A 57,671-nucleotide genomic window follows, 5' to 3' on the forward strand; every position below is an offset into this window, starting at 1 on the left:
CGTTCCCATACCGAACACGGAAGTTAAGCTCTTCAGCGCCGATGGTAGTCGGGGGTTTCCCCCTGTGAGAGTAGGACGCCGCCAAGCAGTTTGAAAAAAGGGTAGCTCATATGAGCTACCCTTTTTGTATTCTGGTTTAAAGGTAAAACCCAGCTCAGTGAGCTGGGTTTTTTGTTTTATATCTGTACTGATTTGCTTTCTTCGGTATCCATTTTATCGAGCTTTCTGCTTTTTAGGTTCTCTAATATTTTTAATACCAATACAATCCCCAGCATGATCAACATAAGACCCGTAAATAACCAAAATGTAGTTTGTGCGGGGAACTCATCTAGACTCCATCCGACTGCGATTGGCAGGATAGATCCGCCTAATCCATTGGCAGCGAGCAGCATACTTGTCGTTTGTTCTGTTTTTCCAGGATAGAATTGATTGGTGATGATTAAAGCAATGGCAAACATACCAGCCATAAATAATCCTAAGAAGAAACAGAGAACAAACCCTGCAAAAGCTGTTTTACTGATAGCTAAAATACATAGTGAAATGAGGCCGCCAATATTAATTAGCTTGAGATAACGATGATAGGTTAGTTTTTCGGAAACTGGGCCAGTCAGTAAACGGCCAATGATCATACCGATCCAATATATTGTTACCGTTATTGTTGCTAAGGAGTTAGAGATCTCCCATTTCTCTGCGAAGATGGAAGGGATAAAGTGGACAATCGATACTTCACTGCCTCCATAAAAAAAGAAGTAAGCAGCTGCTAAAGAAATAAACAGTATGCCATGTTTTCGAAAGCTTATAGGTGCTTGTTGGTTACCATTGCCCGAAGTATTTGTTTGACGGGTGAGCAAATCGTCTAAACTGCCAAAACTCATTCGGCTCCAAACAAGCATCAAAAGAAATGAACTTAGCCCCAAAACAAGAAAGGCCAATGCCCATATATTATTGCTGATTAAAAAGCCAGATAGCAAGGGCATGAAAAGAGCTCCTAAGCCGTATGCTACTTCCATCTTGCTCATGGCGATTGCTTGTTTTTCTTTAATTGCTGTTAGGATAATTGTTCCTACGCAAGATTCAACCAATCCGGCTCCAAGTCCAGCCATACTGACAAAAAGAAAGAGCAACGGCCACGGGGGAAGGAAATAAATAAACAATTCGCAGCTGATCATGGCTAGTCCGATAACAACTACTTTTCTTCGTCCCAACCTCTTTACAGCATAAGGCATCCCCAGTACACCGATTAAAAACCCCATAAATTGCGAAAACACTAATACTCCGCCATTACTGTAGCTTTGTGCGTAATGAGAAAGCAATTCTGGCAGGACAGCTCCAAGTATAACAAGAGTAAAGGCGATCGATCCGTAAGATAAACATCCAATCCACAGTAAACGAGTTTTCATTCATTAATCTCCTTTGATATAAATAGTACTCCCTAGAATTTACATGATAGGACTGGTAGTAAAAATAAGCTGTTTATGTTGATTGTATTTAGTTTTTTACATTAAATCCATTTATTTCTATCATAACATACGAAGATCGAATAGAAACCCTCAATGCAAACGTTAACAAATAGTTAACAAATTTTACTATTTATGTAGTTGACATTAATTTCTAGAATTTATACGATGATTAACGAGTTTTACATATTTTATTGAATAGGGGTGTTGTTAGTGGGGACGAAAGAAATTACGAATCCAGACAGTTTGTATTACAAAGTGGATGATGTGGTCATGGAAAGAGGTGAAGGCATCTATTTGTACGATTCAGAGGGCAATGAGTATATCGATTGTGCCTCTGCTACTTTCAACTTGAATTTGGGTTATACCAATAAAGAAGTTATTGATACAGTCAAAGAACAGGCTGACCAGCTGATACATGTCACTTCTTCCTACCAAACCAACGCCGTTAATAAACTAGCTGAAAAACTTGTAGAAATCTCCCCCGACAATCTCACTAAAGTTCACCCTAAGGTTAGCAGTGGCTCTGCCGCGAATGAAGGAGCTATTAAAATGGCCCAGAACTATTCTGGAAAGACAGATGTCATTTCTTTATTCCGGAGCCATCTTGGCCAAACGTATATGATGTCTGCGCTATCCGGGAATTCATTTCGAAGAGAGCCGTTCCCCCCTCAGTTTTCTTTTGGTTTGCAGGTGCCTGACCCCTATTGCAACCGTTGTTTTTACAATCAGAAACCAGATTCATGCGGAATGCTTTGTGTAGAAAGAATTAATGATTTTATTGAATATGCGAGTAACGGAAAAATTGCAGCGATGATTATTGAACCGATCTCCGGCAACGGTGGAAACATTGTTCCGCCTAAGGAGTACTTTAAGCAGTTAAGAAAGCTCTGTGATGAGCATGATATTGCACTTATTTTTGATGAAATTCAAACCGGATTCGGCCGGACAGGCAAGATGTTTGCCGCTGATTACTTTGATGTGAAACCGAATATGATGACTGTCGCGAAAGGATTGGGAGGCACGGGATTCCAGGTTGCCGCTACCCTGACGGAGGAAAAGTATATGGGATTAGCCGGCCACAATCACTCATTTACTTATGGCTCGAATGTGATGGCTTCGGCAGCTGCTTGTAAGACAATCGAAATCATGCAGCGGCCGGGCTTCTTAGAAAATGTAACAATTGTTGGGAATTATATTATGGATTCCTTAGAGCATATGAAGAAAGAATTTACATTTATGGCTGACGTCAGAGGCGTAGGTTTGATGATCGGTGTTGAAATTGTAAAAGAGAATAATGAGCCTGATGTAGAGCTGACCAATTATATTGCCAAGCGGGCTATGGATTATGGGTTAATTTTGCGGACTTCCCGTTACGGATTCGGAAATGTATTTAAAATCCGTCCGCCGCTCACAATTACGCTTAGTGAGGCTGAGGTGCTTTGTTTCAAACTTCGTAAGCTATTGGAGGATATCAAGTGAAAGAATATATTATAGAGCTCGGAAAATTTGTTTATGAAGAAGTGAAGGGACAGAAAGGAACACTGAAAAACCGGTTAGTCAATGGGTATTCCCCGGGCGGAGATGCACAGTTTAACATTGATGCCGCTGCTGAGAACGCAGTGCTGGAATATGTGAAAAGCAAGAAAGAGTCAGTCGCGTTTTATACGGAAGATGGCGGTCTGAAGATATTTGGAGACAATCCTCAGTATATTTTGATCGTTGATCCGATTGACGGCACCCGCCCGGCAGCTGCAGGACTTGAAATGTCTTGTATTTCTATCGCATTGGCTGCATACAAGCCTGATGCAAAGATTAAGGATATTGAATTTGCTTTTCTGCTTGAGCTGAAAACAGGTGCCTATATGTACGCGGATGTTTATTCTGAGGGAATCTATTATGAAGGTTATCGAGGCACCCTGCCGAATCTCAGTAAAGTAACAGATATTAAACATATGTTCTGGAGCCTTGAGTTTAATGGGCATCCCGCGCACCTAATGATTGATGCGTACGGTCATTTGATTGATCAGTCAGCCAATAATGGCGGTGTATTTGTTTTCAATAGCGCTTCTTATTCAATCTCCAGAATTATTACAGGGCAGATGGATGCTTATGTGGATATCGGTAATCGTTTATTAAAGGACGATCCTGCGCTGTTGAAAGATTTTCAGGATGTGGGGAATGGACAGGTTCTGCATCTGTTTCCTTATGATATTGCCGCAAGTGTGTTTTTGGCGAAAAAAGCGGGAGTTGTCATTACTGATGCGTATGGTAAGTCCTTGGATGATACACATCTGACGGATCTTAGCTACAATAACCAGCAGTCATGCATTGCTGCGTCAACGAAGGAGCTGCATCAGAAGCTGCTGGATCAAATTCGCTGGGACGGAAAGGAAGAGACATATGAAAGCGTTGGTCTGGACTCCTAATGATCGGCTTGAAATGCAAGAAGTAGAAGAACCTCAAATCAAAAAAATGAACGATGTGAAAGTAAGAATATACGGGACAGGCATTTGCGGAACGGATTTAAATGTGCTAAAAGGAAAGATGCATGCGACTCATAATATGATCCTAGGCCACGAATCTGTTGGAGTGGTGACAGAAACGGGGCCTGAGGTGAATAACGTTAAGCCTGGTGATCGCGTGGTGATCGATCCGACTCAGTTTTGCGGAAAGTGCTATTATTGCAGGAAAGGATTAACCTGTTATTGTGAGACATTTGAAGACTGGCAGTTGGGATTAGGAGCGCATGGCACTTTTGCCGATTATTACGTAGGCGAGGACCGTTTTATGTATAAAATACCTGACGATATGGAATGGGAACGAGCCACTTTAATTGAGCCGCTTTCCTGTGTATTAAATGTGGTAGAGCGGGCTGCAATAAAACCTGACGATTCTGTACTGGTGCTAGGGTCGGGTCCGATCGGGCTGCTTGTGCAAATGATGGTGAAAAAATTATCAAGGCTGACGGTTGCGACTGAGGTGGGAGAGTACCGAACAGAAGCGGCAGGCCTGATATCCGATTATGTTTATCATCCGCAGGATCTAACGGTGGACGAGGTCAGACGCATTAATCAAGGGAGAAAATTTGATGTGATTTTTGACGCGATCGGCAATCAGCTTGATTGGGCGTATCCATTAATAGATAAGGGCGGCAGGCTTGTGCCAATGGGATTTGATGATACGTATGAGATGAAAATCAGGCCTTTCCAGCTGCTTTCTAATGGCGTGACAATCGTTGGAACCGGAGAGGCTCGCCAGATTATGGAGGATGCGGTTTCATGTGCCGCGGACATGCCTCAGCTTTCTGAACTGATTACGGAGAAAACCTCGCTTGATAACTATGAGGCTGCCATTCAAGAATTGATGGGCATAGATCCGTTTTCAAATGAGAGAAAAGATATTACTGCAGTTAAAACGATTCTTGTTTCTCATCCGGATATGATATAATGCAGCGAAGTGGCTCAAACTAAGTTTGAGCCATTATTTTCTTCAGCATTCATCTTGCGTATTTGATCAAAATTTAATATGATACTCTTTGTATAATAACTCCTTGCCTCAATACAACATACTCAACGTTTCCCCTTTTTCCCCGATCGTGTTCCTTTTCATATTCTCCCGTAAAATAAAGTCAGCTCCCAATACAACTAATACGGTGCGGATTTATTTTTTAAAAAGGAGTCGTTATATTTGAATAATAGTTTTACATTAAAGCAGCAATGGTTCGGGAATATCCGAAAAGACATTCTTGCTGGCATTTTAGTTGCGTTAGCATTAATACCTGAAGCAATTGGCTTTTCTATTATAGCCGGTGTTGATCCGATGGTCGGTCTTTATGCGTCATTTTGTATAGCCATTATTATTTCTATTTTTGGCGGCAGACCAGGCATGATTTCAGCTGCGACTGGCTCAATGGCGGTCGTTATGGTTTCGCTGGTTGCTGATCATGGGCTTCAATATTTATTTGCGGCAACGATTTTGACAGGAATTATTCAGGTGATTTTAGGTATCAGTAAAATTGCGAGATTAATGAAATTCATCCCGCGTTCTGTGATGATTGGGTTTGTGAATGCGCTGGCGATCCTTATCTTCTCTGCTCAGCTTCCTCAGTTTGAGGGTGCTTCTTGGAGCATGTATGCAATGCTTGCCGGGTCGTTGGTAATTATTTATGTACTCCCGCGATTTACGACTGCGGTTCCGTCTCCACTTGTCGCGATTATTGTGATGACGATTATTGCGGTTACTTTCCATGTGGATGTACGGACGGTCGGAGATATGGGCAATATTTCTAGTTCTTTGCCTCATTTCTTAATCCCTGATGTTCCGTTTACCTTTGAAACGCTGCAAATCATTTTTCCTTATTCGATTGCTTTAGCGTTTGTCGGATTGCTGGAATCTTTGCTGACAGCACAGATTATTGATGAGATGACGGATACGGACAGTGACAAAAATAAAGAGAGCCGCGGACAGGGGATTGCGAATATCGTGACTGGGTTCTTTGGCGGCATGGCAGGCTGCGCTATGATTGGACAATCTGTCATTAATACAAAAGCGGGCGGCCGCGGACGTTTATCTGCATTTGTTGCCGGGGCTTTTCTGATGTTTTTAATTGCCGTTTTGAGTACTGTCGTCGTGAAAATTCCGATGGCAGCGTTAGTGGCTGTTATGGTTATGGTTTCTGTCGGCACATTTGATTGGTCTTCTTTAAAAGGCCTCAAAAAAGCACCGCTCACAGACTCAATTGTCATGGTTGTGACTGTGATTACGGTTGTTGTGACAGACGACTTATCGAAAGGCGTATTCGTCGGCGTTCTCTTAAGCGCCGTGTTCTTTGTGGCAAAAATCTCGAAGCTGAAAATTGTTTCTCATGCAGAGGATCAAAAGCTGAGAACGTACAAAGTGAAGGGGCAAATCTTTTTTGCGTCAGTGACTGATCTTACGAATGCTTTTATTTATCAAGAGGATATTGAGCGAGTTGTGATTGACTTAACTGAGGCCCACGTATGGGATGATTCAGGAGCGGCAGCGCTTGATAAGATTGTTGCGAAGTTTAAAGAGCAAGGAATTGAAGCCGAAGTAAAGGGTTTGAACAATGCTAGTAAAGCTCTTATGAAGCAAATGACATAAAGTGTGAAAGCCCAGATTGATGAGATCTGGGCTTTTTTATATCACTATGGCTGAACAGCATTGATATAATAGAGTGAGAAAGAAATATTTAATAGGAGACTTGTATATGACGCTTCAGAAGCTGAACCGTGTATTGGGGAAAGTCATGCCGCTTTTAACGCCGACTAGTGTGGTGCTGGGCGTACTGCTGTCTCAGTTTTTAAACGGGTATGAATGGGCTGTGCCTTGGATCTTTGCTTTTATTACGTTTGCAGGCAGTTTGAGCGCTAACTTTCAATCTTTGAGACATGCATTGTCTCATCCTCTTCCTATGATTCTTGCATTATTTGTTCTTCATATTTTTATGCCGCTTTTTGCCTGGGGCAGCGGCCATCTTATCTTTAAAGGAGATCCTTTGACGATCACCGGCTTAACATTGGCTGTTGTGATTCCTACGGGGATTACAAGCTTGATTTGGGCAGCGATGTACAAAGGGAATGTCGGTTTGACGCTTTCGATTATTTTGGTTGATACTGTGCTGTCGCCGTTGATCGTACCGCTGAGCCTTTCATTGCTGGCCGGCGCTCAGGTTCATATGGATGTGTGGGGAATGATGAAAGGGCTGATTGTGATGGTCGTGATTCCTTCTTTTCTGGGCATGCTGTTTAATCAGATCTCATCTCCAGAAAGAACCGCATCTGTTAGCAGTGCGCTGTCACCTTTTTCAAAGCTTTGCCTGATGGCTGTCATTGCGATTAACAGTTCAGCAATTGCTCCTTATTTCAAAGCGATTGACTTGAGATTTGTAGGTATAGCTGTGACGGTTTTCTTTATCGCGTTAACCGGCTATGCCGCTGCTTGGCTGATCGGAAAAATGATGAAAAGGCGGCAGGAGGAAATTGTATCTCTTATTTTTACGGGAGGCATGAGAAATATCAGTGCCGGTGCAGTTCTTGCCGTTACGTTCTTCCCGTCCCAGGTTGCCGTTCCGGTGGTGATCGGCATGCTGTTTCAGCAGATACTGGCTGCTTTGTTTGGCTATATGCTGAATCGTTTTGAACTAAAACCTGTATTGCAGAAAGCATGAAAAAACCGCTCAATTCTACGAGCGGTTTTTTCCGTATAGCCATTCGAGCGCGATGATGAACTGTTGGCAGAAGTACTTGCGGTGATGCACTGCCCCTTTTTCAATTGAAAGACATAGTTGCTTTTCAGTGAAGCCTTTTTCTTTTAAACTTTGATGCACTTGCTTTGTATTCTGCAGCATATGTCGCTGAATGGATTGTTTTTCACGGCCTTCTTCACTGCCGACAGACATAAAAACACGTGCAGGGCCGGGCTTTAAAGAAGATAAATGAATGGTTTCCGCTGCGTTCTCGTACCAGTAGGAGCCTGAGATAGAGCCTATTTTTCCAAACACAGACGGATACTTTAATAAGGCGAACATTGAAATGAGGCCGCCTAATGAGGCACCAATCATTCCTCTTGATTGCGGTTCCCTGGTGACGTTCCAGTTTTCTTCGATAAATGGAATGAACCGGTTTGTTATGTCAGACAGATAGTGATATCCCAAGCCTCCGAAGTCCGGGAACCGATCACTGAGTGATGCAGCTGGCCAAGGGGTATATTCATCCAGCCGGTTTTCGGGTATGATACCGATCAGCACGAGTTCGGGCAGCCTTCGCTGTTGAAATTTGTTTTCTAATAATTCGATTTGGCCCTGAAACAAAAAACTGCCATCCTGCACGTAAACAGCAGGAAATCCCCTGCTGCCTGGGCTGTAGGAAGGAGGAAGGTACAGCGTGAACCTCCTTTTTCCAGCTTTGTGTTCTGAAAGAGATCCTTTCAAGCATTCTCCCCCTTTTTTTGCTTGAAAAGCAGATATAAGAAATAAGGAACACCGAGGATCGCCAAAATAATGCCTGCGGGCACTTCAGCTGGCTGGAAAAACAGCTTTCCGGCAAAGTCTGCGCTTATCACAAGCAGCATGCCGATTAAACCGCTCAGTGGCAAGATGTCGCGGTGTTCGACACCAGCCAGTCTCCGTGAGATATGGGGAGCAATTAAGCCGACAAACGCCATGCTGCCCGCTACGGAGACACAGGCGCTGATGATTGCTACGCAAGCGACGAGCAGGATGGTTTTTTCTTTATTTGATGAAATACCCAGGCTTCTGACTGTGTCTTCATCAAAACGAATGGTGTCGAGCAAGCGGGACTTGGCGATAAGAATAGGTATAAATAACAGCATCCAAGGGAGAACGGCTGTGATATACGTCCAGTTGGCAGACCAGATGCTTCCGTTTTTCCACACCATGGCCATTTGATAGTCTTGCGGGTCCATTTTTAATGATAAAAACAGAGACAAGGCGCTAAATCCTGAATTGATCGCGATTCCTACCAGAATAATTCTTCCTGAATCTAAATTGCCTCTGTGCCACGCAAATATGTATATCAGGATCGCCGCAATCAGTCCGCCTATCAATCCGAAGATTGGCATTCCCATCGCCGCAGCTATGGATGTCACTTCTTTCTGGCCTTGGAACAATAGCATAAACGCGACAATCCCGGCTCCCGCTCCTGCGTTGATTCCGAGAATTCCCGGGTCTGCAAGGCCATTACGTGTGATGGCTTGGATGACGGCGCCTGCAATGCCTAGACCGAGTCCAATAATAGCTGCCATGACAACCCGCGGCAGTCTTAAATCGAACAGCAAAATGTCATACTGCGGATTCGGATCAATCTGAAAAAGAGTGGAGAGCAATTCAGCCGGACGAACAGAAAATGATCCGCTCGTTAAGCTGAAATAGCTGACAACGAGAATTAAAGCGATGAACACGGCATATTTTTTAGCCATTTTGCTCCCCTCCTTTTCGTTTAATCAAATAAAGGAAGAAAGGCACACCGATAATAGATGTCACGACTTCAATCGGTGTTTCAAACGGATAATTGATAAATCTGCTTGCGAGATCACATAGGGTTAAAAAGATTCCGCCTAAGATGCAGGAACATGGAATCAGCCTGCTGTAATCAGAGCCGACGAGAAATCTCGTGATATGCGGAACAACTAATCCGACAAACGCAATTTTTCCGGCCAGCGCTACTGCACTGCCGGTTAAAATGATGACTGAAAGCATCGCCATGATTTTAATGGTTTTTTTCTTTTGTCCCAGACTTTTAGAAATGTCATCGCCTAATGATACAGCGGTCACCTTTTTGCTGAGAGAAATGGCCATTACGATGCCAATTAGGAAAAACGGAGCGGCTAGCTTCAGGAAATCAGGACTCATTTGATGAAGTCTGGCGCTGTACCAGAAACTGAGATCTTGTGAGATTTGAAAATAAATCGACATGGCCGCTGATAAACTGCTGAGCAGCATGCTTGTGACTGTGCCAATGATGGCTAGCTGCACGGGGGTAAACCCGTTAGGCATCATGGCAGCAAGGCTGAATACTAACACAGCTCCTAATGCTGAGCCGATAAAAGAGTAAATGATCATTTCAAACGAAGACGATTGCGGGAGCAGAACCATACAAAGCGTGATGATAAACGCGGAACCATCTGAAACGCCCATAATGGAGGGCGAAGCTAAGTAATTGCGCGTAATGCCTTGCATAAGTGCTCCAGAAACAGCAAGGGCTGCCCCTATGAGCAGAGCGCCGGCAGCCCTTGGAATCCGGGAATGCCATATAATTTGATGGTCTGTGTTTCCCGGATCGAAATGAATAAGAGATGTAAAAACAATATCTGTGCTTAGGTGCTTTGCGCCATATAAGATCGAAAGCAGCAGCGACAGTGCAATAGCAAATGGAGAAGTAATCAATATGATACGTGTCCACTGTTTTGAATACATACAAAAACCTACTCTGAATTAGTTTTGTGTCAATTTTTCAGCAGCCGCTTTCAGGAAGCGGACTTTGCTCCAAGCTGTGCCGCCTTGTGCGAGAGGATCCACTGAGTTGACGTACACATGATCTTCCTTGACTGCTTTAAGGCTTTTCCAGATTGGATTTTTCTCTAAATCTTTTAAGGCATCAGGTTTGTCTGCATTTTCATCATCAGAAAATTGGACGAAGATATGGTCAGGATTCATTTCACTTAATTTTTCTAATGAAATCAGCTCTTGCGCTTTTGCAGCTTTTACTTCATTCGGCGCTTTAAGGCCTAAATCACCATAAAGTGTGGAGTTGAAGTACACCTGTTCAGGGTAAATGTAAATGTTGCCTTGTCTGATTCTGATGACAAGCGCTTTTGAATCTTTTGCTTTTTCATTGATTTTTGTTTTTGTTTCTTTTAAATCTTGTTCATAGTCTGCGATGATTTTTTTCGCCTTTTTCTCTTTTCCAGTCAGCTGGGCAAGCAGCATCATGTTTTCCTTCCAGTTTGAAGAGATATGAGAAACTGGGATCGTCGTGCCGGCTGTGCTGATTTTTTGCAGTGTTTTTTCCGGGAATTTTGTTGAAGCAAGGATGACGTCTGGCTTCATTTCAAGAATCTTTTCAATGTTTGGCTCCATTTTTTCTCCGGTTGCTTCGGCTTTATCAGTGATGTCTTTGAACATATCAGGGAATTTGCCGGAGAATGAAATTGCGCCTTGCGGATGAACGTCAAGCAGTTTCGCATCTTCCATTGATTCTACGCTTCCTGTAATGGCAATTTTGTCTGTCGGTACAGGTACTTCATATGTTTTATCCAGGTATTCAATTTTCTTCTTCTCAGACGATGTGCCGCTTGCTTTGCTGGCAGTCGATTCATTTTTGCTGCCACAAGCTGCCGCCGTCAGCGCGAGAAGCAAGATTAATAAGGTAAGAGATATCTTTTTCATCTATAGAGCCTCCTGTTCAATTGATAACTATTATCAATTGGAATTATAGAGAATGAACAGATATAACACCATGGACAAATTCCAAATTTATCATGGACAATCACCGGATAGTAAAGAAACGGTTTGCTGAACGATCCGTTCGTGCCCGCAAGCTGAGTATTCATTCCAAGGGTCAAAGGATAGAAGATAAACACGTTTGTACCGCACAGCGCTTAAGTTTTGCCAGGCTTCTGTCTGCTGCAATTGCTGGTAATAAGCAATGGTTTCAGGCTCTTTAAATAGAAAAAGCATTATGCAGTCAGCTTGGTAATTTGCGATATTTTCTAACGAAATGGCTTGATCTAAAGGCGTATCTGGTGTTTTTGCCGAGCGGAGTCCTAAATCGCCAAAGAAGACTTCGCGGACGCTTCGATTATGTGCCAGATAGAAGTTTTGCTTATGCAGCCTCAGAAACAGAAAACGCAGCCCTTGGGCGTGCTGAAGTGTTTTTTTGGCGGCCGCCGTCTGCTGGTCATAAGACGCGAGCCACTTTTCTGCTTCAGACTCTTCCTTTAAGATTGAGGCAGTTTGCAGAAAGTGAGTTCTCCAGCTTTCTTCTGAAGGAAGATAATTGACTTCTGCGATACGATTCAAGCGATTTTGTTCTTCTAGAGAAATAGAATCCATGCTGAAAATCACATCTGGTTCAGCCTGAGATAACGTGTGCAGGTTTTCTTCCCATTTTTCATTAAACCGGTATGCGCTGAGCTGGACGGGAATATCTGTCGAATAATGCTGATAGTAGTAAGACGTCCATTTTGGATGCAGCGCGGCCGCAAACGGTATGTGATGAAGAGGGATGAGATGGCCCATTGTGCCCTTTCCGTAAGCGGCAATTTTTTTTCGGCGTTTTTTCATATAGCTTGTAGGTGAACAGCCAGTATGCTTTTTAAAGATTCTGCTGAAATAAAATTCATCTTGATAGCCAGTTTGATGAGCGATTTCCTTTAATTTGCAATTTGATCTAGCCATGAGCCGTTTTGCTCGGGTGATTCGTGTTTTTGTGATGAACTCTGTTACACTCTGACCTGTCCATTTTTTAAAACTTTCGCTGTAGTGTTTGGCGCTGATTCCGGCCATTTGCGACAGCTGGGCAAGTGTAATTTTTGTATCTGCATGGGTTTCGATATATTGTTTTGTTTTTTCGATTGCTGAATGTGTATCCGTCTGCTCAGAAAAACTGGCAGTGAAGAGGTCATAAACCAGGCTTTGTACTTCAATGGCGCATTTTAGCTGAGAAAGCCGAGTCGATTCATTCCATAGCGCTGCCAGCTCCTGAAGCCGGGCTGTAAGGTTTTCGATATGTGAAACATTCACAAGCTTCAGTTTGGCTAATTCCGTTTCTGTACAGGGTGTTAAGATATCTTGCCCGGTTTCCTTGACATAGCTTTGAAGCCTGATCAGACAGGCATCTATATGACCTTCGGCTGCGGGCGTAAAGCCAAAGGTCTCGTTAGGCGGACAAACATAAAGTGTCTTTTTTTGCAGAGGACTGATGTTTGTTCCGATTGAAATATGGCCGTTTCCTTTTAAATGAAAGATCAGTACAAATGAATCCGCTAATTGCTGTTCTGAGAAGAGATCACTTGTTTTTTTTAGATATTCAATTTGTATGGGATGATAAATCACTGTATTTTGCAAGAGTAGACCACCTTTTCAGAAACATTCAATTGATAATCATTTTCAATAAAATTGTACCAAATAAATGAAAGTTTTCCTATATAAAGCTGGTGGGTTTTTGTCATAAAAAAAACCCTTACTCAGATATAAAAGTAAGGGTCTTTTGTTCGGTAAGAAAATGTTACACGTGTAACATACGATGCTTACGTCTTAATAGATAAGATATTTTTTTCTTGTTTTGCTGAATTGCTTGAGTGGTTTTTTGTAGTTGTCTATGATGTCTTTAATAGAAGTGCCGTTTTCAATTTTTGTCCTGATCCAGCCGTTGCCTGCCAGTTTATCAAATGAACCTGTTGATAGGAACTCAAAATTTTCAGGATAGAGGTCGTGTATTGTTTTAATGAGTGACAGACCTGTTTTAACCGCTTCAAACTTTTCTCTGTCTGTCACATAGAGCTGCACACCGTGGCAAAGCGTTCCTTGATGTTTAGAAAACGTCGGCGTAAAGGAAGCTGCCCTGAATGTGACTCCCGGCAGATTGAGGCTGTTTAATGTTTCTTCAAGCTCTGTGCTTTTGATAAAGGGAGCCCCAATTAATTCGAATGGCTTTGTTGTCCCCCGCCCTTCGGATATATTTGTTCCTTCAATCAGCCCGGTTGCAGGATAAACAAATGTGCTCTCCACCGTCGGCATGTTAGGTGAAGGGAGGACGAAAGGCAGTCGGGTATCGTTAAAATCCATTTTTCGTTTCCAGTGTTTCATTTTCACCACTGTCAGATCGGCATCAATGTCAAATTCCTTGTTGAACAGTAAAGCTAATTCGCCTATGGTCATTCCGTGCTTTAACGGAATGGGATACAATCCGACAAACGAGGCGTATTCAGGTTCTAAGACTGGCCCTTCAATATGATTCCCGCCTTGAGGATTCGGACGGTCCAGCACCATAAAAGGAATGCCGTTTTCTTTAGCGGCTTCCATTGCGTATGCCATTGTATAAATGTACGTGTAGTACCGGGTCCCGACATCCTGAATGTCAAACATAAGAACATCGACATTTTTCAGCATCTCTGGTGTCGGTTTATTCGTTTTTCCGTAGAGGCTGTATACGGGAATCCCGGTTTTTTCGTCAATGTAAGAGCCTACTTCGTCTCCCGCCTGAGCGTCTCCGCGTACGCCGTGCTCAGGGCCGAATAACGCTGTCAGCTTGATATCGGGGTTCTCGTAAAGAATATCAACACTGCTTTTCAGAGATGCGTTTACGCCTGTTGGATTGGTGATCAATCCGATTCGTTTTCCTTTGAGTTGCTTTTTATAATCCGGGAAAAGCGTGTCTATGCCGGTCTGGACTTTAGGTTTTTTAGCCGTTTGATTCTTGGAATCGGATGATGCTGAGGCAGCTGTTATCGTTCCGAACATCATAAGCCCTGTGAGAAAAGCGAATATAGTTTTTCTCATGTGTCCCTCCTTATTAGAGCGGTTTTCCCGTTTTGATATTTAATCCGTAGCCATATGGATAAAGGATGTCTCCCGGTTTCGTGACTGACGGAATGTCAACTGGAAGTGTGCCTTTAGGTTTTGCCTGGCCGAATATCGTCATAACTCCGGCCGGAATATTGGGTTGTAGATAACGGCCATTCGCGTACCCTTTAAAGCCATAGACAGCAATGAGTGCCTTAGATTCTTCAAAATTGGCGGCATCATATGGGTTGCGCAGGCTCATTAAGACAAATGGTTTGTTGTGCTGCAGTGCGGCTTTCATCACAGCTCTCGGAAATACGGTGGCCCATTTGCTAGAATCTGAAATGGTGTCGTCGATGACACCGTCGTTGACGACAGGGTCATTTTTCACGACGTAGGAGCCGGTAATGATATAATCAGCCTCTTTTACTTGTTGTTCATGCTCGGCATTAAATACTTGGTTTGCAAAACTGATTTTACTGAGGGACACGGATTTGATTTTCTTTCGCTTGATGAGATCGCGAATGGTTTGTTCAATTGAAGCAGTTTGTTCTTCGTAAGGCGCGACAATTAAGATTTGGCTGTCTTTTTTAGGCTTGAACGGCAAGGTGTGCTGTTCATTTTTTAATACGGTCACGGCTTTTTCGGCTATTTTTTTCTCCGCTTTCAGGTGATGCTTGCTTCCTACGATCTTCTGGGCTTCGGCTATTTTTTCTTTTATGCTGTCGTCGTTTCGAGCTGGATACATACCGCGTTTTATTTTCAGGGAAATGATTCTTTCAACCGATTTGTTGATTTGATGTTCAGGAATGTCTCCGTTTTTCACTGCTTCTTTCAAAGCTTGAGTAACACGTGCGAATTTCTGTTCTTCTTTCAGAGAAGTAACTGAGGCAGGCATTAATGCAATATCGACACCGGCTTTTATAGCCATGACTACAGCCTCTTCCTGGCCAAAATGATCTGCGATTGCTTTCATATTGAGAGCATCGGTAACGATGACGCCGTCAAAGCCCATTTCCTCACGAAGAAGACCTGTCATCACTTTTTTCGAGAGTGTAGCCGGGGCCAAAACGTCCGATCCATCAAGTTTGCTTTTGTATGTGGTGTCGTCAAAGGCAGGAAATTGAACGTGTGCTGTCATTACCATATCAGCACCAGCATCAATTGCTCTTTGAAAAGGATAGAGCTCGACCTCACGAAGCCGGTCTTGATTATGGGAAACGAGCGGCAATCCGTAATGGCTGTCAACGTCTGTGTCTCCATGTCCCGGGAAATGTTTGAGCGCAGAAGCTATATCCTGCCGCTGCAAACCCTTCATCGTATACAAACCGAGTCGTGCTGTCAGTTCTCGATTAGAGCTGAATGACCGTACGCCGATCACAGGATTATCAGGATTATTATTAATGTCCATAACAGGGCTGAAATCTGTATTAATGCCTAAGGCAGAAAGCTCCTTGCCAATGATGGTGCCGGTCTGATAGGCATTGATTCTGCTTCTTGCTGCGCCCAGCGCCATATTCCCTGGGAAATTAGTTCCCTCCCCTAATCTCGTTACGATGCCGCCTTCTTGGTCAATACTCAGAATAAGCGGGATTTTAGCGCTCGCCTTTTGGTAAGCATCTGTCAGCTGTACAGTTTGTTTTGTTGTTTTTACATTTTCTGCAAAAAGAATGACGCCCCCGAATTGATATTTCTTGATGAGGCCGGCGACTTCCTCATTCATTTCCGTTAAGGCTTGCGGAGAGGACTGGCCTTCCTTTTGCCAATTTCTGAAATCCGGCATTAGCATCTGGCCGAGTTTTTCATCTAACGTCATTCGTTTGACAATTTGCTTGGCGTCGGCTGAGCCGCTGGATGCAGCGGCTTTTGTCTGACTGGCGCCGAGAAAACCTGAGAGAAAGAGAACGGCTGAAAGGATAAGCGGAAAGACAGGTTTCATAGAAACTTCCTCCTATCGTAAATCATTCATTCCATCGCTTCATAGATCGCGGTAATGACGCTCCCGTAACTGCCTGTTGGAAATTGATCACCCTTAAACACATTTGGATTTTCCTCTGGATCAGCAACTGGTGAATGCTTTTTGTTCGTTAAAAGTGCAATGCCTAAATTGTATGTTGGATCAATGATGGTAACTGTTCCTGTCCAGCCGGTATGTCCGTAAGCATTTTCGCTGGCATAAGGGCCAAACATCCATTCCATGCTTTTACTTCCGTTTCGACGCCAGCCAAGAGCAAATGTCGGATCTGTTGCTGAAGGAGCTGTAAATAGGTCGGCTGTTTTCTGATCAAATAAAGAAACGTCCCGATATGATCCTTTGTTTAACATGATCTGGAGCAGAATGGCCATATCATCAGCATTTGAGAACAATCCGGCATGGCCAGACACGCCATCCATTGAGTAAAACGCTTTTTCATCATGCACTTCTCCTTGCAGCGTGTGTGTACGGATGTTAGGGAAATGAATCACACCGTCCCGTGTATTGCCCATACGTTCAGTAGCTGCGAACTGCTTTGGTTTAAAGCCTTTTTGCAGCGGATTGTACAAGGTATGCTTCAGCCCCAGCGGCTTATAGAGCTCTTGCTCCGCGTAGACATCAAGCGGTTTACCGGTGAGTTTTTCAACAATGCAGCCGAGGAGCATATATCCGATGTCACTGTATACGTGTTTTGTCCCTGTTTGATAATCAAGCGGAATCTTCGTTAAATATTCAATCGTTTTCTCCCGCTCCTGAGAATAGTACATGCCTGCTTTTTCCGGCGTGTAAAAATAAAAGCTTGAGGGGAGCCCTGATTGGTGCTGAAGGACATCGATAACACGAATCCTGTCTTTTCCTTTGATCGGGTCTCCAGGCTGATCCTTGAAATTAGGCAAATATGCAGAAACCTTTTCATGAACATCGAGTTTTCCTTGGGTGACTAAGCGCTGCAATGCAAAATTTGTTGCATACATTTTTGTATTTGAGGCCAAGTCAAACATTGTGCGGGTTTTCATTTTGGCCGGACGGCGCAGCAGTTCTGTTCCTTCGTACTTTTTACTGTAGCCGTATGCTTCTTTTTTTATGATGCGGCCATCCTTTACTACGACAAGAACGGCGCCTGGAAATCCTGCTGCAATATCCCGTTCTATCATCTGATCAACCTTCCTTAGTTTCTTCGACGAGAATTGTACAGTTTCTGCATTTATGGTTTTCGGCTCAACTTGGTAGTCTGCTGTTTGCGCGGAGGTTTCGGCTGGCGTCAATATAGATAGGGTGAAAATGGCACTGAATAAGAACAGTATCTGTGTTTTCACTGGCTTGCTCCTTTCCGTGCTTCTATCCCGTTTACTATCCCTAAAACAGAATAATTTAATCGAACTGGGAAGCCATTTCTTCTTTATATCCGAATGCATAGGTCAATAAAAAGCCGGCCGCGTAGGAAATAAAGAGTCCGATGATATATAGGATGATTTGCGAAGACAGGACGAGAAAGGAAAGCGGCAGCCCGGAGACGCCAATCGCAATGGTGGCTACCTGAAAATAAGCTTGAAAAGCGCCGCCGATTCCAGCTCCTAAGCATGCTGTTAAAAACGGGCGTCCAAGTGGCAGCGTGACTCCGAAAATAAGCGGTTCACCAATACCGAGCAGCCCCGACGGAAGCCCACCGGCGATTGCCTTCCTCAATGTTGTTTTTTTCGTTTTCACAAAGATGGCAAAGGCGGCGCCTACCTGTCCCGCGCCTCCCATAGCCAATATAGGGAGCAGAGGATCATTGCCGATTGAATTGATCAATTCCATGTGCACAGGCGTCAAGCCTTGATGCAGTCCAGTTACGACAAGAGGTAGGAAGGTAGCGCCCAGAATAAAGCCTGCAGCGATGCCGCCGATGTCCAAGATGGACAGAAGGCCGGATGTAATGGCATCAGAAATGAAGCCGCCTAAAGGCATAAATACGACATACGTTACGATTCCGGTGATTAACAGTGAGACGGTTGGGGTGACTATGATATCGAGTGATTGAGGAATAAAACGGCGGATAAATTGTTCGGTGTAAGCAATGAATATGGCTGCGAAAAGAACCCCGATCAGGCCTCCCCTGCCTGGAAGGAGCTGTTCTCCGAATAAACTGATCTTTGCGATCTCCGGATTCATAATCAAGATCCCTGCCAGAGCTCCAAGAGCGGGTGTCCCGCCAAATTCTTTCGATGCGTTAATGCCGACGAGAATGCCGAGGTAAGTGAACAATCCTGATCCGATGACTGTCAGGATAACAGCGACTTGTGATTCTGCAGAGAGCCAGCCGGCTTGAATGATTGCTTTGGTAATCCCAGTGATTAAACCGGAAGCGACGAGTGCAGGAATTAGAGGGATAAAGATGCTGGCAATTTTACGTAAGAAAAGTTTAAAAGGAGTAGCGTTTTTTCGGTTTATGTCGGCTTTCTTTTTGGCCGCTGCTTCTTTGACGTCGACACCTTCTTCTGCTGATACGAGCTTAGAGAAAGAGGCTGTGACATGGTTGACAACTCCTGTGCCGAGGATGATTTGTAAGGTTTCAGCTTCGACGACCCCAAAAACGCCGTCAAGCTCTCTTATAGCCTGAGCATCTGCTTTGCTTTCATTGTAAAGCGTAATTCGAAGGCGTGTCATGCAATGCGTATACGAGGAAATATTGGATTTTCCTCCGCATAGCTCAAGGATTTTCTTTGCGAGATGATGGTAGTTATTTTCTTTGCTCATCAAAACCCCTCCTCTTCAAGATGCCTTATTTTTTTCTCATAGATTGTATGGCTGCTCTCGTTTTATCGATATAACCGGTTGTTTCTTCATACTGCTCAGCCGCCATGCTTAAAAACAAAACATCGATCATAAAAAGCTGGGCGAGGCGGGAGGAAGTGGCTGCACTTCGAATTAAGGCTTCGTTGGAATGTGCTGTGTATAATGGGACATCAGCCAGCGCGGAGACGGATGTCTGGCTGTATTGTGTCAGGCTGATCGTTGTGATGCCTTTTTCCTTAGCCATCGTAATCAGTTCGATGATTTCCTGCGTCTCTCCCGAAAACGAAATGGCAAATACGATGTCACCCTTATCTGCATTTGCGATTAATGATGCCACAAGATGAGTGTCTGTGAACGCAGTTGCTAGTTTATGGATGCGAAGCCACTTTTGCTGGGCGTCCTTGGCGACAATGCCGGAAGCCCCGACGCCGATAAAATGCACAGTATGAGCTTTGAGAAGCAGAGAAACCGCTCGTTCAAGCTCTTTGTAGTCCATCAAGTCTGAAGTGTCCTGAATGGCTTGAATGGCATTGCCGGCCGCTTTTTCAGAAATGGAGGACAGAGGTTCGTGAGGCGCAATGTCCCGATAGCCTTGTACAGCAGGCTTTGCCAGATCGCCTGCCACTCTCATTTTTAAATCTTGAAAACCCTTTAGACCGAGTGATTTGCAGAGCCTGATGACGGCAGCGTCACTTGAATTGGCTAAGGCGCTGATTTCGCTGACAGTGCTTTCAATTGCTTTGTGGGGATGAGTTAGGATGTAATCCGCAAGTTTACGCTCGGATGGAGGGAGCTTGTGTTTCATTGATTGAATGATCGCTAAACCGCCTGTTGCCATTCTTGGTCTCTCCTTATTCTGAATGGTAATTTTCGATTGCTTTGTCTATAAAACCGTTTGTTTGATCAAGCAATGTTTTAGCTTGTTCCTGATCTGTGCTAGTTTTGAGCATGACGATTGCTGTTTTGACGTGATGATTGGCTTGTTCTAGAGTGTGTCTGGCTGTGTCGTATGAAGCGTTTGTAAGGCTTTGGATGATGCTGATGGCGCGTTCTTTTAGTTTTTTGTTGCTGATGTTGACGTCTACCATCAAGTTTTCGTAAACCTTGCCGATTTTGACCATTACAGCGGTAGATATCATGTTTAGAATCATTTTATGAGCAGTTGCGGCTTTCATACGTGTTGATCCTGTAATAGCCTCAGGTCCGACGACAACCTCAATGCTGTGATCCGCATCCTTGCTGATGGCCGAATGCTCATTACAGGTAAGGGCGACAGTGTGTGCTCCGACTTTGCGGGCGTATGTTAGGGCGCCCGCTGCATAAGGTGTACGGCCGCTTGCTGCGATGGCAATGACGGTGTCGTATGAAGTGAGTTGTATGTTTTTTAAATCTTCGGCTCCTGCTTCTTCACTGTCTTCAATGCCCTCTGCTGCCTGTAAAAATGCTTTGGGACCTCCAGCCATAATTCCGATGACCTGATCTGGGCTTACGCTGTAGGTGGGAGGACATTCAACAGCATCCATGACACCGAGTCTGCCGCTTGTGCCAGCGCCTGTGTATATGAGCCGGCCTCCATTTTGAAATGAGTCATACGCGCAGTCTACAGCTGTTTTAATATCGGGGAGAACCTGCTGAACGGCGGCTGCGACTTTTAAATCTTCGTTGTTGATCATTTTGAGGATGTCGAGTGTATTTGCTTTATGGATTTCAGCTGTTTGGCTATTGCGTGATTCCGTTGTAAGACGGTGAAGGTTTAATGGTTCTGACATGAGGATGCCCCCTGTTTAGAATAATGTATCTTAATATTCAGTATATTCATTTCTGTCATGATATTTCAACTATGTTTTTGCATTTTTGAAATTTTATTTCACTTCAGGCTATAAGAAATAATGAAGGATCAGCTGTTCTCCGAGCGGTCCGATTCTTCTCCTGCCTTTATCAAGGAACCCGCTTTTCATATAAAGGCGCTTTGCGCGTGTGTTCAGATGATTGACGGCCAAAATGATTTCATCGCACCATGGAAAATAACCGCTCACAAAAGAGGGAAGCTGAAGCATTGCTTTTTTTGCATAGCCTTTTCCGTGATGCACAGCGTTTAATGACAGGGAACTGAGCAGTAAAGCAAATGGATTGTTAGAATAGGGTGCCAGCGTTTCTTTTGATGTATGTAAAATGAAAAAACCGACTGGGAGATCGTCTTTTAAGATGATAACCGGATACCGGTCCCGTATGCTCAGGGCCTGAGTCAGCACCTCTTTGGGGAGAGAGGTAAAGCGTTTGTCATCGTTGTTAAGCGTGAATGATTGAAGCTCCGGCAAGTGTTCAGGCTTATAGAAGGATAAAGAAATGTCTAGAGTCATGTGGCGGCCTCCTTACAATATGTCGTCTAGCTGGTTTTCTGAAATGACGCGGTAGCCTGCTTGCTCTAACAGTGCGGCGGTCACTCCGCTGCCGGTGATTTTTGCGCCAGAGAATGTGCCGTTATAGATAAAACCGCTTCCGCACGATGGACTGTTTTCTTTTAATATGATGGCAGAGGCATTGATTTCTTTTGCATAAGCTAATGTCTTAGCGGCACCTTCCATATATAATTCTGTTACATCTTCTCCTGAAGCTGTCATGATTTTCGCGGTTCCATTGAGAACATCCTCGCCGGTGCCTCCGATAATTTCTGCAGGTTCACGAGGAGTTGAGAAGCCGCCAAGAAGCTCAGGGCAAGCCATAACTGCTTTATTTTCACCGACAAGTTTTCTGATTTTCTCTGATGCGGCGTGAGAGCCGTTGTATCTGCATTCAATGCCTCCAAGGCAAGAACTGACTAGGATCATATTGGTTTCTCCTCTCTTGCATCGTTTGTCTCTATCATAAAATAAATGACTAATGTTGGGAGGCTTTTTCAGTTAAAAAAGGAGTTAAAAAGTTTGAAAATAAAAAATTTAATTTTCCTCTTTACAAACAGGGGGTAACCTGTATATAATAACTTTTGTCAGCTCGACGAGAACACAAACGGCCCGTTGGTCAAGCGGTTAAGACACCGCCCTTTCACGGCGGTAACACGGGTTCGAATCCCGTACGGGTCACCATTTGGAGGATTAGCTCAGCTGGGAGAGCATCTGCCTTACAAGCAGAGGGTCGGCGGTTCGAGCCCGTCATCCTCCACCATCTTGCCGGTGTAGCTCAATTGGTAGAGCAACTGACTTGTAATCAGTAGGTTGGGGGTTCAAGTCCTCTTGCCGGCACTGTTTTTCTTAATATGAATATGGAGGGGTAGCGAAGTGGCTAAACGCGGCGGACTGTAAATCCGCTCCCTCAGGGTTCGGCAGTTCGAATCTGCCCCCCTCCACCATTATTGGGCTATAGCCAAGCGGTAAGGCAACGGACTTTGACTCCGTCATGCGTTGGTTCGAATCCAGCTAGCCCAGTCACAGACACCTTTGACCAAAAGGTGTCTTTTTTCTTTTTGAAAAATAATTCCAACTTCTAACTGTTCAGTCTGTATAATAATTTTAAAAATATGTTAAGGTAGTTTATTCACGAATTACCATCTACACCCTGCCAAAAATTTGTTAAACTTATTTTATAAAAAAATTGAAACCTTTTGAAACGAAGCTCGTATACATACAGACCGGTGAAGGCAGAGGTTAGATAAATATGGAAATGATGATTAAAAAGAGAATTAAACAAGTCAAAAAAGGCGACCAAGATGCATTTGCGGACATCGTAGATATTTACAAGGATAAAATTTATCAGCTTTGCTACCGTATGCTTGGTAATGTGCATGAGGCAGAGGATATAGCACAGGAGGCTTTCATCAGAGCGTACGTTAATATCGACAGTTTTGATATTAACCGGAAATTTTCAACTTGGCTTTATCGAATCGCGACCAACTTAACTATTGACCGCATTCGCAAAAAGAAGCCGGATTATTACCTCGATGCAGAGGTGGCTGGTACGGAAGGCTTGACCATGTATTCCCAAATCGCCGCAGATGGGGTATTGCCAGAGGATGCAGTTGTGTCACTGGAGCTCTCAAACACGATTCAGCAGAAAATTTTAAAGCTTCCTGACAAATACAGAACAGTTATCGTATTAAAGTATATTGATGAACTCTCATTAATTGAAATCGGGGAGATTCTGAACATTCCTGTGGGGACTGTGAAAACTCGGATTCACAGGGGCAGAGAGGCTCTTAGAAAACAATTAAGGGATCTTTAAGTGGGGTGATGAAATGAGCTGTCCTGAACAAATTGTGCAGCTTATGCATATGCATCTTGATGGAGATATCCTTCCAAAAGATGAACACGTATTAAATGAACATCTGGAGACATGCGAGAAATGCAGAAAGCATTTTTATGAGATGGAAAAATCTATAGCGCTCGTCCGGAGCACATCGCATGTCGAAGCCCCCGCGGATTTTACCGCTAATGTCATGGCGAAATTGCCTAAGGAGAAGAAAAGAGCTTCTGTGAAAAGGTGGTTCAGAACCCATCCTGTTATCGCAGCTGCTGCGGTATTCATCATTTTGATGGGCGGAGGTTTTTTTAACAGCTGGCATAATGACCACAATTTCAGCGTGTCCAAGCAGCCGAATCTTGTGGTGCATAATCACACTGTGACCGTGCCAGAAGGTGAGACGGTCAAAGGTGATGTCACTGTCAAAAACGGCAAGCTGATTATTAAAGGCAAAATAGACGGGAATGTAACCGTCGTAAACGGCGAAAAGTATATGGCCTCTGCTGGACAAGTCACCGGTCAGATTGAAGAAATCAATCAATTATTCGACTGGACATGGTACAAGATGAAGTCTGCGGGGAAAAGTGTAGTCAATGCATTAAATCCGAAAGGGAAAGAGTAAAGCGCGTCAGCCGCTTTGCTCTTTTTTTATGGGCTGAACGGGCTGGCACATTTCACTTGCCAAATCGAAATGTGGTATAATGGGCTCGCTATGTAAAGTACATATGCGTAACACGTAAAACACAAAATACGAAATGACTGAAATCTTGGAGGACGAGGAAATGGCTTTTGAGGATATCCCTTTTTTGCAGTACCTCGGCAATGCCGTTGATATTCTCCTTGTTTGGTATGTGATATATAAATTGATTATGGTGATACGCGGCACGAAAGCGGTTCAGCTGTTAAAAGGAATTGTAGTGATCGTGCTTGTCCGTATGGCCAGCCAATATTTGGGCCTCAGCACGCTTCAATGGCTGATGGACCAAGCGATAACATGGGGATTTTTAGCAATTATTATTATTTTCCAGCCAGAGCTGAGAAGAGCGCTTGAACAGCTTGGCCGCGGCCGCTTTTTTTCTAGGAGCGGCACACCTGTAGAGGAAGCGCAGCAGAAAACAATTGAGGCCATTACAAAAGCAATCAATTATATGGCGAAACGCCGTATAGGCGCCCTGCTGACCATTGAGCGGGATACTGGAATGGGGGATTATATTGAGACGGGCATACCATTGAATGCAAAAGTCAGCTCTGAGCTGCTGATCAATATTTTTATCCCAAATACCCCGCTTCATGATGGTGCGGTGATTATGAAGAATAATGAGATTGCCGCGGCCGCCTGTTATCTGCCGCTTTCTGAAAGCCCGTTTATCTCAAAAGAACTGGGTACGCGGCACAGGGCGGCTGTGGGCATCAGTGAAGTAACAGACAGTTTGACAATTATTGTGTCTGAAGAGACCGGCGGCGTCAGTGTGGCGAAGAACGGAGACCTTCACAGAGAGCTGACGGAAGAAGCGTTGAAAGAAATGCTTGAAGCCGAGTTTAAGAAAAACACCAGAGACACTTCTTCTAACCGCTGGTATTGGAGGGGCAAGAAAAATGGATAAATTCTTAAACAACCGCTGGGCTGTGAAAATGATTGCTCTGCTTTTCGCGCTCTTGCTTTATGTGGCGGTTAACAGCAATCAAGCACCGACTCCAAAAAAACCTGGTGAATCTTTCTTTCCGACATCAACAACTGATGAAGCAACACTGACCGATATTCCGGTCAAAGCGTATTATGATGATGAAAATTACGTCGTGACAGGTGTTCCGCAAACGGTTAATGTCACGATAAAAGGCTCGACAAGCGCCGTGAAAAAGGCTAGACAGACTAAGAATTTTGAAATATATGCCGATATGGAAAATTTGAAAACCGGCACACATAAGGTTGAGCTAAAGGCCAAAAACGTGTCGGATGGGCTGACAATCTCAATCAATCCGTCTGTTACGACAGTTACCATTCAAGAACGGACGACCAAAAGCTTTCCCGTAGAAGTGGAGTACTACAATAAAAGCAAGATGAAAAAAGGCTATTCTCCGGAGCAGCCGATTGTCAGTCCGAAAAATGTTCAGATTACCGGATCTAAAAATGTGATTGATAATATTTCTCTTGTAAAAGCTTCAGTGAATTTGGAAAACGCAGATGAAACGATTGAAAAGGAAGCGAAAGTGACTGTCTATGATAAAGACGGAAACGCGCTTCCTGTCGACGTAGAGCCCTCTGTCATCAAGATTACCGTTCCGGTGACAAGCCCGAGTAAAAAGGTGCCCTTTAAAATTGAACGGACAGGAAGCCTTCCTGACGGTGTCAGCATAGCCAAAATTGAATCCAGTCCCAGTGAAGTAACGGTTTACGGCTCACAGGATGTATTGGATTCTCTTGAATTTATTGACGGCGTAAGCCTAGATTTAAGCAAAATTAACAAGGATTCCGATATCGAGGCAGATATTCCGCTTCCTGACGGCGTCAAAAAAATCTCGCCGTCAAAGGTGACTTTGCATATAGAGGTAGATAGTGAAGCGGATCAGAAGTTTGAGAATGTCTCTATTAAGACTGTAGGGCTGAGCGGCTCGCAAAACATTGAATTTCTAGATCCTGAATCGCAAGCGATAGACGTGACGGCTAAAGGCTCTCCCGCCAATATAAAAAAACTGAAGAAATCAGATATTGAATTGTATGTGAATGTTTCAGATTTAGATGACGGGGAGCATAGCGTGAAGCTTGAAGTAAACGGGCCCCAGAATGTAACCTGGTCCTTGGGGCAGAAAAATGCCAAAATCAAGCTGACGTCTAAAAAAGGCAATACATCAACTAATGACAACAGCAGCAATACATCAAGGAACCAGGATGACACAGATATGCAAACTGATCAAAAGAACAATCAGCAAGAAGATACAACGAATACTGATAAAAACAGCAATGATCAAAAACAAGACGAAAATAAAGATCAAAACCAAGATCAGGATGAGGATGAATCCACAGCGGATTCACAATCCTCATCAGAATAAAAAAGGAGCGATTATAAAATGGGCAAGTATTTTGGAACAGACGGTGTAAGAGGTGTCGCCAATAGTGAGCTTACACCTGAGCTGGCCTTCAAAGTCGGACGTTTCGGCGGATATGTGCTGACAAAAGACAAACAACGTCCGAAAGTGCTGATAGGCCGCGATACACGGATCTCCGGCCATATGCTGGAGGGAGCCCTTGTCGCCGGACTTTTATCTATTGGCGCAGAAGTCATGCGTCTGGGTGTCATTTCTACACCTGGTGTATCTTATTTAACAAAAGCGATGGATGCAGAGGCAGGCGTCATGATTTCTGCTTCTCACAACCCAGTGCAGGATAACGGCATCAAGTTTTTCGGGGGAGACGGATTTAAGCTTTCTGACGAACAGGAGGCTGAAATTGAGCGCCTGATGGAAGAACCGGAGGATAAGCTGCCAAGACCGGTCGGAGCTGATCTCGGGCTTGTAAACGACTATTTTGAAGGCGGACAAAAATATCTGCAATTCTTAAAACAGACTGCTGATGAAGATTTCACAGGCATTCATGTAGCACTTGACTGCGCAAATGGTGCAACGTCGTCCTTGGCGACACACCTGTTTGCTGATTTAGATGCAGATGTTTCAACAATGGGAACTTCCCCGAACGGATTAAACATTAATGATGGCGTCGGATCAACTCATCCTGAAGCACTCAGCGCGTTTGTCAAAGAGAAAAACGCCGATCTCGGCCTTGCGTTCGACGGTGACGGCGACCGCCTGATTGCTGTTGATGAAAAAGGAAATATCGTTGACGGCGACCAAATCATGTACATATGCTCAAAACACCTGAAATCAGAGGGCCGTTTAAAGGATGACACAGTGGTTTCAACCGTGATGAGCAACCTCGGCTTCTATAAGGCGCTTGAAAAGGAAGGCATCAAAAGCGTGCAGACGGCTGTCGGTGACCGTTACGTGGTAGAAGCGATGAAAAAAGACGGCTACAATGTCGGCGGTGAGCAGTCAGGACATCTTATTTTCCTTGATTACAACACGACAGGGGACGGATTATTGTCTGCTATTATGCTGATGAACACATTGAAAGCGACAGGCAAGCCGCTGTCAGAGCTTGCAGCTGAAATGGAGAAGTTCCCGCAGCTGTTAGTCAATGTGAGAGTAACTGATAAATATAAAGTCGAAGAAAACGAAAAAGTAAAAGCTGTTATTTCTGAAGTTGAAAAAGAAATGAACGGCGACGGCCGGATTTTGGTGCGCCCTTCAGGAACTGAACCGCTCGTCCGTGTCATGGCTGAAGCGAAGACGAAAGAGCTGTGCGATGAGTATGTCAATCGCATTGTTGAAGTCGTCCGGTCAGAAATGGGATTAGAGTAACGAAGTCTATTATCAGAGACTGAACAAGACAAGCGAGGTTTACATAAGATAATTGTGAGACATACGGCAAAGTTGTTTAAAAAACAATTGACCGTTTATGCCACATGTTGTAAAATCAAGCTTGTCTTGTTCTTATTTTCTCAATAGGAAAAGAAGACGGGATTATTGCATTACCTATAATTATAGCGCCCGAACTAAGCGCCCGGAAAAAGGCTTAGTTGACGAGGATGGAGGTTATCGAATTTTCGGCGGATGCCTCCCGGCTGAGTGTGCAGATCACAGCCGTAAGGATTTCTTCAAACCAAGGGGGTGACTCCTTGAACAAAGAGAAATCACATGATCTTCCAAAAAACATGTAGGAGGGGACGATTGAAAGTCCCCTTGAAATTTGACTTTCTTCGTCTCCTTTTACAATCTTAGGAGGAAGAAAAATATGTGTGGAATCGTAGGTTATATCGGTCAGCTTGATGCGAAGGAAATTTTATTAAAAGGGTTAGAAAAGCTTGAGTATCGCGGTTATGACTCTGCTGGTATTGCTGTTGCCAACGAACAGGGAATCCATGTGTTCAAAGAAAAAGGACGCATTGCAGATCTTCGTGAAGTTGTGGATGCCAATGTAGAAGCGAAAGCCGGAATTGGGCATACTCGCTGGGCTACACACGGCGAACCAAGCTATCTGAACGCTCACCCGCATCAAAGCGCACTGGGCCGCTTTACACTTGTTCACAACGGCGTGATCGAGAACTATGTTCAGCTGAAGCAAGAGTATTTGCAAGATGTAGAGCTCAAAAGTGACACCGATACAGAAGTAGTCGTTCAAGTAATCGAGCAATTCGTCAATGGAGGACTTGAGACAGAAGAAGCGTTCCGCAAAACACTTACACTGTTAAAAGGCTCTTATGCAATTGCTTTATTCGACAACGAAAACAGAGAAACGATTTTTGTAGCGAAAAACAAAAGCCCTCTATTAGTAGGTCTTGGAGATACATTTAACGTCGTGGCATCTGATGCAATGGCGATGCTTCAAGTAACCAACGAATATGTTGAGCTGATGGATAAAGAAATGGTTATCGTCACTGATGATCAAGTCGTCATCAAAAACCTTGATGGTGACGTGATTACACGTGCGTCTTATATTGCTGAGCTTGATGCCAGTGATATCGAAAAAGGCACGTACCCTCACTACATGTTGAAAGAAACGGATGAGCAGCCTGTTGTGATGCGCAAAATCATCCAAACGTATCAAGATGAAAACGGCAAGCTGTCTGTGCCTGGCGATATCGCTTCCGCTGTAGCGGAAGCGGACCGCATCTATATCATTGGCTGCGGAACAAGCTACCATGCAGGACTTGTCGGTAAACAATATATTGAAATGTGGGCAAACGTGCCGGTTGAAGTGCATGTAGCGAGTGAATTCTCCTACAACATGCCGCTTCTGTCTAAGAAACCGCTCTTCATTTTCCTTTCTCAAAGCGGAGAAACAGCAGACAGCCGCGCGGTTCTCGTTCAAGTCAAAGCGCTCGGACACAAAGCCCTGACAATCACAAACGTACCTGGATCAACGCTTTCTCGTGAAGCTGACTATACATTGCTGCTTCACGCAGGCCCTGAGATCGCTGTTGCGTCAACGAAAGCATACACTGCCCAAATTGCAGTTCTTGCGGTTCTTGCTTCTGTGGCTGCTGACAAAAACGGCATCGATATCGGATTTGACCTCGTCAAAGAACTCGGTATCGCTGCAAACGCAATGGAAGCCCTTTGCGACCAGAAAGACGAAATGGAAATGATCGCCCGTGAATACCTGACTGTATCCAGAAACGCTTTCTTCATCGGACGCGGCCTTGACTACTTTGTATGTGTCGAAGGCGCACTGAAGCTGAAAGAGATTTCTTACATCCAGGCGGAAGGCTTTGCCGGCGGAGAACTGAAGCACGGCACGATTGCCTTGATCGAACAAGGTACACCAGTATTTGCACTGGCAACACAAGAGCACGTAAACCTAAGCATCCGCGGAAACGTTAAAGAAGTTGCCGCTCGCGGAGCAAACACATGCATCATCTCACTGAAAGGCCTAGACGATGCGGATGACAGATTCGTACTACCGGAAGTAAACCCAGCGCTTGCTCCATTGGTTTCTGTTGTTCCATTGCAGCTGATCGCTTACTATGCTGCACTGCATCGCGGTTGTGATGTTGATAAGCCGCGTAACCTTGCGAAGAGTGTTACTGTGGAGTAAAATGTTTAACCCCTTTGGTTGTTTTTGTGGCTTTAAAATTTGTAAAAAAATGAGATGTTTAAAATAAAGTTACGACGCTTATAAAAATGTTGCGATGCTTTTTCCCTTAGATAATTTTTATCTAAGGGTATTTTTCTATTTTAACTAAAGAGGCAGGTAACTAAAAATTATAAGGGGATTCCAATTGATTGAGTCCTCTTTTTACATAAATGATGTGACACCAATCTTACAAAAATGTAACTTTAATCTCAAATAATGTAATTTGATTCGATGGCAGATCATCTAATTTTCTTTTACTATGTTCTAAAAAGAGATTGGATGGTGTTGGGTTTGGATATTTCAGAAGTTAATATATCACTGTTTAGACTAGTTAATGACTTAGGAAAAGAATATCCCTTTTTGAATCCTGTATTTAGTTTTATTGCTGAATATATGGTTTTTTTACTTGCAATAAGTGTTCTTTTTATTTGGTTTACAAGAGATACGGATAATAGAATTATGATTCTTTGCGCATCTATCGCTTTCATTTGTGCCTTTACGATAGGGAAGGTTTCAGGGGTATTTTACTCGAATTATCAACCTTTTGTTGAATTGGGAGAGGTTAATAAACTGATACATAAAGAAAAAGACAATTCTTTTCCAAGTGACCATACAATTTTATTCTTCTCATATTGTATTTCATTCTGGCTCTTTAAGAGAGGCTGGTCAATTTTATGGGTATTGTTAGCTGTTCTTGTGGGAGTCTCCCGTATATGGGTTGGGGTTCATTATCCTTTTGATGTTTTAGCAGGAGTATTAATAAGCCTAGCAGTTTCAACTTTTATATATTTAACATTCCCTAAACTAAATGTTACTCAAACTACCATAAAAATTTATGAAAAATGTGAAAACATACTTCTTTATCGCTTCAAAAGAAAGGAAAATAAGTCAAAAAACTTTTAGATTTATTCAACAATCGGGTGCTAATGTTCAAAAAAACGTAACCTAAAATGATCAAACTCTTTTATAAAGATTCCATCTGTATTCAAAACTGTAGAATCCATTTTGATCTATCTTTTTTTTCTAAATGGATTCTTTAAATTTGCCGTAAACTGATGGTTCATGTGTTATTTTTGATCATCCTTTATTTCAAAGCTACAGCTTAGCCAAAGGGGTTTTTTGTTTTAAAGATGGCTATGTTTAGTTTTGCAGATATTTAGGATTGCCATAAGAATATGAAAATATAAAGAAGGTATTTTCAAGGAAAGTGACATCTACGGAGAAATTGGGGAATTCTAGCTATAACAATATTCACAACAGCTAGTTCAATTTCTTGGTCGTTAAGGCTGTTGAAAATAAAGTAGGAACCAGTATTCATTTATAGTTGCTAATTGAACTCAGTTATTTACTAAACAATAAAATAGAAAATGATTATAAAATTTTTCTTGTATTTTAAAAAATTAAAGTGATAGATATTATAAGCCTTGTATAAAGAATCAGGATGTATATTTAAAGGGAAAGAAGGATTTGATACTTCATTCTCTGTATTCCAACAGCTTGACAATGTTTAAAATTTAGCATATCTTATACATAACTGAATAATCGGTACAGATGTTTACTTTCGCCTTTCTACATAATTAGGCCTTTAGCATTCTTTTGATATTTAATTTTTAATCTTGACTGGATGAAAAAGTATTCTAATATAAAAAAGGAAGAGTAACATTAATCGATTTATTCTAGAATCAATGGACTAAATTAAAGTTTTAACGATACTTCCTTTAGAAGGAATTTAAAACATAGCATAAAGAAATGACCAATAATAAGGTAGCTCTTCAAAAAACTTCGTTGAAGTTAGTTGAAGTGAAGCCGGCAATTTTCAAGATTCAATGATCTAAAATCATCATTGAAATTTTGAAGTTGTCGGTTTTTTTGTTGGAAAAAAATAGAGATAGATAAAATTTGAATAAATGATAGAAAAATATGATCTGACTTAAAGGTCTTTTGAACAATAACGACGTTTAAAAAGGGAGAATTTGAAATGTTAGTTTCGCTGAATTTGTCATCATTGTTAACATTATTTTTTATTATGCTTATTGCTTCCGGGATAAGTGGACTATTGTTTCTACATCCACGCGTACCCTTGAGTTTTGTTCGCATTCATATTGGGATCTTGGCTTTACCACCCTTGGTTTCCTTAGTGATTCTTGCCACTAGGAGTGTGAATGGAATTGTTGGCCCTTGGTACTTAGATTCCTTAGCTTGGTTAATGACTTTCTTTGTTTTGTCAATTGGCCTAATCATTCAGCGTTTTTCTGTACGTTACTTAATGGGTGATCGATCTTATCGAAAATATTTTACGCTTTTTACTTTCACTACAGGTGCTGCTTCAATTGCATGGTTAAGTGGTGACCTCCGCTTGATGGTTATTTTTTGGGGAGCTACTCTTGTCGGTTTAACTTTACTTATCAGGTTAAACAGTGCTTGGCAAGTAGCTAGCGAAGCAGCCAAGGTTACTGGTCGATTATTTTTGTTAAGCTGGTTTTCTTTGTTTTTCGCGATGATTTGGCTTTTTCAAGTCACAGGTCAATGGCAGTTATCATTGGTTTTAACAAATGAAAGTTTAGCTCAACTGGGGGGATGGGAGAGAACAGGGATTAATCTGTTGATTGTATTAGCAGTGATCATCCCTGCAGCTCAATGGCCATTCCAAAGATGGTTAATTGAGTCTATTGTTGCTCCTACTCCTGTTTCTGCGATTATGCACGCAGGTTTAGTAAATGCAGGCGGTATTATACTAGCTCGATTTACACCTCTATTTAATGGTGGTATAGCTTCAATTATTTTACTTATGCTTGCTAGCATCTCTGTATTGATTGGAACAGGTATTAGTTTAGTTCAGGTTGATTATAAACGCCAGTTAGTAGGCTCCACGATTGGGCAAATGGGGTTTATGCTCATTCAGTGTGCATTAGGCGCCTATATAGCAGCCATTATTCATCTTATTTTACATGGTTTATTCAAAGCTACGTTGTTTTTACAGGCTGGTTCGGCAGTACGGCGTCATGAAGTATCAGCTCGCGCTAATAAAGGAACATCCTATTTATGGATCATGGCTGGTCGGATTTTATCCTTAGTTATAGGCGTTGCTTTTTGGCTCGCTGCTCCTGGAGAGGGGTATCAATTCATTAGTGCCCTAATCTTAGCGTGGTCATTGTCCGTTTCTTGGACTCAGCTCGTAGCTTTTGGAGAGGGGAAAATTGGCCGAATTGTTGGCTTAACATGTTTAGGAGGAGCAGCCCTCGTATATTTTATCATTCATAACCTTTTCTATAAGTGGCTGCATACAATCGATTTTCAAAGTGTTCAACCTCCAATGTCAGCTGTCATCATTGTTGTATGTCTCTTACTATGTGGCAGTGCTTTAGGTACGTGGGTTGCCCGTCATCGTTCTTCCGTTTTTTTCGCAGTACTCTACCTTTGGCTAGTACGATTAGGCGAAGCAAAACCGAAGACAGTAGAGAGTCATCCAGACTACTTTAAACAATATTTATCATAAGGAGGTAATAAGTGTTGGGCATGACATCCGTATTAACGAAAGAAAATGTAAAAAAGAAAGATACAGATATAGATGTTCAAGAAAGAGATCTTAACGTGTTAATTGAATCTGCCAGCCGAGTCATTGCGCCACTTTGGCCTATTTCTACCTTTGCTGCACGTAATCCGTGGATGGGACTTGAAATCCAACCGTTTGATCAGGTTGCAGGTTGGTTGAAAAATACTCGCGATGTTGATATATACCCTAGTGCGTCTATGATCCGTTCAGCAAAGAATAAAGGTGAGATTGATGAAGATTTTGTGGAAATGGGGCTGCAGCGTTGGCTTGATTCACATTCCTTTCACATCCCAAGGGACGTGGCAGAGCGATTTTGTCATGCAGCATTACAGTTAGATCCCTTGCCTTCCGACCTTTTATCATCACATGAGCTGGAGAAATTAGTAAGTGAATGTAGTGGGTTGGATCATATCGAGAATGTTTTTATGCAACCACTAAGTTCGTATATAGAGAATCAAGATGGTGAAAGGCTAGTCAATATACTAGATCATCATGTCATTAAGTGGAGTAAATTATATCTTGATGACTCTCAAGCGGGTTGGACAATGCCTAATCGTGAGGAAGGTTTCTATCGTGCTTGGCAGCATCTCATTCAATATGATCCAGCACTTAGTAAAAAGCAGCGTGAAAGGTTAATGGGTTGGCCGAAAGAGGCACATATGGCTTTACAAGAAGCGTTATACGCACTAGGAATCTCAGAATCAGACATCCAGACTTATCTTGAAGGCCATTTACTTTCCTTACCTGGATGGGCAGGGATGATGCTTTGGCGCTCCCAACAATCGAGCCATGAACATGCACTCCTAACAGAATATTTAGCGGTCCGGATATCCATGGAGTGGGCCCTTATAAAACCATATTTACCTATTAATAATGACCGATTTGAGAATGAAATTTCAATTACTCCCCTTATAGCAGCTTGGATTCATTGGGGTGGGCTGACACTAGAGGAATGGTCTCAAATGTCAGCCAGTGAACAAAACGAATATTTATCATTTGCCCATAGCTTTGATGAGAAACTTCGCAGGAAACTTTGGTTAGAAGCTTGGGAACAAACATACACTGATCGATTAAGTCAGAAGATCATCTCGAAACAGCGTGAAACCGGTAAAAAGTCTGCATTAGCTCAATTCGCATTCTGCATCGATGTACGGTCAGAGCCTTTTCGTCGTCATCTAGAAAAAGAAGGTCCGTTTGAAACGATCGGTATTGCTGGTTTCTTCGGAGTGCCGATTGCAACTTGTGAACTCGGCAGTAAACACAGTCATGCCTCTTTGCCGATCATACAAAAACCGCAACATAAAGTAAAAGAGTTCGCAGATGAAGATGTACTCGAAAAATACACCCAACGCAAGCAAGCGGTTTATTCCGTAAGCCATACATTTAAAACGATGAAACAGAATGTACTTTCGAGCTTACTTCTGCCTGAGCTAAGTGGGCCTTGGCTTAGTCTGCAAATGGTAGCACGTAGCTTTGTGCCAAGAAAAGCTGATCGTTTCATCCGTAATCTCCGTGAGACTTGGTTACGGAAACCCGATACAAAACTCTCGCTTCATCATGATGATGACACAGAGGCAGAAATACCTGTGGGTTTTACTGAAGAAGAAAAAGTGAACTATGCTCGGCAAGCGCTAAAAATGATGGGCTTAACAGAGAATTTCGCACCCTTAGTCGTGATTTGCGGGCATGGTAGTCAAAGTACCAATAATCCTTATGCCGCAGCTCTTGATTGTGGTGCCTGCGGTGGAGCGGCCGGTGGGTTCAATGCAAGAGTTTTAGCTGCTTTATGTAATCTTTCAGAGGTAAGAGAGGTTCTTTTAAGTGAAGGAATGAAAATCCCTGAGGATACGGTTTTTGCCGCCGCTGAACATAATACAACGGTGGATGAATTACATTGGCTTTATGTGCCAGAGCTATCCGAAGCTGCACAGGAAGCATTTGAACATATCGAAGCTATTATGCCGAAAGTGAGACATAACGTAAATGCAGAACGTCTAGCCCAATTACCGAATGTCCAATCGAAACTTAAAAACCCGAAGGCTGAGGCACACCGATTTGCCGAAGATTGGAGTGAGATACGTCCGGAATGGGGACTGGCTCGTAATGCCGCTTTTATTATCGGCCAACGTGAACTGACTCAGGATTGTGATTTGGAAGGAAGAGCCTTCCTTCATAATTATGATTGGAAGCAGGATGAAAGCGGTGAACTCCTAGCAAATATTATTGCAGGACCTGGAACTGTGGCCCAATGGATTAATTTACAATATTACGCATCAACAGTAGCACCTCATTATTATGGCAGCGGAAATAAAGCAACTCAAACCGTTACTGCAGGTCTCGGAGTTATGCAGGGGAATGCAAGTGACTTGTTAGCCGGACTGCCTTGGCAATCCGTCATGCAATCAGATCATGAGGCTTATCATTCTCCTCTTCGTTTGTTGATTGTCATTCAAGCACCTAGACAGCATGTCGAACGGTTATTAAATAATGACCCAGTATTTCTACAAAAAGTTCAAAATGGATGGGTTCGACTGGCTAGTATTGACCCAGAAGGATGTTGGGAAAGCTGGTAACTATCATATAAACATTTATCAAATGGATTTGTTACTCAATATAAAAATGATAAACATGTAGAAGAGGTGTGCTATATGAGTGTAAATAAAAATAAAAAAGTATTATTTTTGACGGACATTGAAAACGGCTTGGAGCCTATTTTACAAGAAGTGACTAACACTCCAGCAGAAAATATGTTGACTATACAAAGCTATGATGCCGGTATCTCACATCCTTATGGAGAAATCATGAGGTCTGTCATTTTTGCAATTTATCAGGAAGATGTTGAAGAGGTATATGTTGTAGGAACAAAAGATAAGAGGGCTTCCACAGGTCATATACTAAATCAACATGAAACAATGAAGGATAAAATACAAACATTAGATTATCTGTTTCAACATTGTAAGCCTGAATTTTCAGGTGGTACATTCGATGAATGGCTAAATGGGAATGAAAATAGTAGTGACGCTATTGAAAAAAGTGTTGATATCATTCGTCATCATCCACTAGTGCCGTCATATGTTGAAGTTAGAGGTTTAATTGTTAATCATAAGGATGGAAAATCCTCAATTGTTGAGGTTCCTGCTACTAAAACGGCGTCAAGCTTACCTGATCATTGTTTGTCACGATGAAGTGGAAGGGGTCAACTTCTACACCCATTTATGAAGAGAAAGCAGCAGTTCTAAGGAGAATGTAATGGGCGCTAATTTACCTGATTTTGTAACGGAAACAATAGAGGAAATGAGTCAGTTTGATCGTGATAATATGGAATGCGTGAAAAAAGTAATTAGAAAAGCAATTGATTTTTATCATTTAAAATCTTATGAAGAAGTTGAGGAAACCCATTTAGGAAGCGTTCGATTTTTGCATGTACACTCTATGATGGAAGAAAATATGTTATCCAAAATGATAGTGGTCTCAAGGAACGGTAAAACTGATTTGGATATCGAAGGTGTATATGAAGGACATGTTGTAAGAGAATATTAATGAGACGAAATAACTAATAGAATATGCTAATTTCTTGCCAGGAGATGTGTTATATATGAAAAAGACGAAAGGTTCTATTGAATCAGAGATCAGTAAGTCCATTACGCAATGGGAAAAGGATTATCTTGGGCGTGGGTCTGTATCTGTTAAGACTGATATATTGCGGGATATGATCATCGTTAATTTAAAAGGAATTTTAACACCAGCTGAATATGCAGTTTGTGGTTCAAAAGAGGGTATGTTATCTATCAAACAAACGCGTTCGGAGTTAGTTGAATCAGGTATAGAAGGTCTTAAGGATATCATCCTAACGATAACCGGAGAAAAAGTGAAAAGTTTTCATACTGATTTAAGCTCCCGGACGGGCGAACGAGTGATGGTATTTAAATTATGTAATGATCTAGAGAAAAATCTTTGATATGAAGAATTAAAGTGTTTTATTAAACAATACTATTCAAGCCCAAGCAGAGGTTAAATTTTCAAAGAGGCTGGAAGCTGATTGAACATAATCATCTTCCGCTTCTTTTTTTAGAGTTTGCCATCATTGATGATTTGTAATACACAACCTAAGCGGACGTCTAGATTAACAAAGCCAATTCCAGGTTCCCAAAAGCATACAATGCCATGATTAGAGGCCACTTTTGATATGCTGTCTTCAATTTCATTTCACAGAATTAGTCAGAAATAAGCCTAAAAAACTAGGCAACAAAAAAACGAATTGACATATCGAAATATAATTATATAATAATACGTATGGAACCAATTGAAGTATTCAAAGCTTTATCAAATGAATCAAGGCTGCAAATTTTACAATGGCTGAAGGAGCCTGATCGTCATTTTTCACCCCATGAAGGGATTGATATGAACACAATCGGGGTATGTGTCAGTCAAATAACAGACAAATTGAAAATGACGCAATCGACGGCTTCCCAGTATCTTACCATCCTTTTAAGAGCCGGCTTGATTAAGGCGGAACGAATCGGAAAGTACACGTATTACAAAAGAGATGAAGAAGCCATTGGGAAACTTGCTGACTTTCTTAAAACAGAGATATAAAAATAAACATCAAAAGGTGTTTATTTTTACACCATACATATCGACATATTACGATGTGTTTATTTTTTATAATAACATATCGATAATTCGTGATATGTTTATTAATAATTAAGGAGTGAATGTTTTATGTCTAACACTTGGAAAATTTATATTTTAGCCATTGTCAGCTTTTTAGTTGGAACCTCAGAGTACATCATTTCGGGAATTTTGGATCAAATTGCCCATACTCTCGGGATCACTTTGGCTGCCGCGGGCCAGCTTATTACCATTTTCTCACTTGTATATGCTCTTTCTACACCCGTACTTATGGCGTTGACAGCAAGTATGGATAGACGCAAATTGATGATGTATGCCCTAGGTTTGTTTGTGTTCGGCAATGTCCTGGCTTTTGTACTGCCTGGTTATGGATGGTTTATTGCAGCGCGGATCATTATGGCGATGGGAGCAGGTGTGGTGGTTGTCACCGCATTAACGATTGCCGCTAAGATTGCATCGGAAGGGAAGCAGGGCAGTGCCATTGCTACGGTCGTGATGGGATTTACCGCTTCTTTAATCATAGGTGTTCCGCTTGGTAGAATGATAGCAGTTGCACTAGGCTGGAAGTCTGTATTTGGAGCAATTGCTTTGTTGGGATTGATCGCGATGGTCGTTATATTCTTTACTCTTCCGCATACTGAAGGGGATAAACCTGTGCCTTTGCTTCAACAGCTTGCTCTTTTTAAGAAACGGAGAGTAGCGATGGGGTTATCAATCACTTTCTTCTGGCTCGGGGGATATTCTGTTGCTTATACCTATTTGTCACCGTATCTCTTGAACATCTCAGGAATAAACGGCAAGCTCCTTAGCGGTGTTTTGCTTATATTTGGAATTGCCAGTTTGGTTGGATCGAAGTTTGGGGGATATAGCACCGATAAATGGGGAGTGCCCTTTACACTCGTTGGCGGGATGACGTTGCATATCGTCACACTGATTCTTCTGTCACTTGTTACTCATTCCTATATCGGAGTGTTGGTGATTCTCATATTATGGTCGTTTGCCGCATGGTCCACCGGTCCGACACAGCAATTTCACCTAGCTACAATAGAACCGGAAATGTCAGGTGTTTTGCTCAGCATGAATCAGTCCATGATGCAACTCGCCATGGCAGTCGGCGCAGGAATAGGGGGCGTTTTTGTAGAAAACGTATCATTGGCCTCGATTACCTGGGTTGGTGCGTTAGGGGTTATGATTGCAATTATTACATCATTGAGGGTTTTTCATTCACAACCGAAACAGACGTTAAAAGATATCAATCAATAATTTCGAAAGATCTAACATCCGCTCGTTATACAAGCGGATGTTTTTTTATAAGCTCATGTAGAAGGCACACTGAAGCTGAAAGGGATTTTTGCCGACGGAGAGCTGAAGCACAGCAAGTTATAATATACTAGGAATGAGAAATAAAGGTATGGCGAGAGGGTTCTAACTAACGCTGCTTGTCTGTATGATCATTATTTTGAGGATGTGTCATCGTGAGTCAAGAGACGTACATTGAAATTAGCAGGACATCGCAGTACATCAATAAATTGAGAGGTTATTCTGTGATAATTGATGGTGATGAGATGGGAAATATCAAAGATGGAGGGAGGCTGCGAATTGAGTTACAGCCAGGTGAACATGTAATTCAAGTGAAAGTTGATTGGTGCACAAGCCAAACATTGAGGTTTACTTTAGCAGAAGGAGCAGTGTTGAAGTTTAGATGCGGAAGTCCGATCCGGGGATGGAAGTTACTTTTGGTGCTTTTTTTCATTTTAGGCAGCCCTGACAATTATCTGTTTATCGAGCAGGAAGAAGAAAAAAAGGCTTTGTTGTGTGAATAGATGGATGAAATACAACTGAATTCTGTTTTGTGAAAGATTGATATAAGAGGCAGCCTTCTCAATGGGTTCTCCTTGAAGAAGGCTGCGTATAAGAAATTGCGCAAAGACCCTCCGATATCCATTTTCAGGATTAATGTCTTCGGGGTGGATTAATCCGATTTCATTATAGTATCGCAGTGTTTTTGTGGATACTTTGCATATCTTTGAAAATTCACCGATCGATAGCAAGCGATCACCTCCATGCTTCAAATGTACACCTTTCCGTAAGGGCAAAGTCAAATGTCAAAATAAAATCTTTCCAAAGTTAATCAGAAATTTATTTTCATATCGTATCCTTTCAGATATCACGAGAAAGGAGCATCATATGAAAACATTATGGAAAGTCCTAAAAGTCTTTTTTGGCAGCTTGGCTGCTTTGGTTTTACTTGTATCCGTCTCCGTTTTTATTTACCACCATTATCAATTAAATAAGGAAGCAGCACTGTTAAAGGGCAAAGGTACACTAGTCGATGTTGACGGTAAAAAGATGAATGTGTATGAAGAGGGAAGCGGGGAGGATACGTTTGTGTTTATGTCCGGTTCGGGGATCGCTGCGCCTGCTTATGAGATGAAGGGGTTGTACAGCAAATTTTCAAAGGAAAATAAGATTGCTGTTGTTGATCGGGCAGGTTATGGATACAGTGATGTGTCTAACGATGATAGAGATATAGATACGATATTGGAACAGACGAGGAAAGCGCTTATGAAATGCGGAAATAAGCCTCCATATATCTTAATGCCTCATTCCATATCCGGAATTGAAGCGATATATTGGGCGCAGAAATATCCTAAGGAAATCAAGGCCATTATTGCGATGGATATTGGATTGCCTCAGCAGTATGTCACGTATAAATTGAGCGGGATTGACAGGTTGAAAGTGAGAGGGTTCCATCTGTTAACGTCGATTGGTTTTCATCGGTTTATGCCTTCCGCTGTATATAATCCTGAGGTGATTCGGCAGTCGTTTTTAACTGATAAAGAAAAAGAAATTTATCAAGCCATTAATTTTAAGCAATTTTTTAATGCAGATATGGAGCATGAGCTGTTACAGTCTTGCCAAAACGGCAGGAAATCTGTGAATCTGCCGGCGCCAAAAGAAACTCCCGTCTTGATTCTAGATGCGGTCTCTGACCAAAATAGACATTCAAAGTATGCCATACAAAACCGAAAAGATTATGAAGCGTTTGCGGCTCAATTCAATACAGCCGATATAAAGGAACTGAGGGGAACACACAGTATTTATTTATATCAGCCTGATCAAATATATAAACTTTCCATGGAGTTTATGAGAAAGGTTCGCTAAAGATGAAGAGTTATCATATTTTAATCGTGGAAGACGATGTGATGATTGGTGATATGCTGCAAAAGATTTTGCAGCGTGAGGGATATCATGTGATGTGGAAAACAGATGGAGCGGATGTGCTTTCGGTGATTCAGAAGGTCGATTTGGTCATTATGGATGTGATGCTGCCGGGTGAAGACGGATATCAATTGTCTGCCAAAATCAAAAAGCTGGGGCTGCGCATTCCGGTCATTTTTCTCTCGGCCCGCAATGATATGGACAGCAAGCTCCAAGGGTTGCAGATCGGCGAGGATTATATGGTGAAGCCCTTTGACCCGAGAGAGCTGCTATTAAGAATCCAGAATATGCTTGAGCATCATTATGGCACCTTTACGCAAATCAAACATTTGTATATTGATGCGGAAACGAAAAAAGTGTTCAATGAAAGCCTGCATGATGAGGTGTTGTTTACTGCGATTGAACGGAAAATTTTCTTTTATTTATATGAAAATAGAGACAGTACCCTGACAAAGGAACATTTCTTTGAATATTTGTGGCAGCTCGAAGACAGAAACCCGAATATCGTCAATGTGCACATTAAAAAAATCAGAGCCAAAATCAATGATCAAGCGGGTGAGATGATTGAAAATATATATGGAGAAGGGTATCGGCTGAATACCGTTGTGAAGAAATGAAGTTAAAGACTAAATATCAGTTGTTATTATGTACGGCTGTCATTAGTGTGCCGGTGCTATTGCTGGCGGTTAGTATTTTGATGTCTGTCATTTATGAAAACATGTTTAAATCAATGAATCACGGTACGCCTTTTCATAGGTCTTTTGCGTATCCGGCAATGCTCGTTGTATTTTTGTTATCACTCTTAATGTTAGCTTTTTTATTTTCAAGGTCGATTCATTCCCTGCTGCATAAAATCAATCTATTAAATCATACCATTCGGCATCTGGCAAGTGATCAAAGGGTGCCTAATAAAATAGAAGTGAAACGTAGTGATGAAATCGGGGAATTAACCAAGTCGGTCAATTTGTTAATTGAACGAACGACATACCGTGAACTGGAACTGAGGCAGCAGGAGGAAATCAAAAAGGAGCTTTTGCAAAAACTGAGGCATGACATTAATACACCTTTAACCGCTCTCAGGCTGCAGTTATTTTATTTGGAAGGACAATGTCATGATCAGGCCGTATTTGAATCGTTGTGCCAGCAAATCGAATATATCTCGGAATTAACCAATGAATTCAATCTATATTCCGCTGAGACGCTGGAAAGCTCTTATATTGTAAATGAAGAAGTGCGTCTAAACGAGCTATTAGAAACAGCGGTGAAAAAGTGGGATTATTTATACAGTATGAGTGGGATTGAGCTGCACTATAAGCCGGCAGATCAAGTTGTGATATGGATGAGCAACGCGTTATGGATGCAAAGGCTGTTTGATAATATTTTTCAAAATACGTTAAAGCATTCAAAAGCTGAAAAGATGGAAGTCACGATTGAACATGGCGATGTTTTTATTCGTGATGACGGAATTGGATTTGATCCGAATCAGAACAGTGAGGGGCTTGGGTTAAAGATTATTGAGGATATATGCAGGCTGCTTGCGATTACTTATGAGCTGGAGACAAATGAGAATGGAACGCGGTTCTTGTTTTCAAAAGAGTACCCCCGCTGATGTTTTTCTTTCTCCTATAAACTCTATATAATAGGAAGAAAGAAATGAGGTGATCAGCATATGTTTAAAAAATTCATCAAAACGATCAAGAACCTCTCAAGCAGCTCTAGTGACCGATATCGCAGACACCGGCATTACAGCAGCAGCCGGCGCAGACATTACCGAAGCTATAGCAGCAGCTCAGGCAAAAGAAGACACTACGACCGTTATGGCGGCAGTCATCGCTATAAGCGCCGGAGCTACAGCAGCAGTTAATCTAAAAAAAGTTCTTGTTCCGCTTTTGGGACAAGGGTTTTTTTATGTGACCGATTGAATGGCCCGGTTTAGGTCTTCGCGTATCAAAGCGGTGTGCTGATACTCTTCATCAATGCCCAATAATTTTTTCAGCAGTACGGTGACTTCTTTGGTCAGCTTTAATTCCTCCAGCCAGGTGCCATTTTTCTTCTTTTTTCCTTTATATTGAGAGTACAGCAGGAACAACAGCGTTTCTCCGAGATCGAAGAAGTCATCCTGTTTCCTTATCTTTACTTCCTCAGTTTCTTTAGGAGTCAGTTGCTTTGCAAGGCCGAAATCGATGAGGCAGAGCCTGCCGTCATTGATGATGATATTAGGCGTTCTGATGTCGCTGTGAAATATCAGGCGTTCATGCAGGTATTCTACAATCTCAAGGAGTTGTGAAATCAGCTGTAACGCCATGAGCTCTGTAAATGGCTGTTTTTGAAAAAATAATAATTCTTCTATATTATCTCCATCAATGAACTGCATGACATAATAAGCCTGTCCGCTTATGGTGAAATCTTCTATGAAGGCGGGAATTTGCGGGTGGTGCATGCTTTTGAGCAGTTTCATTTCCTGCTGGAACCTGACTCTTTCTTTTTCCTTTTTCGCTTTTGTCGGCCGGAGCTGTTTTAAGACATAGGGTGTTTGAGTATGGACATCGGTGCACAAATAAACCAAGCCATAGCCGCCCATTCCGAGGCATTCTTCGATTCTGTAATGATGATTTAGGATAATGCCGTCCTTTAAAGGGCGGTCAAAAAGCAGCTTTTTTATCTGTTTTAATGCCATGTCTGCACTTCCCTTGGTTGTACTGATTATAGTTTATCAAAACAATTGCATTCTAGGCTAAATCAATGGCTGCTAAACATTAAAAAGAGCCGGCTCATGGGATTTGAACCAGCTCAGTATGAATTAAAACTGTTTTGTTACATCGTATTCATAATCTATTTTTGCTTTGACATTACTCATCGTCGATCTAGCTGTCGCTAATGTATTATATTTAAAACTCCATACCTTAGCGACACTGAGTTGATCTGACAATGATATATCATAGGACCCTGACGTCGAGCTATTTACAAGTGCACGGCGCCATTCGTTGTTTTCGCCCGTCATGATGAAGTGGCGTGTATTTCCCTGGCTTGGTGTTTGAGTGGCGGTTGTTTGTACTCTAGTTACAATGGCATCGCGAGGTATTCCAGATTGGTTTGTTAAATCAACCTTGATTACGCTGGAGTCAGAACCTGAGGGGCTAAGGGTTGTATTTCCTTTGTTTTCAGCAACGCCGCTGAATTGGAACGTTCCGCTGCCGGATTTGATTCGGTCTTCAATTGAAAGCGTAAAATACATGTTCCCGCTATAGGTGCCGCGTGACACTTTCACATAAAAGGTATCCGACGTGTTTTGGGCGTCAGCATGGGCATAAATAAAAGAAGAGAAAGTATTAGGGTTAATGACTTCTGTGCCTTGTGAAACAGGTACTTTGTTCTTATCGTAAATTTCAATTTTCATCCCAGTGTATGCGCTCTGGTATGTACTTCTCACGTATACTTTTTCTCCCTTATTAGCTGTAAAGGTGAAATAGGCTTCATCTTGTCCGGCTTCTAGTATCGTTGTATCGATATTCTTATATTTCCAATATCCGATTGGTGCTGCGGTATCAAATGAATTGTTTCCTGTAATAGCAGTGACTTCGGCAGCTGATGCCGAATAAGTAAAGGTGAAGAGGACAGACAGCATAATAGCGAATGGAATGAACCATTTTTTTGTCATTCAAACAGCCTCCTTTTATTTCCATCATACATAATAACATTAGAGGTGTAAATAAATGTTTTTTGAGGTTAATATATACATTGCTCTTGCCGATAAAAAAGAGTAAGAGAGAATTGTTCAGGAGGGAACCTAATGCGTCTGAATCGGCAATTTATCCGCACTCAGCTGATGGCACAGAACATATTGAGCAAGAATGCGCCTGCCAAACGGGAGAATGCGACTGAAAATCCAGCGGCAGTTCTGGAAAAGGCATACAGCAGGCTTAAGTCACAATCTTCAACTGGGGGAATCAATCAGTTCAATTATTCTAAAACCAGCGTGTCGGGAAACAGCGGGACGTTCAGCAAAGTGTATCAATCAGCGAATGATCGAACAGTAACAGACACAGGGGGAGAAACAGTGATTCAATCCAATAACCCCTATGAATCTGAGAGTGATATCAGAATAAAAATACTTGATGAAAAATACAGCAGGATGAATGCGATTAACAAAACAAAGTCTGACCCATTAGGCTATATAAAGGATAAGTACCAAAATTCAAAGTCTCCTTATTTCAGAAGCGATCTGTCAGCTGCAGAAAGACAGGCTGCTTACGATAATGAAACAGAATGGTTATTCAAAGGGAAGGCGCAAAACTATAATCTGCAGGATGCCGCATTTCGCAATGTCACGTTTAATGGGGAAGTGGAGGCTGAGAATGCAAAGGTGTATCAGCGAAGCCAGGTTAATCAGCAGCTGCAAGTGCTGTTGAACCGAAACCATATTCACATTCCGCAGGGGACAGAGCTGAGATTTACAATTACGCCGATTGACTATAGAGTACAGGTGAGCGGGACAGACGATCAGGCACTAATTGAGCAAATTGAGCAAGTGATGCAATCCGGAGACAACAGCAAAGAGCTATTTTTACATATCATGAAAAGCCAAAGCAGTGATTCAACACAATATTCCGAAGAGGCATATCAAAAGTATCAGGCTGCTCGTGAGATGTACGAAGTCACAGGCTATCATTTGAAGGATTTAGAAGTGATTGACGGGCGGTATGTAACGCCTGATGGACATGACTTATTAGACGTATATAAAGAAGAGCTTGAAAAAAATCCTGTGCAAAAACAAACGGCTTCCTATGCTATATCTCACTATCGTTCAGAGCTCAATAAAATTGCGAAAGCCGGGTATAATGCCATTCCGGATTTCGTCCTATCAATTGATTACAGCAATGGATCTCTGAGAGATGTGGGGCAAAGCAAGAGCTATGGTGCCGGAGATACCGGGTGGCTTGAGACATTAAAACGTCAAACTGGCGTGAATTATTAGGTAAGCTGTTCATTGTGAACAGCTTATTTTTTTATGAGAATTTAAGGAAGAATATATTTTAATAGTCAAATCATTTCATTATATCTATATAAAAGATTTTAATCGAAGTTTTGATGAAAAACTCTGATTAAAGGTGTTTGCCTGAAAAAAACAATTGTATTTTCCAGAGAAATTTATTATGATGAAATAAGTAATTTAGGAGATTATATAACAGTTTTAAGTTTGAATTTTCTGATTGTTATAACTGATTGGTGAGAAAGATGTGGAGGCAGGCAGGCCTGCTGTTTTCTCATTTTCGAGTATTTTGTAAGAGGGGGAAGAGGAATGGCAAATAAAGAATTAAAGAGGGGCCTGAGCGCGCGCCACATTCAGATGATCGCCTTGGGCGGTACGATCGGTGTTGGCTTGTTTATGGGTTCTGCCAGCACGATTTCATGGACTGGCCCGTCTGTCCTTTTGGCTTATGCAATATGCGGAATTTTTATCTTTTTTATTATGCGTGCGATGGGTGAAATGCTGTACGTCGAACCGAGCACAGGTTCTTTTGCGACATTCGGGCATAAATATATTCATCCGCTGGCAGGTTATATGACAGCATGGAGCAACTGGTTCCAGTGGGTTATCGTCGGCATGTCAGAAATTATCGCTGTCGGTTCATATATGAAGTATTGGTTCCCGGATTTGCCTGCTTGGATACCTGGTATCGTGGCAATGTTGATTCTTGGTGCGGCGAACTTAATTTCTGTTAAGTCGTTTGGCGAGTTTGAGTTTTGGTTTGCGATGATTAAAATCGTGACAATTATCTTAATGATTATTGCGGGAATCGGGATTATTTTCTTCGGATTTGGCAACGGGGGAGATGCGATCGGATTGTCGAACCTGTGGTCTCATGGAGGATTCTTTGCAGGCGGTTTCACTGGATTCTTCTTTGCATTGTCTCTGGTCATTGCGGCCTATCAAGGGGTTGAGCTGATCGGGATTACAGCAGGTGAAGCGAAAGATCCGCAAAACACGCTAAGAAGTGCGATTCAAAGTATTATCTGGCGCATTTTGATTTTCTATATTGGCGCTATTTTTGTAATCGTGACGGTGTATCCTTGGGATGAGCTCAACTCACTCGGAAGTCCGTTCGTGTCTACGTTCGCGAAAATCGGAATTACGGCAGCTGCCGGCATTATTAACTTTGTCGTGATTACAGCGGCAATGTCCGGCTGTAACAGCGGAATTTTCAGTGCGGGCCGTATGCTTTATACATTAGGCGTTAATGGACAAGCGCCGAAATTCTTCAAGAAGATTTCACGCAATGGTGTGCCGCTGTATGGCACAATTGCGGTACTGATCGGTTTGGCTGTCGGTGTTGTGCTGAATTATATCGCGCCACCGAAGATTTTCGTATATGTGTACAGCGCGAGTGTTTTGCCAGGCATGATTCCTTGGTTTGTCATTTTGATCAGCCATATCGGATTCAGGAAAGCGAAGGGTGCTGCATTAGATAAACATCCATTCAAAATGCCATTTGCACCTTTCACAAACTATGTGACGATTGCTTTCTTGCTGATGGTTCTGGTCGGCATGTGGTTTAATGATGATACTCGCATCTCTCTGATTGTAGGCGTGATTTTCTTAGCGCTTGTGGTCATGAGTTATTATGTGTTTGGGATTGGCAAACGTGCGCAGGCTAATTTGACAAAAAGCAGCGAAGCGGCTGAATAACCATAGAAAAAAGAGACATTCACGGAGTGTCTCTTTTTTTATTTTTGGCGTATGGATTTTTCCTATTTCAGCAAGCTATAGGATAAAGATAGCAGAAGGAAAGGTGTTCAAAAATGGATGTTACACTCGGGTATTTGCGCGAATCACTTTCGAATCATCTTGAAAATGAAGTCTGCCAGCGGATTTGCAAGAAGATGCTGGCGAAGCGGTATGTGAATGAAGAGGAATTTGTAAAAGACTTAGATGACAATGAAATGTCTTTTTTGAATCATGTATTAGAAAAAGAAATTAAATATGCCCAGAATGAACAGGATCAAAAACGGGCCAAGGAATTAAACGAGGTGTATGAATTACTGCTTTGAAAGGCGGGGTAAGAAATGGGAGCAATTGAACGAAGCGGATATACATTTCAGCCGGAGTTTAGCGTCGTCCGTCAAAATGGAGCCATTCATGTGTACCATCACGGAGAATTTGTGGAAGAAATCGAATTTGAATTTAACGGAGAATATCCCGATCATGATTTGATTGAAGAGCTTGTGAATCATTATTGTTTTGAGCATGAGATTTAGAGCCCTGCCGTGCAGGGCTCTTTTATTTAGGATGTGATCAGGCCATACTTTTTCAGGATATCCACGGTGATGTTTTTGGCTTTTGTGCCGGAATCATCGACATTGGTGACAAAGACATAAGAGCCATGCTCTGTTTTGATGAATCCGACAAACCATCCTAATCCCATATCTGTCAGGCGGGTTCCGGTTTTCCCGTAGAGCGTGTAATGATCGCCTTCCTCTTGAATCATCATGCGCTTGACGGTTTTCATTACCGGCTTGTCAAATGGAAGCTCCTCTTTAAATAGTTTCTCCAAAAAGGTTTCTTGTTCCAGCGGAGATATTGTGAGCGAGCTTTGCAGCCAAAACTGGTCGATTCCCCCGCTGATATCCTCGTTGCCGTAAGATAGTGTATGAAGCCATGTTTTCATTCTTTCCTCGCCGATATCTCTCGCTAATGCCTGATAATACCAGATTGCGGATTCGCGCATGGCCGAGCCAAGCGTATGGTCGCGGTTCCATGATTCGAATTCACGCTTTACCCCGTCCCATCGTTTAACATCGTATTCATCTCTTACAGCTTTGACCTGCAAACCGATTAAAGCGTTCACGACTTTGAAGGTGGATTGCGGAGTTTGTCTTTGATTTGCCCGTTTTCTGTTATAGACAAATGTCTGATCCTTTTGTAAATCGTGAAGAATGAAGGTTCCATCCGTATCCTTGAATTCGTCATCGACATTCATTCTGCTGACATTCAAGTGTTTTTCATGAGCAGATGATGCTGCGTGGACGGAGAAGCCGCCGATCCCTGCAATACTCAGCACAAGCACAACATATATCCATTTTTTCATTTTGTTCTCCCCTTCGTTTTGATTAACTACCTTTTCTCTATTTCGTTTGTTCTTCCTTTAAAAAATAATCAAAAAGCGCTTAAATTTGGTTTTGTAAACAAATACTGTTACTGGGTTTATATTCGGAAGATAACGTGAAAATAGAGGGTAAAAAGGAAGGCAGGGTAAGCGGATGAATGAGCAGATTCCACATGACAAAAGTCTCGATAACAGTCTGACACTGCTGAAGGAAGGGTATTTATTTATTAAAAACAGAACAGAGCGCTACAATTCAGATCTGTTTCAGGCCCGTTTGTTGGGGAAAAACTTTATTTGCATGACTGGCGCTGAGGCGGCGAAGGTGTTTTATGATACGGATCGATTCCAGCGGCAGAACGCTTTGCCTAAGCGGGTGCAGAAATCGCTGTTTGGTGTTAATGCGATTCAGGGAATGGATGGCAGCGCGCATATCCATCGGAAGATGCTTTTTCTGTCATTGATGACACCGCCGCATCAAAAACGTTTGGCTGAGTTGATGACAGAGGAGTGGAAAGCAGCAGTCACAAGATGGGAGAAGGCAGATGAGGTTGTGTTATTTGAGGAAGCAAAAGAAATCCTGTGCCGGGTAGCGTGCTATTGGGCAGGTGTTCCGCTGAAGGAAACGGAAGTCAAAGAGAGAGCGGATGACTTCATTGATATGGTCGACGCATTCGGTGCTGTGGGGCCGCGGCATTGGAAGGGAAGAAGAGCAAGGCCGCGTGCGGAAGAGTGGATTGAAAGAATGATTGAAGATGTCCGTGCCGGCTTGCTGAAAACATCTGCTGGAACAGCGCTGCATGAAATGGCGTTTCACACACAGGAGGATGGCAACCAGCTAGATTCCAGGATGGCCGCCATTGAGCTGATTAATGTACTGCGGCCTATCGTCGCTATCTCTTACTTTCTTGTGTTTTCAGCTTTGGCGCTTCATAAGCATCCGAAGTATAAGGAATGGCTGCGTTCTGGAAGCAGCCGGGAAAGAGAAATGTTTGTGCAGGAGGTCCGCAGATATTATCCGTTCGGCCCGTTTTTAGGGGCACTTGTCAAGAAGGATTTTGAATGGAATAACTGTGAGTTTAAGAAGGGCACATCGGTACTACTTGATGTATATGGAACGAATCACGACCCCCGCTTGTGGGACAAGCCTGATGAATTTCGGCCGGAACGATTTGAAGAGCGGGAAGAAAATCCGTTTGATTTGATTCCTCAAGGCGGGGGCCACGCCGAGAAAGGGCATCGCTGTCCAGGGGAAGGCATTACTATTGAAGTCATGAAAGCAAGCCTGGATTTTCTCGTCAATCAGATTGAATACGACGTCCCGGAACAATCGCTGCATTACAGTCTCGCGAGAATGCCGGCATTGCCTGAAAGCGGTTTTGTGATGAGCGGAATCAGACGGAAAAGTTAAATATAAAAGCTCTCTTCCTTATCGAAGAGAGCTTTTTGATTACTTCTTTTTTTCATCGTAGTATTGGACGGGATACATAGAGCCTTCGGATACCATTTTGTTGTCCTCAATATCTTGCGGGTGCGGGTGTCCTGCTTTATCGACTGGGAACTTTTCCATATCCGGCTGTTTGGTCATTTTCATTTTCATGCTGTGAATGAATTCTCTAGCTTTTTGGCGATTTGACGGGTCTTTTAATAGATAAGAAGTGATGCCGACGGTTGAAACAGCGAGACCTGAAAGTAACAGCTTTTGTTTCATGGTGATACTCCTTTCTATTTTAAGAGTGGTGTTTCCTGTATCATTCCCGTTTTGGTTATGGCTAAACCTTTGCCGATTTTCTTAGGGAACAGTTTAGAGGTTATCCTGTTATTCTTTGCGCCGGGTATACTGAAAAACCAACGGGATAGAATAACCTGTGATGAGAAAACCTTGCGCTATTACGTAAGGTTTTTTGTAGTCGATTGGTCATGTTCATCGCGAAATGTTACACCAATGTAAACGTTTAATAGGACCATAAGGCTTATTGTTAAGTTATTGTAAATTAAGTGGATGTTTTATTTACAATCATCTGAACTTGAAACATAATCGAAGAGAGTTTGCTGAATAATGTCTAAACAGAGGTGAACATGTTGGCGATTGACATACAAACATTACTGTTCGAATTTCTCGGGGGTCTCGGTATTTTCCTGATTGGGATAAAGTTCATGGGAGACGGACTTCAGAAATCGGCTGGAGATAGATTAAGAAATATTTTAGACCGTTTTACAAGCAATCCGCTGATGGGCGTATTGGCGGGTATTATTGTGACGGTTTTGATTCAGAGCAGTTCCGGAACCACGGTTATCACCGTTGGGCTTGTCAGTGCGGGCTTTATGACGCTTCGCCAGGCTATTGGCGTCATTATGGGAGCCAATATTGGAACAACGGTTACCGCGTTTATTATCGGTATCGACATAGGGGCCTATGCATTGCCGATTATTGCTGTCGGCGGATTTTTACTGTTTTTCTTTAAACATAAAAATATGCAAAACGCGGGTCAGATTGTGTTTGGATTCGGGGCTCTGTTTTACGGGCTGGAGTTAATGAGCGGCGGCATGAAACCGCTCCGTTCACTTGAGGCCTTTCATGATTTAACGGTTAGTATGAGCTCCAATCCGGTTCTAGGTGTTGTCATTGGGACTTTGTTTACGGTTCTGGTGCAAAGCTCCAGCGCCACGATTGGTATCTTGCAAGGTTTATTTTCAGATGGCCTGATTGATATTAACGGTGCGCTGCCAGTGTTATTCGGTGACAATATCGGAACGACGATTACGGCAATTCTTGCGTCTTTGGGTGCATCTGTTGCAGCGAGGCGTGCTGCGGCTACTCATGTGCTGTTTAATCTTATCGGGACAGTGATTTTTCTCATTTTACTTAAACCGTTCACAGCATTGATCTTATCGCTTCAGACATCGATTGGGCTTGATCCGAAGATGACGATTGCGTTCGCACACGGAATCTTTAATACGACCAATACGCTTATACAGCTTCCTTTTGTCGGAATATTGGCTTTGGTCGTAACAAAACTGATTCCGGGCAAGGATTCAATGGTCGAATACAAGTCGCATCTTGATCCGATTTTTATTGAGCAATCTCCATCTATTGCTCTCGGACAAGCAAAAGAAGAAGTGCTGCAAATGGGGAACTTTGCAGTGCAGGGGCTGGAAGTCACAAAACAGTTTTTAGTGACAAAACAGACAAAATACGCGGCGAATGCTTATCAGATAGAGGATGCGGTTAACAATCTTGACCGGAAAATTACCGATTATTTGATCGAGCTTTCCTCAAATTCTCTCTCAGAGCACGAGTCTGAAGAGCATCATATGCTGATGGATACCGTCAGAGACATTGAAAGAATCGGCGACCACTTCGAAAATGTGATTGAACTGATTGAATATCAGCAGGCGCATCGTGTGGTGATTACTGAATCTGCCATGGCGGATTTAACGGAAATGATGGATTTGACGATTTCCACTGTGAAGGCGTCTATGGAAGCATTGCACCATAGTGATGTGAAGATAGCTGAACAAGTCATTGAAAAAGAAGATGAAATTGACAAAATGGAACGGAAGCTTCGCAAAAAGCATATTATCCGCCTGAATGAAGGGCTGTGCACTGGACAAGCGGGCATCGTCTTTGTCGATATGATTAGCAACCTGGAGCGTATCGGTGATCATGCGGTAAATATTGCAGAAGCTGTTATTGGTGAAAATCGATGAGAAAAAGCTGAGAATCCTAGGATTCTCAGCTTTTTTTGTAGTCTTTTTTAACGTGCTGGAAGACATCAGGGTAATTTGTGAATACTCCTGTCACTCCCCAGTCAAGCAGGCGGCGCATATCTGCTTCTGTATTGACCGTGTAAGGGTGAAGCAGGAGGCCATGGCTGCGGATCATACTGACGTTTTCAGCATTCAGCGCTTTGTAATCCGGACCCGCACCGACAGCGTATGTTTTGATTTCGTCCAGGTCAGCATCTGTCATTGACGCCATTTGTTTGGCTTCCAGCAATTGAACGGCCGGCAGGTTTGGCTGTAATTGATGGACTTTTACCAGGCTTTCTTTGCTGAACGATTGAATAATCACTTGGCCGGGCTTAGAATGTTTGCCCAGTAATTTATGTTTCTGTAAAGAAGCGATCAATTTTTCTTCCATGCCTGGGTAGGTGTCAGGCGATTTTGTTTCAATGTAGTAGTTTGCGTGTTTTCCGAAACGGTTCAATACTTCGTCTAATGTAGGAACCTTAAGGCCGGCGTACTGCGGCTTTGCTTTTTCCGGATAGGCTTTATTAAACCAAGAACCGGCGTCAAGTTTCTTAATGTCTGCGAGCGTATGGTCTTTTACCCAGCCCGTTCCGTTTGTGGTGCGGTCCAGTTTTTCATCGTGCATGACAATCAATTTGCCGTCTTTTGTCATTTGCAGATCCAACTCAATATAATCTGCTTTCATTTTCTGAGCGGTTTCGTAAGAAAGGATCGTATGCTCAGGCACATATCCGGAAGCCCCTCTGTGCGCAACTGTAAGGATACGGTCAGGTGACAGCAGGTTCCCTTTTGACGCTGCCGACACCGGCGTGACCATAAATGAGAGTAAGCCCAGCGACAGAAGAGCCAGAGCTAGTATTCTATTTTTTCGCATGATTTCTCCTCCTTATAGATAAACAGAACCTGTCTTTCATATTAAAAAACGGATGTAAACGGCGTGTTAGAAAATGATTAATCTTTTATTTTTCTTTCTTAAACGTGCTCCGCCCGTTTTCCTGTATTCCACGTCAAAGCCAAGAAGACGATAGCAAGAATGCAGGAAGAGATCAGCATGATAAAGCCGCCGTTCCAATCAAACTGGTCAACGACAAAGCCCATAATGGCATTGGCGAAAGCCGATCCGCCGATGTATCCGAAAAATCCGGTCAAACCGGCTGCAGTTCCGGCTGCTTTTTTCGGGGCTAGATCAATCGCTTGCAGGCCGATCAGCATAACAGGCCCGTAGATTAAGAAGCCAATACTGATCAGGGCGATGTTGTCTACGAGCGGATGGCCGGCAGGATTCAGCCAGTACACCAATACGGCAATGAAAACGCCCGCCATAAACAAAACGCCTGCCGGTGCCCGGCGGCTTTTGAAGAATTTGTCACTGATCCATCCGCACAGGATTGTTCCCGGTATGCCGGCGTATTCGTAAAGAAAATATGACCAGCGCGAGTCTTCAGGAGAAAAGCCTTTGGCTTCTGTTAAGTAAGTAGGCGCCCAGTCAACCACGCCGTACCGCACAAAATAGACAAATACATTGGCAAACGCGATGTACCAAAGAAATTTGTTGTTCAGCACATATTGAAAAAGGATTTCTTTTGTTGTTAATTCTTTTTCCTGATTTTTAAACGCGTGTTTTGGGTAGTCATTCCGATACTCTTCAATTGGCGGGAGTCCGCAAGATTGAGGTGTATCGCGAACCAATAAAACAATCAAAAATGAAATGACAATGGCGATAATAGCAGGGAAGAAAAACACGCTTTTCCAGGTCACGAACATCGCAATGCCAAGAGTGACAAGCGGAGCGAGAATACCGCCGCCTATGTTATGGGCGACATTCCAGATCGACATTTTTGTGCCGCGTTCACTAATGGAAAACCAATGGGCCATCGTCCTGCCGCATGGGGGCCAGCCCATTCCTTGAAACCATCCGTTGATAAACATAAAAATAAACATGATGGTGACGCTCGAAGTCACCCAAGGCATTGAAACGAAGAGAATATTAACGATTGCTGATAAAAATAGGCCTGTCGCAAGAAAATACCTCGGATTACAGCGGTCAGACACCATGCCCATGATGAATTTGCTGAATCCGTATGCAATGGACACAGCGGCCAGCACCAACCCCAGTTCTGTTTTTGAAAACCCCTGTTCCTGAAGATAAGGAATGGCAAAGGCAAAGTTTTTCCGCAGCAGGTAGTAGCCTGCGTAGCCGATAAAAATCCCGATAAACACTTGGAGCCTGAGCCGTTTATAAGCCGCATCCGTCTTTGAATCATCCAGTCTCTCAATGTGAGGAGCCGGTTTAAATATGTGAAACATCAAAATCATCCTCCTTTGCTGCTTGTGTTGGATGTGTGGCGTGCCTCCTTTCTGAAAAACAAAAAGAGCCAGAAAACACCCCTCGTCAAAAGGGGTTGGATTCCTGGCTCTCCTCATCTCCATCCAAGCTATTAACTTATCATGATAGCGCTTTCTTAAATTATCATAGTCCGGAGTGAATGTAAACGGGTAATTTCAAAATTTGAGCTAGAAAAAAGTGAATATTATCCTTTTCATATTACAGTTATGTTTTTTTACGAGCCGCATAAAAATCTGGAGGGAGGCTGTTGCAGGTGGATGAATTAGATATCGCGTTCGGTATTTTGCCTTTAGGGATTATATTGTTATCGATTGCCGGGACTTGTGTTTGTAAAAACGTGTATCTGATGCCAGTGCTTAATTTGATCATATCGCTAGTGTTCACTTTTACCATTTTTAACGAATCATTTTTAGGGTGGGTGGTTGTCTATAGCTTGGTTTCACTGGCTTTATCCTATATCACATTGATTGTGATCAGGAAAAAGAAAGCATCAAGAAAATAAGAATCCCCCGCTTTCCAACATATCGTTGACTATGGCAACTATATGTGATTATAATTGGCTTAATCAACGATATAAGAAAGTGGGGATGAGTATGAAAACCAGTGAATCAACTGTCGGTTTAAAATTCAGAAAGTTCAATCGATTTTACACAAATGTCCTTGGCTTCCTTAATGAGCACATTTACGACAGCCCGTTTTCCTTAACAGAAACACGTATTTTATTTGAAATTTTCAATACGCCCAATTGTACGGCAAAGGCTCTTCAGGATAAGCTAGGGCTAGATCGGGGATATGTCAGCAGGATTTTGAAACAGTTTGAAAAAGAAGATTTGATTTATAAACAAAAGAGCAAAGATGACGCCCGCCACCATTATATTTATGTCACGGAAACGGGAAAAACGATTTATAAAAAACTGGAGGAGAAAGCTAACGAACAAGTGGAACTGATGCTGGAGGAAATTGATCAAAAGGACCAGCACAAGCTTGCGGAGGCGATGGCAGAGATTGAAGCGATCCTTTCACAGTCGCTTTCTGCCAGAACATCAGAGATATCGATTAGAGATTATTTTCTGTCGGATGATCTTCAACTCCTTATTGAGAAACAAAGACAATTTTACGCGGAGGCTCACGGCTGGGACGACACGTTTTTAGATTATCTTCATGAAACATTTGATGCTGAAATCGAAAAGATATGGATTGCAGAAAGCGGCGGGAAATTTGCCGGCTCTGTCGGGTTGGTCAAACATGATGAAAAGACAGTGCAGCTCAGATGGTTCCTCGTTGATGCCGCTTTTCGGGGCAAAGGGCTCGGCACTCAATTGCTGGAGCATCTGGTTACATACTGCCGGGACATGAGGTTTGAACGCGTTTTCCTTTGGACGGTGAGCACCATGGCCGAGGCTCGTCCGCTCTATGAAAAATTTGGATTTAGGGTCAGTGAAGTGAAAAAAGAAGCGCCATTATGGGGACAGCGCCTGACAGAAGAACGGTGGGATTTGGAGCTGTCATGAAAAGACTGCACTATGCTTGGATCATCGTTTCCGTCACCTTTTTGATCTTATTGGCCGTTCAGGGGGTGCGCCTGTCATTTGGTGCGTTTGTGGAGCCTTGGGAAAGGCAGTTTTCAATGGACAGAGGCACCATCTCGCTGATTTCTACGATAAGCTTTATTGTTTATGGCATATCACAGCCTGTGATCGGACGACTTGTGGACAAATGGGGTGCTCGGGCTGTTTTGTCATGGAGCGCGTTATTGACAGGAGTCAGCATTTTCTTAACATACCTTGTTACTTCGCCATGGCAGCTGTTTTTGCTTTATGGGCTGGGCGTCTCGCTTGGAGTTGGCGGAGCATCGAATGTGGCAGCAAGTGTATTGGTCGTCA

General features: G+C 42.7%; 53 protein-coding genes, 5 tRNA genes, 1 rRNA gene and 1 pseudogene (1 of these 60 running past the window's edge). 39 read left to right on the plus strand and 21 right to left on the minus strand.

Translation table 11 applies throughout. From position 1 onward, the window contains the following. A 5S ribosomal RNA gene (rrf, locus tag AC4CV5_RS18420) occupies positions 1–87 on the plus strand; the annotation flags it as partial. Between the two features lie 89 nt (positions 88–176). Here the strand turns inward: rrf and AC4CV5_RS18425 are convergent. Further along, on the minus strand, positions 177–1,400 hold the full coding sequence (locus AC4CV5_RS18425; RefSeq protein WP_166854481.1) for an MFS transporter: 1,224 nt from the start codon (positions 1,398–1,400) through the stop codon (positions 177–179). A gap of 270 nt (positions 1,401–1,670) precedes the next feature. Between AC4CV5_RS18425 and AC4CV5_RS18430 the strand changes: the two genes are divergently transcribed. The 5 genes from AC4CV5_RS18430 to AC4CV5_RS18450 all read left to right on the plus strand — a co-directional run bounded on the left by AC4CV5_RS18430 (position 1,671) and on the right by AC4CV5_RS18450 (position 7,650). Further along, positions 1,671–2,939 carry an aspartate aminotransferase family protein gene (locus AC4CV5_RS18430; RefSeq protein ID WP_222143427.1) on the plus strand — a complete coding sequence of 423 codons (1,269 nt, stop codon included), beginning with the start codon at positions 1,671–1,673 and terminating at the stop codon, positions 2,937–2,939. Beyond that, positions 2,936–3,886, plus strand: coding sequence for an inositol monophosphatase family protein (locus AC4CV5_RS18435; RefSeq protein WP_166854479.1), 951 nt, complete (start codon positions 2,936–2,938; stop codon positions 3,884–3,886). The genes AC4CV5_RS18430 and AC4CV5_RS18435 overlap by 4 nt, the downstream gene beginning before the upstream one ends. Beyond that, a complete protein-coding gene (locus AC4CV5_RS18440; protein WP_490923544.1) occupies positions 3,861–4,907 on the plus strand; it encodes a zinc-dependent alcohol dehydrogenase in 1,047 nt (348 codons plus the stop codon). The genes AC4CV5_RS18435 and AC4CV5_RS18440 overlap by 26 nt, the downstream gene beginning before the upstream one ends. A gap of 240 nt (positions 4,908–5,147) precedes the next feature. Next, complete coding sequence (locus tag AC4CV5_RS18445; protein WP_166854477.1) at positions 5,148–6,584, plus strand: SulP family inorganic anion transporter; 1,437 nt, start codon at positions 5,148–5,150, stop codon at positions 6,582–6,584. Positions 6,585–6,729: 145 nt separating this feature from the next. Then, the gene (locus AC4CV5_RS18450) at positions 6,730–7,650 is read left to right on the plus strand and encodes a bile acid:sodium symporter family protein (RefSeq protein ID WP_166854748.1); all 921 of its coding nucleotides are present in this window, start codon (positions 6,730–6,732) and stop codon (positions 7,648–7,650) included. A gap of 15 nt (positions 7,651–7,665) precedes the next feature. Here the strand turns inward: AC4CV5_RS18450 and AC4CV5_RS18455 are convergent, their stop codons facing one another. The 13 genes from AC4CV5_RS18455 to AC4CV5_RS18515 form a co-directional block, all read right to left on the minus strand. Then, on the minus strand, positions 7,666–8,412 hold the full coding sequence (locus AC4CV5_RS18455) for an alpha/beta hydrolase (RefSeq protein WP_166854476.1): 747 nt from the start codon (positions 8,410–8,412) through the stop codon (positions 7,666–7,668). Next, on the minus strand, positions 8,409–9,419 hold the full coding sequence (feuC, locus tag AC4CV5_RS18460; RefSeq protein WP_166854475.1) for an iron ABC transporter permease FeuC: 1,011 nt from the start codon (positions 9,417–9,419) through the stop codon (positions 8,409–8,411). Before feuC ends, AC4CV5_RS18455 begins: the two co-directional genes overlap by 4 nt. Then, entirely contained in the window at positions 9,412–10,416 is a 1,005-nt protein-coding gene (locus AC4CV5_RS18465; RefSeq protein ID WP_084992765.1) for a FecCD family ABC transporter permease, read from the minus strand. Before AC4CV5_RS18465 ends, feuC begins: the two co-directional genes overlap by 8 nt. Positions 10,417–10,434: 18 nt before the next feature. Next, positions 10,435–11,388, minus strand: a complete 954-nt coding sequence (gene feuA / locus AC4CV5_RS18470; RefSeq protein ID WP_222143431.1) for an iron ABC transporter substrate-binding protein FeuA — start codon at positions 11,386–11,388, stop codon at positions 10,435–10,437. Between the two features lie 90 nt (positions 11,389–11,478). Further along, positions 11,479–13,068, minus strand: coding sequence for a bacillibactin transport transcriptional regulator Btr (btr, locus tag AC4CV5_RS18475; RefSeq protein ID WP_490923545.1), 1,590 nt, complete (start codon positions 13,066–13,068; stop codon positions 11,479–11,481). A gap of 189 nt (positions 13,069–13,257) precedes the next feature. Beyond that, on the minus strand, positions 13,258–14,502 hold the full coding sequence (locus AC4CV5_RS18480; RefSeq protein WP_490923546.1) for an exo-beta-N-acetylmuramidase NamZ family protein: 1,245 nt from the start codon (positions 14,500–14,502) through the stop codon (positions 13,258–13,260). Positions 14,503–14,515: 13 nt separating this feature from the next. Further along, a complete protein-coding gene (locus AC4CV5_RS18485; protein WP_248602379.1) occupies positions 14,516–16,444 on the minus strand; it encodes a glycoside hydrolase family 3 protein in 1,929 nt (642 codons plus the stop codon). Between the two features lie 26 nt (positions 16,445–16,470). Next, a complete protein-coding gene (pbp4b, locus tag AC4CV5_RS18490; protein WP_166854469.1) occupies positions 16,471–17,796 on the minus strand; it encodes a penicillin binding protein PBP4B in 1,326 nt (441 codons plus the stop codon). A 55-nt stretch (positions 17,797–17,851) separates the two neighbouring features. Next, on the minus strand, positions 17,852–19,219 hold the full coding sequence (locus AC4CV5_RS18495) for a PTS transporter subunit EIIC (RefSeq protein WP_166854468.1): 1,368 nt from the start codon (positions 19,217–19,219) through the stop codon (positions 17,852–17,854). Between the two features lie 25 nt (positions 19,220–19,244). After that, positions 19,245–20,096 (minus strand): MurR/RpiR family transcriptional regulator, encoded by an 852-nt coding sequence (locus AC4CV5_RS18500; protein WP_166854467.1) that lies wholly within the window; start codon positions 20,094–20,096, stop codon positions 19,245–19,247. A 13-nt stretch (positions 20,097–20,109) separates the two neighbouring features. Then, positions 20,110–21,027 (minus strand): N-acetylmuramic acid 6-phosphate etherase, encoded by a 918-nt coding sequence (gene murQ / locus AC4CV5_RS18505; RefSeq protein ID WP_248602380.1) that lies wholly within the window; start codon positions 21,025–21,027, stop codon positions 20,110–20,112. Positions 21,028–21,135: 108 nt separating this feature from the next. Beyond that, positions 21,136–21,618: a GNAT family N-acetyltransferase gene (locus AC4CV5_RS18510; RefSeq protein ID WP_248602381.1), complete on the minus strand. Its 483-nt coding sequence runs from the start codon at positions 21,616–21,618 to the stop codon at positions 21,136–21,138. Positions 21,619–21,630: 12 nt separating this feature from the next. Beyond that, on the minus strand, positions 21,631–22,086 hold the full coding sequence (locus tag AC4CV5_RS18515; RefSeq protein WP_248602382.1) for a 2-thiouracil desulfurase family protein: 456 nt from the start codon (positions 22,084–22,086) through the stop codon (positions 21,631–21,633). 180 nt (positions 22,087–22,266) lie between these two features. Between AC4CV5_RS18515 and AC4CV5_RS18520 the strand changes: the two genes are divergently transcribed. The 20 genes from AC4CV5_RS18520 (at position 22,267) to AC4CV5_RS18615 (ending at position 40,187) form a co-directional block, all read left to right on the plus strand. Beyond that, positions 22,267–22,341 (plus strand) — tRNA-Glu (locus AC4CV5_RS18520). A 3-nt stretch (positions 22,342–22,344) separates the two neighbouring features. Next, a tRNA-Val gene (locus AC4CV5_RS18525) sits at positions 22,345–22,420 on the plus strand. A 4-nt stretch (positions 22,421–22,424) separates the two neighbouring features. Further along, a tRNA-Thr gene (locus tag AC4CV5_RS18530) sits at positions 22,425–22,497 on the plus strand. Between the two features lie 22 nt (positions 22,498–22,519). Continuing rightward, positions 22,520–22,604 (plus strand) — tRNA-Tyr (locus AC4CV5_RS18535). A gap of 4 nt (positions 22,605–22,608) precedes the next feature. Beyond that, a tRNA-Gln gene (locus AC4CV5_RS18540) sits at positions 22,609–22,680 on the plus strand. Between the two features lie 229 nt (positions 22,681–22,909). After that, positions 22,910–23,473, plus strand: coding sequence for an RNA polymerase sigma factor SigW (sigW, locus tag AC4CV5_RS18545; RefSeq protein WP_003223646.1), 564 nt, complete (start codon positions 22,910–22,912; stop codon positions 23,471–23,473). 13 nt (positions 23,474–23,486) lie between these two features. Then, positions 23,487–24,113, plus strand: coding sequence for an anti-sigma-W factor RsiW (gene rsiW, locus AC4CV5_RS18550; RefSeq protein ID WP_166854463.1), 627 nt, complete (start codon positions 23,487–23,489; stop codon positions 24,111–24,113). 160 nt (positions 24,114–24,273) lie between these two features. Continuing rightward, the gene (cdaA, locus tag AC4CV5_RS18555) at positions 24,274–25,095 is read left to right on the plus strand and encodes a diadenylate cyclase CdaA (RefSeq protein WP_003223651.1); all 822 of its coding nucleotides are present in this window, start codon (positions 24,274–24,276) and stop codon (positions 25,093–25,095) included. Continuing rightward, complete coding sequence (cdaR, locus tag AC4CV5_RS18560; protein WP_490923547.1) at positions 25,088–26,539, plus strand: CdaA regulatory protein CdaR; 1,452 nt, start codon at positions 25,088–25,090, stop codon at positions 26,537–26,539. Before cdaA ends, cdaR begins: the two co-directional genes overlap by 8 nt. A gap of 18 nt (positions 26,540–26,557) precedes the next feature. Next, on the plus strand, positions 26,558–27,904 hold the full coding sequence (glmM, locus tag AC4CV5_RS18565) for a phosphoglucosamine mutase (protein WP_166854461.1): 1,347 nt from the start codon (positions 26,558–26,560) through the stop codon (positions 27,902–27,904). A gap of 433 nt (positions 27,905–28,337) precedes the next feature. Further along, on the plus strand, positions 28,338–30,140 hold the full coding sequence (gene glmS, locus AC4CV5_RS18570) for a glutamine--fructose-6-phosphate transaminase (isomerizing) (RefSeq protein WP_166854460.1): 1,803 nt from the start codon (positions 28,338–28,340) through the stop codon (positions 30,138–30,140). A 318-nt stretch (positions 30,141–30,458) separates the two neighbouring features. Further along, the gene (locus tag AC4CV5_RS18575) at positions 30,459–31,082 is read left to right on the plus strand and encodes an undecaprenyl-diphosphatase (RefSeq protein WP_281361045.1); all 624 of its coding nucleotides are present in this window, start codon (positions 30,459–30,461) and stop codon (positions 31,080–31,082) included. Positions 31,083–32,157: 1,075 nt separating this feature from the next. After that, positions 32,158–33,675, plus strand: a complete 1,518-nt coding sequence (locus AC4CV5_RS18580; protein WP_490923550.1) for an NADH dehydrogenase subunit 5 — start codon at positions 32,158–32,160, stop codon at positions 33,673–33,675. A 14-nt stretch (positions 33,676–33,689) separates the two neighbouring features. Further along, positions 33,690–36,305, plus strand: coding sequence for a DUF2309 domain-containing protein (locus AC4CV5_RS18585; protein WP_490923551.1), 2,616 nt, complete (start codon positions 33,690–33,692; stop codon positions 36,303–36,305). Between the two features lie 75 nt (positions 36,306–36,380). Beyond that, entirely contained in the window at positions 36,381–36,917 is a 537-nt protein-coding gene (locus tag AC4CV5_RS18590) for a carbonic anhydrase (protein WP_490923552.1), read from the plus strand. Positions 36,918–36,981: 64 nt separating this feature from the next. Beyond that, positions 36,982–37,272, plus strand: coding sequence for a DUF6407 family protein (locus AC4CV5_RS18595; RefSeq protein WP_222143443.1), 291 nt, complete (start codon positions 36,982–36,984; stop codon positions 37,270–37,272). A 55-nt stretch (positions 37,273–37,327) separates the two neighbouring features. Continuing rightward, the gene (locus AC4CV5_RS18600) at positions 37,328–37,690 is read left to right on the plus strand and encodes a Na-translocating system protein MpsC family protein (protein WP_101864820.1); all 363 of its coding nucleotides are present in this window, start codon (positions 37,328–37,330) and stop codon (positions 37,688–37,690) included. A 335-nt stretch (positions 37,691–38,025) separates the two neighbouring features. Next, on the plus strand, positions 38,026–38,328 hold the full coding sequence (locus tag AC4CV5_RS18605; RefSeq protein WP_044162143.1) for an ArsR/SmtB family transcription factor: 303 nt from the start codon (positions 38,026–38,028) through the stop codon (positions 38,326–38,328). Positions 38,329–38,454: 126 nt separating this feature from the next. After that, complete coding sequence (locus AC4CV5_RS18610) at positions 38,455–39,627, plus strand: MFS transporter (protein ID WP_326222702.1); 1,173 nt, start codon at positions 38,455–38,457, stop codon at positions 39,625–39,627. 212 nt (positions 39,628–39,839) lie between these two features. Further along, a complete protein-coding gene (locus tag AC4CV5_RS18615) occupies positions 39,840–40,187 on the plus strand; it encodes a hypothetical protein (RefSeq protein ID WP_326222703.1) in 348 nt (115 codons plus the stop codon). Between the two features lie 111 nt (positions 40,188–40,298). On the opposite strand, the pseudogene AC4CV5_RS18620 reads toward AC4CV5_RS18615, so the two are convergent. Further along, positions 40,299–40,415: pseudogene (locus tag AC4CV5_RS18620) on the minus strand (MerR family DNA-binding transcriptional regulator); the annotation flags it as partial. 136 nt (positions 40,416–40,551) lie between these two features. Between AC4CV5_RS18620 and AC4CV5_RS18625 the strand changes: the two are divergent. Genes AC4CV5_RS18625 through AC4CV5_RS18640 form a run of 4 tightly spaced genes read left to right on the plus strand, consistent with a single transcriptional unit; the run spans position 40,552 to position 43,508 of the window. Then, the gene (locus tag AC4CV5_RS18625; protein WP_490923553.1) at positions 40,552–41,529 is read left to right on the plus strand and encodes an alpha/beta hydrolase; all 978 of its coding nucleotides are present in this window, start codon (positions 40,552–40,554) and stop codon (positions 41,527–41,529) included. Between the two features lie 2 nt (positions 41,530–41,531). Next, the gene (ybdJ, locus tag AC4CV5_RS18630; RefSeq protein ID WP_166854452.1) at positions 41,532–42,203 is read left to right on the plus strand and encodes a two-component system response regulator YbdJ; all 672 of its coding nucleotides are present in this window, start codon (positions 41,532–41,534) and stop codon (positions 42,201–42,203) included. Further along, positions 42,200–43,195, plus strand: a complete 996-nt coding sequence (gene ybdK / locus AC4CV5_RS18635; RefSeq protein WP_490923554.1) for a two-component system sensor histidine kinase YbdK — start codon at positions 42,200–42,202, stop codon at positions 43,193–43,195. The genes ybdJ and ybdK overlap by 4 nt, the downstream gene beginning before the upstream one ends. Positions 43,196–43,244: 49 nt before the next feature. Further along, positions 43,245–43,508 (plus strand): hypothetical protein, encoded by a 264-nt coding sequence (locus AC4CV5_RS18640; RefSeq protein ID WP_166854450.1) that lies wholly within the window; start codon positions 43,245–43,247, stop codon positions 43,506–43,508. Here the strand turns inward: AC4CV5_RS18640 and AC4CV5_RS18645 are convergent. Both AC4CV5_RS18645 and AC4CV5_RS18650 read right to left on the minus strand, forming a co-directional pair. Then, positions 43,493–44,263: a serine/threonine-protein kinase gene (locus tag AC4CV5_RS18645; protein WP_490923555.1), complete on the minus strand. Its 771-nt coding sequence runs from the start codon at positions 44,261–44,263 to the stop codon at positions 43,493–43,495. The two genes, AC4CV5_RS18640 and AC4CV5_RS18645, sit on opposite strands and share 16 nt — an antisense overlap. Before the next feature lie 123 nt (positions 44,264–44,386). Then, positions 44,387–45,244 (minus strand): hypothetical protein, encoded by an 858-nt coding sequence (locus tag AC4CV5_RS18650; RefSeq protein WP_373923959.1) that lies wholly within the window; start codon positions 45,242–45,244, stop codon positions 44,387–44,389. A gap of 132 nt (positions 45,245–45,376) precedes the next feature. On the opposite strand from AC4CV5_RS18650, the gene AC4CV5_RS18655 reads away from it, so the two are divergent. From AC4CV5_RS18655 to AC4CV5_RS18670, 4 genes are all read left to right on the plus strand, one after another. Continuing rightward, positions 45,377–46,561, plus strand: coding sequence for a DUF4885 domain-containing protein (locus AC4CV5_RS18655; RefSeq protein ID WP_490923556.1), 1,185 nt, complete (start codon positions 45,377–45,379; stop codon positions 46,559–46,561). Positions 46,562–46,885: 324 nt separating this feature from the next. Continuing rightward, positions 46,886–48,274, plus strand: coding sequence for an amino acid permease (locus AC4CV5_RS18660; RefSeq protein ID WP_490923557.1), 1,389 nt, complete (start codon positions 46,886–46,888; stop codon positions 48,272–48,274). A 113-nt stretch (positions 48,275–48,387) separates the two neighbouring features. Further along, the gene (csgA, locus tag AC4CV5_RS18665) at positions 48,388–48,636 is read left to right on the plus strand and encodes a sigma-G-dependent sporulation-specific acid-soluble spore protein CsgA (protein WP_003241413.1); all 249 of its coding nucleotides are present in this window, start codon (positions 48,388–48,390) and stop codon (positions 48,634–48,636) included. Between the two features lie 15 nt (positions 48,637–48,651). Then, the gene (locus tag AC4CV5_RS18670; RefSeq protein ID WP_029316749.1) at positions 48,652–48,843 is read left to right on the plus strand and encodes a DUF5370 family protein; all 192 of its coding nucleotides are present in this window, start codon (positions 48,652–48,654) and stop codon (positions 48,841–48,843) included. 26 nt (positions 48,844–48,869) lie between these two features. On the opposite strand, the gene blaOXA is transcribed toward AC4CV5_RS18670, so the two are convergent. Continuing rightward, positions 48,870–49,673: a class D beta-lactamase gene (blaOXA, locus tag AC4CV5_RS18675; RefSeq protein WP_100506630.1), complete on the minus strand. Its 804-nt coding sequence runs from the start codon at positions 49,671–49,673 to the stop codon at positions 48,870–48,872. A gap of 172 nt (positions 49,674–49,845) precedes the next feature. On the opposite strand from blaOXA, the gene cypC reads away from it, so the two are divergent. Further along, positions 49,846–51,099, plus strand: coding sequence for a CYP152 family fatty-acid peroxygenase CypC (cypC, locus tag AC4CV5_RS18680; RefSeq protein WP_490923559.1), 1,254 nt, complete (start codon positions 49,846–49,848; stop codon positions 51,097–51,099). 39 nt (positions 51,100–51,138) lie between these two features. Here the strand turns inward: cypC and AC4CV5_RS18685 are convergent, their stop codons facing one another. Further along, positions 51,139–51,399 (minus strand): YbyB family protein, encoded by a 261-nt coding sequence (locus AC4CV5_RS18685; RefSeq protein WP_166854443.1) that lies wholly within the window; start codon positions 51,397–51,399, stop codon positions 51,139–51,141. Positions 51,400–51,770: 371 nt separating this feature from the next. Between AC4CV5_RS18685 and AC4CV5_RS18690 the strand changes: the two genes are divergently transcribed. Continuing rightward, positions 51,771–53,399, plus strand: a complete 1,629-nt coding sequence (locus AC4CV5_RS18690; protein WP_175271330.1) for a Na/Pi cotransporter family protein — start codon at positions 51,771–51,773, stop codon at positions 53,397–53,399. Positions 53,400–53,424: 25 nt separating this feature from the next. On the opposite strand, the gene AC4CV5_RS18695 is transcribed toward AC4CV5_RS18690, so the two are convergent. Both AC4CV5_RS18695 and glpT read right to left on the minus strand, forming a co-directional pair. Continuing rightward, positions 53,425–54,315 carry a glycerophosphodiester phosphodiesterase gene (locus AC4CV5_RS18695; protein WP_326222709.1) on the minus strand — a complete coding sequence of 297 codons (891 nt, stop codon included), beginning with the start codon at positions 54,313–54,315 and terminating at the stop codon, positions 53,425–53,427. 98 nt (positions 54,316–54,413) lie between these two features. Further along, entirely contained in the window at positions 54,414–55,748 is a 1,335-nt protein-coding gene (gene glpT / locus AC4CV5_RS18700) for a glycerol-3-phosphate transporter (RefSeq protein WP_166854440.1), read from the minus strand. 293 nt (positions 55,749–56,041) lie between these two features. On the opposite strand from glpT, the gene AC4CV5_RS18705 reads away from it, so the two are divergent. From AC4CV5_RS18705 to AC4CV5_RS18715, 3 genes are all read left to right on the plus strand, one after another. Next, on the plus strand, positions 56,042–56,290 hold the full coding sequence (locus AC4CV5_RS18705) for a YbeF family protein (RefSeq protein WP_490923561.1): 249 nt from the start codon (positions 56,042–56,044) through the stop codon (positions 56,288–56,290). A 91-nt stretch (positions 56,291–56,381) separates the two neighbouring features. Then, positions 56,382–57,299, plus strand: a complete 918-nt coding sequence (locus AC4CV5_RS18710; RefSeq protein WP_490923563.1) for a bifunctional helix-turn-helix transcriptional regulator/GNAT family N-acetyltransferase — start codon at positions 56,382–56,384, stop codon at positions 57,297–57,299. Continuing rightward, positions 57,296–57,671: the start of an MFS transporter gene (locus AC4CV5_RS18715; protein ID WP_490923656.1), read on the plus strand. 878 nt of this gene lie beyond the right edge of the window; 376 of the gene's 1,254 nt are visible here — the first part of the coding sequence; its start codon is at positions 57,296–57,298; its stop codon lies off the right edge, out of view. The genes AC4CV5_RS18710 and AC4CV5_RS18715 overlap by 4 nt, the downstream gene beginning before the upstream one ends.

The sequence above is a fragment of the Bacillus sp. NS1 genome, from assembly GCF_058248265.1.

What these genes read in the sequence shown, in the direction of transcription:
- AC4CV5_RS18425 (WP_166854481.1), bottom strand. Translation starts at nt 1,400, where the DNA reads ATGAAAACTCGTTTACTGTGGATTGGATGTTTATCTTACGGATCGATC.
- AC4CV5_RS18440 (WP_490923544.1), top strand. Translation starts at nt 3,861, where the DNA reads ATGAAAGCGTTGGTCTGGACTCCTAATGATCGGCTTGAAATGCAAGAA.
- AC4CV5_RS18450 (WP_166854748.1), top strand. Translation starts at nt 6,730, where the DNA reads ATGCCGCTTTTAACGCCGACTAGTGTGGTGCTGGGCGTACTGCTGTCT.
- feuC (WP_166854475.1), bottom strand. Translation starts at nt 9,419, where the DNA reads ATGGCTAAAAAATATGCCGTGTTCATCGCTTTAATTCTCGTTGTCAGC.
- AC4CV5_RS18465 (WP_084992765.1), bottom strand. Translation starts at nt 10,416, where the DNA reads ATGTATTCAAAACAGTGGACACGTATCATATTGATTACTTCTCCATTT.
- feuA (WP_222143431.1), bottom strand. Translation starts at nt 11,388, where the DNA reads ATGAAAAAGATATCTCTTACCTTATTAATCTTGCTTCTCGCGCTGACG.
- AC4CV5_RS18480 (WP_490923546.1), bottom strand. Translation starts at nt 14,502, where the DNA reads ATGAGAAAAACTATATTCGCTTTTCTCACAGGGCTTATGATGTTCGGA.
- AC4CV5_RS18485 (WP_248602379.1), bottom strand. Translation starts at nt 16,444, where the DNA reads ATGAAACCTGTCTTTCCGCTTATCCTTTCAGCCGTTCTCTTTCTCTCA.
- AC4CV5_RS18495 (WP_166854468.1), bottom strand. Translation starts at nt 19,219, where the DNA reads ATGAGCAAAGAAAATAACTACCATCATCTCGCAAAGAAAATCCTTGAG.
- AC4CV5_RS18500 (WP_166854467.1), bottom strand. Translation starts at nt 20,096, where the DNA reads ATGGCAACAGGCGGTTTAGCGATCATTCAATCAATGAAACACAAGCTC.
- murQ (WP_248602380.1), bottom strand. Translation starts at nt 21,027, where the DNA reads ATGTCAGAACCATTAAACCTTCACCGTCTTACAACGGAATCACGCAAT.
- AC4CV5_RS18510 (WP_248602381.1), bottom strand. Translation starts at nt 21,618, where the DNA reads ATGACTCTAGACATTTCTTTATCCTTCTATAAGCCTGAACACTTGCCG.
- AC4CV5_RS18515 (WP_248602382.1), bottom strand. Translation starts at nt 22,086, where the DNA reads ATGATCCTAGTCAGTTCTTGCCTTGGAGGCATTGAATGCAGATACAAC.
- sigW (WP_003223646.1), top strand. Translation starts at nt 22,910, where the DNA reads ATGGAAATGATGATTAAAAAGAGAATTAAACAAGTCAAAAAAGGCGAC.
- rsiW (WP_166854463.1), top strand. Translation starts at nt 23,487, where the DNA reads ATGAGCTGTCCTGAACAAATTGTGCAGCTTATGCATATGCATCTTGAT.
- cdaA (WP_003223651.1), top strand. Translation starts at nt 24,274, where the DNA reads ATGGCTTTTGAGGATATCCCTTTTTTGCAGTACCTCGGCAATGCCGTT.
- cdaR (WP_490923547.1), top strand. Translation starts at nt 25,088, where the DNA reads ATGGATAAATTCTTAAACAACCGCTGGGCTGTGAAAATGATTGCTCTG.
- glmM (WP_166854461.1), top strand. Translation starts at nt 26,558, where the DNA reads ATGGGCAAGTATTTTGGAACAGACGGTGTAAGAGGTGTCGCCAATAGT.
- glmS (WP_166854460.1), top strand. Translation starts at nt 28,338, where the DNA reads ATGTGTGGAATCGTAGGTTATATCGGTCAGCTTGATGCGAAGGAAATT.
- AC4CV5_RS18575 (WP_281361045.1), top strand. Translation starts at nt 30,459, where the DNA reads ATGGTGTTGGGTTTGGATATTTCAGAAGTTAATATATCACTGTTTAGA.
- AC4CV5_RS18580 (WP_490923550.1), top strand. Translation starts at nt 32,158, where the DNA reads ATGTTAGTTTCGCTGAATTTGTCATCATTGTTAACATTATTTTTTATT.
- AC4CV5_RS18590 (WP_490923552.1), top strand. Translation starts at nt 36,381, where the DNA reads ATGAGTGTAAATAAAAATAAAAAAGTATTATTTTTGACGGACATTGAA.
- AC4CV5_RS18595 (WP_222143443.1), top strand. Translation starts at nt 36,982, where the DNA reads ATGGGCGCTAATTTACCTGATTTTGTAACGGAAACAATAGAGGAAATG.
- AC4CV5_RS18600 (WP_101864820.1), top strand. Translation starts at nt 37,328, where the DNA reads ATGAAAAAGACGAAAGGTTCTATTGAATCAGAGATCAGTAAGTCCATT.
- AC4CV5_RS18605 (WP_044162143.1), top strand. Translation starts at nt 38,026, where the DNA reads ATGGAACCAATTGAAGTATTCAAAGCTTTATCAAATGAATCAAGGCTG.
- AC4CV5_RS18610 (WP_326222702.1), top strand. Translation starts at nt 38,455, where the DNA reads ATGTCTAACACTTGGAAAATTTATATTTTAGCCATTGTCAGCTTTTTA.
- AC4CV5_RS18625 (WP_490923553.1), top strand. Translation starts at nt 40,552, where the DNA reads ATGAAAACATTATGGAAAGTCCTAAAAGTCTTTTTTGGCAGCTTGGCT.
- ybdJ (WP_166854452.1), top strand. Translation starts at nt 41,532, where the DNA reads ATGAAGAGTTATCATATTTTAATCGTGGAAGACGATGTGATGATTGGT.
- ybdK (WP_490923554.1), top strand. Translation starts at nt 42,200, where the DNA reads ATGAAGTTAAAGACTAAATATCAGTTGTTATTATGTACGGCTGTCATT.
- AC4CV5_RS18645 (WP_490923555.1), bottom strand. Translation starts at nt 44,263, where the DNA reads ATGGCATTAAAACAGATAAAAAAGCTGCTTTTTGACCGCCCTTTAAAG.
- AC4CV5_RS18650 (WP_373923959.1), bottom strand. Translation starts at nt 45,244, where the DNA reads ATGACAAAAAAATGGTTCATTCCATTCGCTATTATGCTGTCTGTCCTC.
- AC4CV5_RS18655 (WP_490923556.1), top strand. Translation starts at nt 45,377, where the DNA reads ATGCGTCTGAATCGGCAATTTATCCGCACTCAGCTGATGGCACAGAAC.
- AC4CV5_RS18660 (WP_490923557.1), top strand. Translation starts at nt 46,886, where the DNA reads ATGGCAAATAAAGAATTAAAGAGGGGCCTGAGCGCGCGCCACATTCAG.
- csgA (WP_003241413.1), top strand. Translation starts at nt 48,388, where the DNA reads ATGGATGTTACACTCGGGTATTTGCGCGAATCACTTTCGAATCATCTT.
- AC4CV5_RS18670 (WP_029316749.1), top strand. Translation starts at nt 48,652, where the DNA reads ATGGGAGCAATTGAACGAAGCGGATATACATTTCAGCCGGAGTTTAGC.
- blaOXA (WP_100506630.1), bottom strand. Translation starts at nt 49,673, where the DNA reads ATGAAAAAATGGATATATGTTGTGCTTGTGCTGAGTATTGCAGGGATC.
- cypC (WP_490923559.1), top strand. Translation starts at nt 49,846, where the DNA reads ATGAATGAGCAGATTCCACATGACAAAAGTCTCGATAACAGTCTGACA.
- AC4CV5_RS18685 (WP_166854443.1), bottom strand. Translation starts at nt 51,399, where the DNA reads ATGAAACAAAAGCTGTTACTTTCAGGTCTCGCTGTTTCAACCGTCGGC.
- AC4CV5_RS18695 (WP_326222709.1), bottom strand. Translation starts at nt 54,315, where the DNA reads ATGCGAAAAAATAGAATACTAGCTCTGGCTCTTCTGTCGCTGGGCTTA.
- glpT (WP_166854440.1), bottom strand. Translation starts at nt 55,748, where the DNA reads ATGTTTCACATATTTAAACCGGCTCCTCACATTGAGAGACTGGATGAT.
- AC4CV5_RS18710 (WP_490923563.1), top strand. Translation starts at nt 56,382, where the DNA reads ATGAAAACCAGTGAATCAACTGTCGGTTTAAAATTCAGAAAGTTCAAT.